The 57,671-nt window shown below is 56.3% G+C and carries 43 protein-coding genes and 1 pseudogene (1 of these 44 running past the window's edge); 4 read left to right on the top strand and 40 right to left on the bottom strand.

The genetic code is table 11. The features are described 5' to 3' along the window. The 17 genes from DFP98_RS35275 to DFP98_RS35195 all read right to left on the bottom strand — a co-directional run. Positions 1-818, bottom strand: the beginning of a protein-coding gene (locus DFP98_RS35275; protein ID WP_116065334.1) for a cache domain-containing sensor histidine kinase. It extends 979 nt beyond the left edge of the window; the window shows 818 of its 1,797 coding nt (coding positions 1-818); it begins with the start codon at positions 816-818; its stop codon lies beyond the left edge, outside the window. A 167-nt stretch (positions 819-985) separates the two neighbouring features. Then, positions 986-1,399 (bottom strand): hypothetical protein, encoded by a 414-nt coding sequence (locus tag DFP98_RS35270; protein WP_116065333.1) that lies wholly within the window; start codon positions 1,397-1,399, stop codon positions 986-988. A 167-nt stretch (positions 1,400-1,566) separates the two neighbouring features. After that, positions 1,567-2,940: an RsmF rRNA methyltransferase first C-terminal domain-containing protein gene (locus tag DFP98_RS35265; protein ID WP_116065332.1), complete on the bottom strand. Its 1,374-nt coding sequence runs from the start codon at positions 2,938-2,940 to the stop codon at positions 1,567-1,569. Positions 2,941-3,811: 871 nt separating this feature from the next. Next, positions 3,812-4,198: an OsmC family protein gene (locus DFP98_RS35260; RefSeq protein ID WP_116065331.1), complete on the bottom strand. Its 387-nt coding sequence runs from the start codon at positions 4,196-4,198 to the stop codon at positions 3,812-3,814. 75 nt (positions 4,199-4,273) lie between these two features. Next, positions 4,274-5,260, bottom strand: coding sequence for an ABC transporter ATP-binding protein (locus DFP98_RS35255; protein WP_116065330.1), 987 nt, complete (start codon positions 5,258-5,260; stop codon positions 4,274-4,276). Continuing rightward, positions 5,238-6,266, bottom strand: coding sequence for an ABC transporter ATP-binding protein (locus DFP98_RS35250; protein ID WP_116065329.1), 1,029 nt, complete (start codon positions 6,264-6,266; stop codon positions 5,238-5,240). Before DFP98_RS35250 ends, DFP98_RS35255 begins: the two co-directional genes overlap by 23 nt. A gap of 25 nt (positions 6,267-6,291) precedes the next feature. Next, the gene (locus DFP98_RS35245; RefSeq protein ID WP_116065328.1) at positions 6,292-7,197 is read right to left on the bottom strand and encodes an ABC transporter permease; all 906 of its coding nucleotides are present in this window, start codon (positions 7,195-7,197) and stop codon (positions 6,292-6,294) included. Between the two features lie 14 nt (positions 7,198-7,211). After that, positions 7,212-8,162 (bottom strand): ABC transporter permease, encoded by a 951-nt coding sequence (locus tag DFP98_RS35240; RefSeq protein WP_116065327.1) that lies wholly within the window; start codon positions 8,160-8,162, stop codon positions 7,212-7,214. A 110-nt stretch (positions 8,163-8,272) separates the two neighbouring features. Further along, complete coding sequence (locus DFP98_RS35235; protein WP_116065326.1) at positions 8,273-9,877, bottom strand: ABC transporter substrate-binding protein; 1,605 nt, start codon at positions 9,875-9,877, stop codon at positions 8,273-8,275. 213 nt (positions 9,878-10,090) lie between these two features. Further along, positions 10,091-11,305 carry a serine hydrolase domain-containing protein gene (locus DFP98_RS35230; protein WP_220377217.1) on the bottom strand — a complete coding sequence of 405 codons (1,215 nt, stop codon included), beginning with the start codon at positions 11,303-11,305 and terminating at the stop codon, positions 10,091-10,093. Between the two features lie 5 nt (positions 11,306-11,310). After that, on the bottom strand, positions 11,311-12,192 hold the full coding sequence (locus DFP98_RS35225) for an alpha/beta hydrolase (RefSeq protein WP_116065324.1): 882 nt from the start codon (positions 12,190-12,192) through the stop codon (positions 11,311-11,313). A 29-nt stretch (positions 12,193-12,221) separates the two neighbouring features. Continuing rightward, positions 12,222-13,058 carry a carbohydrate ABC transporter permease gene (locus tag DFP98_RS35220; protein WP_181918139.1) on the bottom strand — a complete coding sequence of 279 codons (837 nt, stop codon included), beginning with the start codon at positions 13,056-13,058 and terminating at the stop codon, positions 12,222-12,224. Further along, a complete protein-coding gene (locus DFP98_RS35215; RefSeq protein WP_181918138.1) occupies positions 13,048-13,953 on the bottom strand; it encodes a carbohydrate ABC transporter permease in 906 nt (301 codons plus the stop codon). The genes DFP98_RS35220 and DFP98_RS35215 overlap by 11 nt, the downstream gene beginning before the upstream one ends. A gap of 84 nt (positions 13,954-14,037) precedes the next feature. Next, on the bottom strand, positions 14,038-15,348 hold the full coding sequence (locus DFP98_RS35210) for an ABC transporter substrate-binding protein (RefSeq protein WP_116065321.1): 1,311 nt from the start codon (positions 15,346-15,348) through the stop codon (positions 14,038-14,040). Positions 15,349-15,477: 129 nt separating this feature from the next. Next, positions 15,478-17,085 carry a response regulator transcription factor gene (locus DFP98_RS35205; protein WP_116065320.1) on the bottom strand — a complete coding sequence of 536 codons (1,608 nt, stop codon included), beginning with the start codon at positions 17,083-17,085 and terminating at the stop codon, positions 15,478-15,480. Next, positions 17,063-18,805: a cache domain-containing sensor histidine kinase gene (locus tag DFP98_RS35200; protein WP_181918137.1), complete on the bottom strand. Its 1,743-nt coding sequence runs from the start codon at positions 18,803-18,805 to the stop codon at positions 17,063-17,065. Before DFP98_RS35200 ends, DFP98_RS35205 begins: the two co-directional genes overlap by 23 nt. Positions 18,806-18,966: 161 nt before the next feature. Further along, positions 18,967-20,856 carry a beta-L-arabinofuranosidase domain-containing protein gene (locus tag DFP98_RS35195; protein ID WP_116065318.1) on the bottom strand — a complete coding sequence of 630 codons (1,890 nt, stop codon included), beginning with the start codon at positions 20,854-20,856 and terminating at the stop codon, positions 18,967-18,969. Positions 20,857-21,031: 175 nt separating this feature from the next. Here DFP98_RS35195 and DFP98_RS35190 point away from each other — a divergent pair, with 175 nt between their 5' ends. After that, positions 21,032-21,895, top strand: coding sequence for a helix-turn-helix transcriptional regulator (locus tag DFP98_RS35190; protein ID WP_116065317.1), 864 nt, complete (start codon positions 21,032-21,034; stop codon positions 21,893-21,895). Between the two features lie 34 nt (positions 21,896-21,929). Here DFP98_RS35190 and DFP98_RS35185 read toward each other — a convergent pair whose 3' ends face one another. The 5 genes from DFP98_RS35185 to DFP98_RS35165 are packed head-to-tail and all read right to left on the bottom strand — an operon-like array spanning position 21,930 to position 26,137. Continuing rightward, a complete protein-coding gene (locus tag DFP98_RS35185) occupies positions 21,930-22,835 on the bottom strand; it encodes a phosphotransferase family protein (protein ID WP_116065316.1) in 906 nt (301 codons plus the stop codon). A 42-nt stretch (positions 22,836-22,877) separates the two neighbouring features. Continuing rightward, positions 22,878-23,582 carry an ATP-binding cassette domain-containing protein gene (locus tag DFP98_RS35180; protein WP_116065315.1) on the bottom strand — a complete coding sequence of 235 codons (705 nt, stop codon included), beginning with the start codon at positions 23,580-23,582 and terminating at the stop codon, positions 22,878-22,880. Between the two features lie 32 nt (positions 23,583-23,614). Beyond that, the gene (locus DFP98_RS35175) at positions 23,615-24,910 is read right to left on the bottom strand and encodes a hypothetical protein (protein ID WP_116065314.1); all 1,296 of its coding nucleotides are present in this window, start codon (positions 24,908-24,910) and stop codon (positions 23,615-23,617) included. A 26-nt stretch (positions 24,911-24,936) separates the two neighbouring features. Next, the gene (locus DFP98_RS35170; RefSeq protein ID WP_147310323.1) at positions 24,937-25,713 is read right to left on the bottom strand and encodes a hypothetical protein; all 777 of its coding nucleotides are present in this window, start codon (positions 25,711-25,713) and stop codon (positions 24,937-24,939) included. Positions 25,714-25,765: 52 nt separating this feature from the next. Continuing rightward, complete coding sequence (locus DFP98_RS35165) at positions 25,766-26,137, bottom strand: GntR family transcriptional regulator (RefSeq protein WP_116065312.1); 372 nt, start codon at positions 26,135-26,137, stop codon at positions 25,766-25,768. 161 nt (positions 26,138-26,298) lie between these two features. Between DFP98_RS35165 and argC the strand changes: the two genes are divergently transcribed. Then, positions 26,299-27,243, top strand: coding sequence for an N-acetyl-gamma-glutamyl-phosphate reductase (argC, locus tag DFP98_RS35160; protein WP_116065311.1), 945 nt, complete (start codon positions 26,299-26,301; stop codon positions 27,241-27,243). A gap of 9 nt (positions 27,244-27,252) precedes the next feature. Here argC and DFP98_RS35155 read toward each other — a convergent pair whose 3' ends face one another. Both DFP98_RS35155 and DFP98_RS35150 read right to left on the bottom strand, forming a co-directional pair. Then, positions 27,253-27,651, bottom strand: a complete 399-nt coding sequence (locus DFP98_RS35155; protein ID WP_116065310.1) for an iron chaperone — start codon at positions 27,649-27,651, stop codon at positions 27,253-27,255. A 259-nt stretch (positions 27,652-27,910) separates the two neighbouring features. After that, positions 27,911-29,335 carry an MDR family MFS transporter gene (locus tag DFP98_RS35150; protein WP_116065309.1) on the bottom strand — a complete coding sequence of 475 codons (1,425 nt, stop codon included), beginning with the start codon at positions 29,333-29,335 and terminating at the stop codon, positions 27,911-27,913. Positions 29,336-29,485: 150 nt separating this feature from the next. Between DFP98_RS35150 and DFP98_RS35145 the strand changes: the two genes are divergently transcribed. Further along, entirely contained in the window at positions 29,486-30,127 is a 642-nt protein-coding gene (locus DFP98_RS35145) for a TetR/AcrR family transcriptional regulator (RefSeq protein WP_116065308.1), read from the top strand. A gap of 88 nt (positions 30,128-30,215) precedes the next feature. Here DFP98_RS35145 and DFP98_RS35140 read toward each other — a convergent pair whose 3' ends face one another. The 7 genes and pseudogenes from DFP98_RS35140 to DFP98_RS35110 all read right to left on the bottom strand — a co-directional run bounded on the left by DFP98_RS35140 (position 30,216) and on the right by DFP98_RS35110 (position 41,022). Beyond that, positions 30,216-32,015, bottom strand: a complete 1,800-nt coding sequence (locus DFP98_RS35140) for an ABC transporter ATP-binding protein (protein WP_246017044.1) — start codon at positions 32,013-32,015, stop codon at positions 30,216-30,218. Then, entirely contained in the window at positions 32,005-33,753 is a 1,749-nt protein-coding gene (locus DFP98_RS35135) for an ABC transporter ATP-binding protein (RefSeq protein ID WP_116065306.1), read from the bottom strand. Before DFP98_RS35135 ends, DFP98_RS35140 begins: the two co-directional genes overlap by 11 nt. Before the next feature lie 138 nt (positions 33,754-33,891). After that, entirely contained in the window at positions 33,892-37,005 is a 3,114-nt protein-coding gene (locus tag DFP98_RS35130; RefSeq protein ID WP_246017042.1) for a hybrid sensor histidine kinase/response regulator, read from the bottom strand. 187 nt (positions 37,006-37,192) lie between these two features. Continuing rightward, positions 37,193-37,468 (bottom strand): annotated as a pseudogene (locus tag DFP98_RS35125) (transposase); the annotation flags it as partial. A gap of 464 nt (positions 37,469-37,932) precedes the next feature. Beyond that, positions 37,933-39,897, bottom strand: a complete 1,965-nt coding sequence (locus DFP98_RS35120) for an AraC family transcriptional regulator (RefSeq protein WP_116065305.1) — start codon at positions 39,895-39,897, stop codon at positions 37,933-37,935. A 14-nt stretch (positions 39,898-39,911) separates the two neighbouring features. Next, complete coding sequence (locus DFP98_RS35115) at positions 39,912-40,454, bottom strand: methylated-DNA--[protein]-cysteine S-methyltransferase (RefSeq protein ID WP_116065304.1); 543 nt, start codon at positions 40,452-40,454, stop codon at positions 39,912-39,914. Next, complete coding sequence (locus DFP98_RS35110) at positions 40,441-41,022, bottom strand: bifunctional transcriptional activator/DNA repair enzyme AdaA (RefSeq protein ID WP_116065303.1); 582 nt, start codon at positions 41,020-41,022, stop codon at positions 40,441-40,443. The genes DFP98_RS35115 and DFP98_RS35110 overlap by 14 nt, the downstream gene beginning before the upstream one ends. A 179-nt stretch (positions 41,023-41,201) precedes the next feature. Between DFP98_RS35110 and DFP98_RS35105 the strand changes: the two genes are divergently transcribed. Then, on the top strand, positions 41,202-42,596 hold the full coding sequence (locus tag DFP98_RS35105) for an MATE family efflux transporter (RefSeq protein ID WP_116065302.1): 1,395 nt from the start codon (positions 41,202-41,204) through the stop codon (positions 42,594-42,596). Positions 42,597-42,608: 12 nt separating this feature from the next. On the opposite strand, the gene DFP98_RS35100 is transcribed toward DFP98_RS35105, so the two are convergent. From DFP98_RS35100 to DFP98_RS35060, 9 genes are all read right to left on the bottom strand, one after another. Further along, entirely contained in the window at positions 42,609-44,345 is a 1,737-nt protein-coding gene (locus DFP98_RS35100) for a response regulator (RefSeq protein WP_116065301.1), read from the bottom strand. Beyond that, complete coding sequence (locus tag DFP98_RS35095) at positions 44,317-46,107, bottom strand: sensor histidine kinase (RefSeq protein WP_220377216.1); 1,791 nt, start codon at positions 46,105-46,107, stop codon at positions 44,317-44,319. The genes DFP98_RS35100 and DFP98_RS35095 overlap by 29 nt, the downstream gene beginning before the upstream one ends. A 105-nt stretch (positions 46,108-46,212) precedes the next feature. Next, complete coding sequence (locus DFP98_RS35090; RefSeq protein WP_116065299.1) at positions 46,213-48,639, bottom strand: GH116 family glycosyl hydrolase; 2,427 nt, start codon at positions 48,637-48,639, stop codon at positions 46,213-46,215. A gap of 233 nt (positions 48,640-48,872) precedes the next feature. Further along, positions 48,873-49,238: a helix-turn-helix transcriptional regulator gene (locus DFP98_RS35085; protein WP_116065298.1), complete on the bottom strand. Its 366-nt coding sequence runs from the start codon at positions 49,236-49,238 to the stop codon at positions 48,873-48,875. Positions 49,239-49,248: 10 nt separating this feature from the next. Then, positions 49,249-51,585 carry an apiosidase-like domain-containing protein gene (locus tag DFP98_RS35080; protein ID WP_116065297.1) on the bottom strand — a complete coding sequence of 779 codons (2,337 nt, stop codon included), beginning with the start codon at positions 51,583-51,585 and terminating at the stop codon, positions 49,249-49,251. Between the two features lie 84 nt (positions 51,586-51,669). After that, on the bottom strand, positions 51,670-53,637 hold the full coding sequence (locus DFP98_RS35075; RefSeq protein ID WP_116065296.1) for a glycoside hydrolase family 36 protein: 1,968 nt from the start codon (positions 53,635-53,637) through the stop codon (positions 51,670-51,672). Positions 53,638-53,658: 21 nt separating this feature from the next. Next, positions 53,659-54,552 carry a carbohydrate ABC transporter permease gene (locus tag DFP98_RS35070; RefSeq protein ID WP_116065295.1) on the bottom strand — a complete coding sequence of 298 codons (894 nt, stop codon included), beginning with the start codon at positions 54,550-54,552 and terminating at the stop codon, positions 53,659-53,661. 11 nt (positions 54,553-54,563) lie between these two features. Continuing rightward, on the bottom strand, positions 54,564-55,487 hold the full coding sequence (locus tag DFP98_RS35065; RefSeq protein ID WP_116065341.1) for an ABC transporter permease: 924 nt from the start codon (positions 55,485-55,487) through the stop codon (positions 54,564-54,566). Between the two features lie 70 nt (positions 55,488-55,557). Continuing rightward, a complete protein-coding gene (locus DFP98_RS35060) occupies positions 55,558-57,330 on the bottom strand; it encodes an extracellular solute-binding protein (RefSeq protein ID WP_116065294.1) in 1,773 nt (590 codons plus the stop codon). Positions 57,331-57,671 lie beyond the last annotated feature (341 nt).

Here is a 57,671-nt window from a genome sequence, read left to right as displayed (position 1 = left end):
TTCCAGCCCAAGTTTGGGATCGTATTGTACAGGATCGTCTTCTGCTCTTTTCCTTTTCCGTATTGAAGTACCCCGCTAGCTTCGTTCAACTGCTCCATATGAGGCATTACCTCGGCGATGGGCCTGGATAGCCACGACGGATCGCCGCCGGAGACGGAAATGATTCTGTCCTCTTTGTCGAGGAGCAGAACATAGCCGCTCTTCTCCCACGCCGCTTCGTTGATGAAGCGTTCGATCTCCTTCTGGTCGAGACTGACCGAAATCCAGCCGATCTCGCGGAAATTGTAAAAATTTCGAATCGGCCGCACAATCGAGACCACCTGCTTGACGCCCTCGTTCGTATAATTTGTATACAGGGATGTCCACCATTTCGAGGTTTTCCGGTAATCCATCTTGAACTGCTCCAGCAGCGGGGGCAGCCCGGATTCGAGAATGGTCGAGTTGGACAGCTCCGGCTTGCCATCCAGCGGTTTGATCGTAATATTAGAGATGTATTTTTTGGAAAATGCCAAGTTCGTCAGCGTCCCGATAATCAGAGAGTAGCGGGTGACGTCCTCCGTCTTGTTGTCCAGATAAAGCTGAATGTCTTTCTCGCCGATCAAGAAAATGGACATATTCTCCACGTCCTGAATGACGAATTCAAGCTTGTCCTTCACCTGCTTCAACGTATTCATCCCCGACTGCTTCGCCTTCTCCTCCGTTACGGAAGCGGCGATCCGATAAGAAACGATACCGGTAATCAGCATCGGAACCAAGATCGCGAACACGAGCAGCAGCGTTAACTTTCGTTTCAGCGATTTCGCGAGCCAGCGTCTCATTTCTAACCTCCTCCGACAAACACTTCTTCGACGTCTCTTTGGTTCAACTTACATAGTATTCCGAAATTCAGTAATATTCGACATGATCCAGATGAATTCCTCGCCTTGTCAGCGGCAAACAAAGAAGAGCTGCGCGGCAACTCCGCAACAGCTCTCTATGTTTAAATTTATTTGGCGCGCTTAAGCGCGCGAATATCAGTATCATGTTCGAGCGATTTCAAAGCGAGCGACTCGATGATCTTGCCTTGGCGTTCCTGCCCCATTGTCAGCGTTTCGATCGTCAATGTTTCGATCGTCGATGAATGCTGCTCTTGGACACCCTCGATTTTCCGTACCCATTGCCGGGTCTCGACAGCCGCAACTTTGACTTGGTCAAGCTTCTCTTCCATGCTGTCCATCCGTCGTTCGATACCGTCCATACGCTGTTCGATACCGTCCAATCGCTGTTCAACACGATCGAACCTCTGATCCATCCCATCCAACCGCTGTTCAACACGATCAAACCTTTGATCCATCCCGTCCAGCCGCCGATTGACCTGCTGCAATTCGGTGAGAATGGACTCCAATACTTGTTCGCTCATGCCTCTTCCTCCCCATAATCCTTCAAATGTACCGCAGACTAGCTTTGCCATTCGATAGGTTATGATCCTCCTCGGGGTCGAAAGGAGTCAGGGACCTTTTCTCTATTTTAGCTAATATACACTTGATGGACAAGCTTTTTGCTTCCGTTGGTTACGTCATGAAGCGCTCATCCCCCAGTCCACCGAAGCCCCTTCGGAAAATGATTTTTCAGCGTTCCGTCCGCCAGCTTGCCCCAGCCAAGCGAAAAGCCGTCGACATCGACGAGATGCCATCCCTTCGGCCCGTCGACCTTCAATGCTTCGCCCTTCAAATAAGCAAGCGTCTGTGGCGAATCAGCGGTTAAGCTGAGGCTATTCCGAGCCTCATTGGCCTTCAGCGACAAAGCTAACGCATGCGAGGGCTCGAAGCGGTTTTTCTTTAACGTGCCCAAATGCCATCCCGGCCGGACAATCTTCAGTTGATCGAGAGAGAGCATCCCTGCGGGCAAAATGTACAGTTGATCTCCAAACAGGGTAAATTCGCCGGAGGGCTTTGCAACCAACGTCTCTTCGGCAAATGCGAAATAGTCCTTCAACGCTTTGCGGTCGCTCAAGCCTTTGGCGTACTTGCGTCTTGCCGGCTCCTCTTCTCCGTCCGTCTTCCTCAGCACGGCGGCGTAATGGCCCTCGCCGCGAATGCGGTGCGGCCACAGTCGCAGCGTCTCGCCAATGCCGGACGCAGCGTCCGAAGTCCAGTCCGCTCTACCTTGGTCAAACCCTTCATAAGCTTGCGCGTCCTCAATCACAAATTCCGGATGAAGCGCCACGAACCTGCTGATCGTTCCTTCGTTCTCTTCCGGGGAAAACGTGCATGTCGAGTAGACGAGCCGCCCGCCTGGCTTCAGCATCCTTGCGGCGCTTTCTAGAATATCGAGCTGCCGACTCGCGCACATCGTCACATGTTCGGGGCTCCATTCGGCGCAGGCGTCCGGATCTTTGCGAAACATGCCTTCGCCCGAGCACGGGGCGTCGACCAGAATTCGGTCGAAGAACGCTGAAAACCTGTCGGCTAGCTTGTCCGGCATCTCATTGGTCACGACCGCATTGCGTATACCCAGACGCTCAATGTTCTGGGACAAGATTTTTGCGCGGGCGGGATGCGGCTCGTTGGCGATCAGCAGTCCTTCCCCGTTCATCCGGCCGGCCAGATGCGTCGTTTTCCCTCCCGGAGCGGCGCACAAGTCGAGCACCGTTTCTCCCGGCTGCGGGTCCACGAGCGCGCCGACGGCCATCGCGCTAGGCTCCTGAATATAAAACAATCCCGCCTCATGGTAAGGATGCTTGCCAGGACGGTCTTCCTTTCCATAATAGAACCCTTCCGGCACCCACGGCACGCCAATTAATTCGAAAGGCGCAATGCGAAGCAATTGCTCCGCCGATATCTTTAACGGATTTACTCGCAGCCCCTGGGCTTTCTCATTGTCATAGCTGGCCTCGAAAGCCTCGTATTCTTCGCGCAGTAGCTCTTTCATTTTATCTAAAAATAGTTGCGGCAATTGCATGGCTGTATCCTCGATCGTTTATTTGGGATTAATCTTACTATAACTCGGCCGATCGCCACAACAAGGCTGGAGTGGAGAACTTGCACATGTCTGTTAGGCGTTGGAACGTCCAACTGAATTCCGGGTATACGAAGCTGCTCGCATTTCGAACGAATTGCTCCCCACAACGGGAAAGACCGTCCCTTGTGCCATTAGAGGCCATTACAGGAACGGTCTTGCTTGTTTGCTTCTGGGAAACGTTCTTGGCTCCTTTTCAGCTGCCGGAGCTCTCTGTGCAAGCATATCTTCCCTTACTCTTCTCGTCATCGCGTTTGATTATTGCTTCATAATATCAAGTGATTCCCTATTTTGTAAACTGTGATTCATGTCTGATTATGACCCTTATTTAAGAATTGACTCCTTGCCGCAGGAATGAAGATAAAATACTATGATTGGAAAAATGGTGACTATAAGCAGTCATCGTAGGCCCGAACGAGACCGATCGGTACGTTACGTTCGATCAGGGAAGCTGTAACTGTAGGGTAACTGGCAGGATCTAAGGAGAGGTGGCCCTTTTAGGCGAAACTAGAGCGGGTCTTCCGCTTTAAATCGGAGAATTTTCTCTTTTGAGGAAATTAAAGCGGGTCTCCCGCTTTAAATCGACTCATATCCTCAATTCGACAAAATTAGCGCGGATTTTCCACCTAAAATTGCTCCCCCACCGCCCCGTCAACCAAGTAGAGCGGAGAATGCTCTCAGCGGGTGTCCACTTTGAATTCTAGCAGCAGAATCCGCCTTGTCTGTCCCATCCCGAACTCGCGTCGATGCTATCGGACGTATACGAAAAAATGGATCGGGGATCTCTCCCCGCTCCATCTTCCGTCCTCACCGATTATACCTCTACCGTCTCGATCGCCGCGCCGTTTCTCAGCGTGTTGCCGATGGTGCACACCTCTTCGGCCGCTTCGATCAGCTCGTGCTTGTACGCCTCGTCCAGCGAATCGGGCAGCTTCAGCGTTACCTTGAAGTCCGTAAAGCGATCCGTCACGCCCTGAGCCTTGCTCGCCGCTATCTCGATCTCGATTTCGGAGGCGTCGTAGTCCACTCCGTCGCGGGCAAGCTTCTTTTGCATCGAGATCGACACGCACAGACCGAGCGCGGCCTCCAGCAGCTCCTTCGGATTCAGCCCGCTGCGGTTAGGCGCCGTGGTGCCGATGACCTGCAGACCCGCTTCGTTGTAAACGACGTTCTGTCCTTGCGTAATTCTCACCGTTGTCATAGCTGTATCTCTCCCTTGGAAGTCGTAGTTGTAGTGGCAAAGTTAATGTTAATGGCAATGGCAGTGAACTATCCCTTACACGTAATGGCAAGCAACTCGATGTCCCGGCCGAACCTCTCTGGCCGCAGGACGATCGACTCTGCATTTGTCTGTCGCCAGCGGGCAGCGCGTATGGAACGCACAGCCTGACGGCGGAGACAGCGGCGAAGGAATCTCGCCCTTCAGAACGATCCGTTCCTTCAGCCGGCTGCGGGTATAATCGGGAACCGCCGATAGCAGCGCCTTCGTATACGGATGCAGAGGCTCGACAAACAAATCGTCCGTGGGCGCTTCCTCGACGATTGCGCCCAAGTACATAATGCCGATCCGGTCGGAAATATAGCGAACGACGCTGATGTCATGCGTGATAAACAGCATCGTCAAGCCTAGTTCGGCTTGAAGTCCGCGCAGCATATTCAGAATTTGCGACTGAATGGATACGTCGAGCGCCGACACCGGCTCGTCGCAGATCATCATTTTCGGATTGACGATCAGGGCCCGGGCCAATCCGATCCGCTGCCGTTGGCCGCCGGAAAATTCGTGCGGATAACGGAAATAATGCTCCGGCTGCAGGCCTACGACCTCAAGAATGCGGAACACCTTCTCCTGTCGCTGCTCCCGATTGCCGATTTTATGAATGATCAGAGGCTCTTCGAGAATGTCGCCAATTCGTTTGCGCGGATTCAAGGAAGAGAGCGGGTCCTGGAACACGAACTGAATGTCCTTGCGAATGCTGCGCAGTTCCTGTTGCGACAGCTTGACGAGATCCTTGCCCCGATAGAGCACCTCCCCCGAGGTGGCGGGAGTCAGGCCGAGGATAGCGCGTCCGGTCGTACTCTTGCCCGAACCCGATTCGCCGACGAGGCCGTACGTCTCTCCTTCGTACATGCGGAAGGTCGCTTCCCTGACCGCATTCACATGAGCCTTGGGGCCAACCAGCCTTCCGAAAGGGCCGTACACGGGAAACTTCTTGACCAATTCGTTGACTTCCAGTATCGGCTCAGCCGCCAACTGCTTCGCCATCCCCGTTCCTCCTCTCTTCCATCGCGTCGATCTCGGCGTAATGCCAGCATCTGACCCGGTGCCGCTCGTCAGCTTGCAGCATCACCGGGTCTTCGTTACGGCACTTCTCGTCCGCATAAGGGCAACGAGTCGAGAAGCCGCACCCGCGCGGAATATCGAATAGCGAAGGCACTGTTCCTTCAATCACATGCAGCTTCTCGTTGCGGTCTCCGTCCAGCTTCGGAATTGATTGAAGCAGTCCTCGCGTATACGGATGAAGCGGCGAGCGGAACAACTGCTCCGTCGGCGCCTCCTCGACAATACGGCCCAAATACATGACTTTGACTCCGGTACAGATTTCCGCTACGACCCCCAGGTCGTGCGTAATGAACAGAACGCCCATCCCCAATGTCCGATTCAGCTCTGTGATCAGTTCCAAAATTTGCGCTTGAATCGTGACGTCCAGCGCCGTCGTGGGCTCGTCTGCGATCAGCAGCTTCGGCTCGCAGGCCAGCGCCATTGCGATCATCGCCCGCTGCTGCATGCCGCCGGAAAGCTGGTGCGGATAATCGTCCACACGCGTCTCCGGGGATGGGATGCCCGTCAAGCCCAGAATTTCAATCGCTTTCTTGCGCGCTTCCTTCTTCGACAGCTTCTTGTGCAGCCGCAGCGTCTCCTCGATCTGGTTGCCGATCGTGTATACCGGATTAAGCGAGGTGAGCGGATCCTGGAAAATCATCGAGATGTCGTTGCCGCGAACGGCTCGCAGCTTGGACAGAGGCATGTCCAGCAGGTTTTCGCCCTCGAACAGAACCTCGCCCTCGTATTCGACCGAATCGGTATGCTCAAGCAGCCGCAGGATCGATTGCGACATGACGCTTTTACCGCAGCCCGACTCGCCTACGATGCCGATAATTTCACCGCGATCCATCGTAAAGCTGACTCCGCCGACGGCCGTCGCCCTGCCCCGCTCCGTATGAAAATGCGTCTTCAAGTTGTTGAGTTCCAATAGAGGCGCCTGATTCATGTCTCATCCTCCGTCCCGTTCGATGTCATGATTTCTTCTGTCTGAGCTTCACGCGCGGATCGAGAAAATCTCGCAGCCCGTCCCCCAGCAGGTTCAGGCCGAGAACGGACAAAATGATAAACACGCCGGGGAAAACAACCATCCACCAAGCCTTGTAAATGACCAGTTTGCCTGCATGAAGAATGTTGCCCCAGCTCGCTTCCGGAGCCGGAATGCCCGCACCCAGAAAGCTGAGCGCCGCTTCGGAAATAATCGCTTCCGCAAATACAAAGGTCGCCTGGACGAGCAGCGGCGATAGCGTGTTGATGGCGATATGCTTCCAGAGAATGCGGGAATCGCTCGCCCCTTGGGCATGCATCGCTTCGATATAAGTCTGCTCGCGGACGACCAGCGCCGACGAACGCACGACCCGTGCGATGTTCGGCGTAAATACGATCGTTAATGCGATAATAACGTTAATAGATGAGGCCCCTAGAGCAGCCATTAGAGCGATCGCGAGCAATACGCCGGGAATGGCAATCAATCCGTCGCAGATGCGCATTAGAATATGGTCCAGCGTCTTATAATAGCTGGCATAAATGCCGATCACGAGCCCGAGCAGCGAGGACAGCAGCGCCACGACCAAGCCGATGCTCATGGACACCCTCGCGCCGTACACGATTCTCGTCAGTAAATCCCGCCCGAATTCGTCGGTTCCGAGCAGATGCGTGCCGCTTGGCGCCTGCAAGCGCTCGGTCACCTTCATCGCATAGGGATCAAACGGCATGAGCAGAGGACCGACGGCTGCGATCAAGACAAACAGCACGAACAGTACGGCTCCGATCGTCAATCCGTAATTGCTTCTGAACCTGCGCAAACGAAGGGCTCGCTGTTCTTTTTTCAGCCGTTTGCTCATCGCGGCGATATTCTCTTTCGCCATTTCTTGCGCCATGTTGCCTCTCCTCCCTATTTGCGGTCCAGACGAACGCGGGGATCCACCGCTCCGTACAGCAGATCGACGATCAGATTGATGCCTACGTAGATCAGCGTGACAATCAGAACGACGCCCTGAATAACGGCAAAATCCCTGCGAACGACCGAGTTCAGGATGAGCTGGCCAAGTCCGGGAATATTAAAAATCGACTCCACCACGACTGCTCCGGTCACGAGCGTCCCGAACGTCTGCCCGATTACGGTCAGAATCGGCAGGAAGGCGTTGCGGAAAGCGTGCTTCGTCAGCACCGTCAGCTCCCGCAGACCTTTGGAGCGCGCCGTCTTAATATAGTTCAGGTTCAGAATCTCCAGCATCGACGAACGGGTCATTCTGGTGATTAGGGCGGCCTGAATCGCTCCCAACGAAAGTCCGGGAAGAATCAAATATTGCAAATGCTCCCACAGCCCTTCTTTCAGCGGCTCGTAACCCGCGACCGGCAGCCATTGCAGCTGCACGCCCACGATCAGCATCAGAAACAGTCCGAGCAGGAAGCTGGGGATCGCCAAGCCCAGCAGCGACACGCCCATGAGCGAGTAATCGATCGGCGTCCCCCTCTTGTACGCGGCGATCATCCCGAACGGAATCGCCAAAATAAGCGCGATGAGCTGTCCGAGCACCGCCAGCGACAGCGTCGGGCCGATATGCTCGGCAATGGCTTGTCCGACGGGCTGGCGCATGAAGATGGAATCGCCCAGATCGCCTCGCAGGACGCCGCCGACCCAATGAATGTACTGCTCATGGACGGGACGATTCAGTCCAAGCTTCTCATTCAGCTCCTGAATATCCGCTTCCGAAGCCTCGATGCCCAGCATGGCGGCCGCGGGGTCGCCCGGCGTCAGGTGAATGATCAGGAAGATCGCGACCGTGACGACGAACAATACGGGAATGAGAGACAGGAGCCTTTTTGCAATGTAAGCCAGCATGAAATCCCCTCGTTCGATGAATGGTCTGATTGAATCAATAGAAGGAGGGTGTCGGCCAAGCTGCTAAGCAGCCTGGCGCACCCTCCTCGGATGGGGAATCTATCCGAATGTTATTTCGGGGCTTTGGCGTTCCATACGACCGGCGATTTGAACTGCTCGAAGCCTTCCAGCGATTTCGACGTCGCCACCAGAACGTTGTAGTGACCGATTACCGTGGACGAACCGAATTCGTACAGGAATTGTTGAACCTTCTCCCATTCGGCTTTGGCTGCCTCCGGAGTAGCGGCGCCGCGAATAGCGGCCAGACCGTTCTTGACGGTGTCGTTGTTCAAACCGGCCCAGTCCGGGTTCACGGCCAGCAATTGCGGAGGCGTCTGCTGGTACCCCGTGCTCGCCACGAACAGATCCCACTTGCTGCGGTTGTTCTTCGTCTCCAGGAAAGTCGGGAAATCGTAGTTGTCCACTTTCACGTTCATGCCGATTTTGCGCAGCTGTTCTTGAATGACCAGCGTTGCCGTGTACATTTCATTGTAATCCTTCGTAGTCAGCAGCGTAACTTCTTCTCCATTATAACCTGCATCGGCCAGAAGCTGCTTGGCTTTTTCTTCGTTTGCCTGATTGTAATACTCCTTGCCGGCATCGGTAGCCCACTGCGTCTGGGCGGTGTTCAAGTAACCCGGCGCAAGCGAGTACAGCTCCGGCTTGGCGAAGCTCGCCAGCATAATCTCGTCATTGTTCAGCGCGGCCAGAACCGCTTGGCGAATCTTCTCGTTAGCGAACAGGCCTTCGGTAGTGTTCAGGAACGCCGTCAGCGTGCCGCCTGGATTGGTGTGCAGCGTGACGTTTTTATCTGCCTCCAACTCGTCGTAGTTCTCGATCGGAATCGCGTCGGCTACGTCGTATTTGCCGGTTTTAATGCCAGCTACTCGCGTTGCGTGGTCGGTTACGAAGTGGTAATAAAGGTTTTCCGTAGCCGCGGACTTGCGTCCGGAGTAGCCGCTCGGCTCGGCGTCGCTGCCCTTGTAATCTTCGTTTCTAACGAGATGAATGTATTGATCCTGCTTCCATTCCTTGAATTTGTAAGGTCCTGTGCCGATATAATCGGTGATACCTTCCGCAGGTGCGGACTCCACGATCTCCTTAGGCATAATCGCAGGGAATTGCGCTTGGGATGCGATCAGAATCAGCACGTCGGAAGTTGGCTGTTCCACCGTCAATTTTACCGTATAAGTGTCGACTGCTTCAAACTTGGCGTTCGTCAGCAGCGTTTTCGCGCGAGACGAAGTTACGAGCCAGCGGTTCATCGAGGCGACGACATCGTCGGAGGTCATCTCTTTGCCGTTATGGAACTTCACGCCTTGACGCAGCTTAAACGTGTACGTTAAGCCGTCCTCGCTTCTCTCCGCGGATTCCGCCAACTCCGGCGTCGGCTCGTAATTCGCGTTCATTGTATACAGTTGCTCGAAAATGTTGCCCGCCGTATCCAGCGCTGCCGTCGATACCGTCATCGGAGCGTCCAGCGTCGGAGGCTGCGCCGTCAGGGCGATGTTCAACTCGTTCTTATATTCTTTGGCCTCCTGGGACGAACCCGCGCTGGCCGATGGGCTTCCGGAAGCGTTCTGACCGCCGCTGTTCGAATTATCTTTGCTGCAGGCGGCCAGCGCCGTTGTTAACAATAGAACCAATGCCAGCAAGCTAATCTTGTTGAATTTCATTTTCTGTTCTCCCCTTGGTCATCGTGCGTAATTTTCGGAATGTTCTGAAAACATACTATTCCGAGTTGATATAATGGAATAATAATTGATTTTAATTTTGTTGTCAACTTCCAATCTCTGAAAAAGACGGAATGGCGCGCAGGGATATCATTTTCCCCCGAGAGCCATTCCGTCTCTTCTATAAATATTATGCGCGATCTCGCAAATCTCCATTCACAGGACCGCTCCCATCACCGCGCTCTCGAACTCGCGGGCGGTTTCCGCTTCGGAGCCTCCCGCGTTCGCGAGATTAATCATGAGCACGGCAAAGAGGTCTTTGCTCGGATCGATCCAGAAGTGGGTCCCCCATGCGCCGCTCCATCCGAAGCTTCCCGTCGACAACGGCGTCTCCGGGGACTCTCCTTCGATGACGACGCGCATGCCGAGTCCCCAAGTCTGCCATTCGGGAAATCCCTCTATGCCGTTCGGAAGCTGCGGCGACGCCATCTCCCGTACCGTCTTCGCGTTCAAAATCCGCTTCCCCTCGAATTCCCCCTCGTCAGCCAACATTTTGACGAACCGGCAATAGTCCTCCAACGTTCCAAGCAATCCGCCGGCTCCGGAATAATAGGTGGGATGAATAAAAGGATTCTGGTTCGCTGACCTCCTCAGCTCTCCCCCCGTGCTCTCGTATAAGGCGACCAACCGCGCGCGCTGCTCCTTCGAGGGCGCGAACGTCGTATCCCGCATGCCGAGCGGCTCGAACAACGCCCTCTGCAAATAAAGATTTAGCGGCAGCCCCGAAGCAATCTCTACGAGCCTTCCCAAAATATCGAACGCGGCAATCGGACTGTATCCCGTCTGGGAGCCCGGCTGAAAATCGAGAGGCACGTTCGCCCAAGTCGGAATATGGATGGACAGCGTCGCTCCCGGTCCGGGCATCTGCAGCTCGCGAAAACCGACCGCCCCCTGCCCCAAGCCGCAGCTATGGGTGAGCAGATCGCGAACCGTTATCGGACGGGTCGCCGGCTCCAGCGAATAGGACGGAATGTCGTCCGGGATCGAGCCGGCCGGAGCATCGGGATCGGGCTCGTAGGCAGCGACATTCGTTCGAACGTTCGGGATCGCGACGTAAAAATCGTTGGCGAATTCGGGAATATACTTCCCGAGCGGATCCTCCAGCCTAATCTTCCCTTGTTTGGCCAACGTCATAACGGCCACTGCGATAATCGGCTTGGTCATCGAAGCCAGCCGGAAGATCGAATCTTTCTGGAGACGAAGACCTTTCTCTATGTCGGCATAGCCTTGCACCGCGCTAAGCGCGGTCCGGCCTCCTCGAGACACGAGGAATGCTGCTCCCGCCAACGCGCCCTCGCGAATGCGCCGCTCCAAGCTTTCCTGTGCGACGGCGAGCTTAACGGCGTTAAAGCCTGCCGATTCCTCTATCATAACCATCACCTGCTCCTTAGCCACGTCAATGCCAACTCAAACCATTTCTGACATCCTGCGTTGATATGCGTGCCGTCCGCCGCCGAGGTTTCGTCCGCCAGCGACAGCCCGTGCACGCCGGATTCGAAGATGTGAAGCTCGTACGGTATGCCGCGTTCCTCCAACGCCATTGCCCATAGCAGCGAGTTGCGAGAGCTAACGAGCTCGTCGTCGGCCGTATGCCAGAGAAAAGTCGGGGGTGTGCCGTCGTTGACGTAGCGAACCGGGCTTAGCGCCTCACGCTCCTGCAAGGACGGATCCGGACGGCCGAAATGCGCCCGATAGACGAGCGCCTTAAAGGCCGCCTGCTCTTCTCTCCTCAACGCATGCGCGTGATCGACGAGCGGGTATCCGAGAATGAGCGCATCGGGGCGCATAAGTTCGGCCTTGACGCCGACTTTCTCCCGCAGAAACGCGTCGGCCCAATGCGCGCCGAGACTCGCGGCGAGATGACCGCCTGCCGAAAAGCCGACGACGGCGATTCGGTCCGGATCGACGTTCCATTCCGCGGCATTCTGCCGCACCGTCGCCAAGGCCGCTGCCACTTCGAGCAGAGGCTGCGGCCAGACGGAGCTTTCGTTGCCCGGAGGAGTCTCGTTCAAGTCGGGAACGTATTCCCCGAACCAGGTCGTGTACCTGAGGACGAAGACATGATAGCCGTGCGCCGCGAATCGCAGCGCGACCGGCTCCGCCTCCCTGTCGGAGGTACTCAGGTATCCTCCGCCGGGACAGACGATGACGGCTGGCCGATGCCGGTCCGCCTGAAATTCCAAGGAGCGATGCAACAAGTATTTCTGCAGCCGGGCGCTGCCGCTTCCGATTCGCAATTGAACCGTCTCCGCGATCATGTTTAACGCTCCCTCTCACCAGTATATCGTCAGCCTTTTACCGCTCCGGAAGTCAAACCTTGCACGAAATATTTTTGCAGAAACATAAAGAGCAGAAACAGCGGGAAGAGGATCATGCAGATCGCCGCCGTCATCAGCCCCCAGTCGGTTGCGTACTGACCCTGGAAGTTGATCAGCCCGACGGTCAAGGGAAGTCCCTTCTCCGTCGTCAGCGTCGAGATTTGCGCCCACAGCAATTCTCCCCATACGAAGCAGAAGTTCAGTACGGTGCAAGTCGCGATCGCCCCTCCCGTCAACGGGAATGCGATTCGGAACATCGTGCTGATCTCCCCGCTCCCGTCCATTCTCGCGGATTCCAGCAGTTCCGACGGGATCGAAAGGAAAAAGTTGCGAAGAATGACGATCGTTCCGGGCAGCAGCCATCCCACGTAAGCGAAGGTAACGGGAACGTAAGTGACGCCGAGCAGCTTCAGCTTGGACATCATCATATACAGCGGCAAAATCATCGACTCGGTCGGCAAAATCTGAATGATCAGAAGCAGGCCGACGATCGCCCCGCCGAACGGAACGCGCAGGCGGGCCAACGCGTAAGCGGCGAAGGCTGCCACGACCGTCACCATCGCGAGCGTGACAAGCGCGATAACGACGCTATTATAGAAGTATTCGCCGATCCGGCCGATCTCGAACGCCTGAACGTAATTGTCGACGAGAAACTCGCGCGGAAAGGCCCAAATATCCGTAAAAAATTGTTCCGACGTTTTGAGCGACGTCATGAGCGTGAACAGAAGCGGATACAAATTAACGACCGCCAAACAGACGAGAACCGCCCTCAACGCATACCCGCCAAGCGGTATTCTAGTATTCATAGACATTCCCCTTCGTCAGCTTCCTGGACAACGCGATGATCAGCGACACGACGATCGTCAGCATGACGGAGATCGCGGCGGCGTAGCCGAATTCGTTATAGCGGAAAGCGACGTCGAGCATTCGGACGGGGACCGTCCGCGAGAAATCGCCCGGCCCTCCCTTGGTCATCGCCCAGACGATGTCGTACGTCTTGAACGACAAGATCAGCATGAGCATCGTAACGAGACGAATCGTAGGCATGATCAAGGGGAGGATGATCATGCGGGCTTGGCGGACGTATCCCAGCCCCTCCAGCTTGGCCGCCTCGAACATGGAGCCGGGCAAGGATACGATAGCCGTATAGGCGAGCATCATGACGAATCCGGAAAACCGCCAGCCGCCGACGACGGCGATCGTCCATAAGACGATGCCGGGCTCCGCAAGCCAAGCATGCTCCAGGCTTTGGAGGCCTATCGCCCTCAATATGCCGTTAAGCAACCCCGTATCGGGACTGAGAATAAAGGTGAACAGCAAGCCGATGACGACCAGCGGCATCATCGCCGGCGCGAAAAACACGAACCGGTAGAACGCCCCCTCCTTGCGCCCGACCCGATGGATCGCCAGCGCCAGAAGCAGGCCGGTAAAAACCGCGATCGCGGTAGACGCCACGGCGATGAAGACCGAGTAATAGAAGCCTTTTAACGTCACCGGATCCTGAAAGAAGGTCGCGTAATTGCTCCAGCCGGCCGCCTTCATCGCTCCCATGCCGTTCCACGTCGCAAAAGACAGAGCCGCGTTCCACCCGATCGGAACGATCATCGTCGCTCCGACGAACAACAGCGCCGGAAGAAGGAAAAGCGTTCCGAGCATTCGGGTGCGAAGCGTTAAAGCCGAGCCACTCTTGATGAATTTCATTTGTTTCGGACCTCCGATCGGTCGGAGCGGACGGGCCGGGACGGACCGCTTCTCCCGCCTGCCCCGCCGCATTCCTTCATTGGCTTAAGGCTTCACGGCCTCCAGCCTCAGCTTCTCCAGTTCTTCCAGAGAGGCCATGCCGTTAAATATATAGTTCGCCGGCATTTTCGCATTGAGGATATCGATCATTTTCGTCGACAAATGCATGACTTCTTCGGTTTGAATATTGGCGATATCCTTGGCGTACAACGCGAAATTGGGGTCGTCGGATTTGACGCCGCTTACCGTGACCGGAGCTCCCGTATCGACGCGCTTCTGAAGCACCTCCGCGCTGGTCAAATACTTCACGATCTCTATCGAAGCTTCGGGATGGGGAACGTTGGCCGGAATCATGTAGCCGTTCGATCCTCCCAACACGTGATTCAGCCCCATGTTCGGCCAGCTCACGATCTGCACGTTGGCCAGCCCCGATTCCTTGACGGATTGGGCGGCAAGAATGTTGACGTTCGCTTTGACCGCGACTTTACCGGCCTTGAACGCGACGTTTACCTGCTCAAGAGTCGTGGATAACGCGCCCTTGCCCGGATATACGTACTTGTCGTACAGCTCCTTGGAAGCCTCGAACGCTTTGACCGCGAGCGGGTCGGTGAACGGAATTTTGCCTGCGGCAAAGTCGCTTCGAGTCTGCTCATCGGGCCATACCGTCATCAGATTATTTCGCGGAACCCATGGGCCCCAGTCCTTATATAGTCCTAACGGAACGATTCCCGTCTTTTCCTTGATCGTCTCCAGCGCTTGCATGAAATCGTCCCAGCTGAGAGGTCCGTCGGGAAACGTAACCCCGGCTTGGTCGGCGATATCCTTGTTCACTTCGAGCAGCGGATATACGGCGGCGTAAGGAACCGCGTATACTTTGCCCCCGTAGGTTCCCGCATCCAGCGCGTTGCCCACGAACGTCATCTTCCAAGCCCCTCCGTCCGCTTCCAGGTAGGGAGTCAAATCCAGCGCCATATCGGAATCGACGAACGTCTCCATCGCTCCCGGCCAGTACATCGCGACGTCGATGGGCTCGCTTGCGGCGATCGTCGTTTTCAGCGTTTTCTCTACATTCGAATCCCACGGCTTAAAGGTTATATCGTACTTGTCCTTAAAATGCTCCGCCACCATCTGTTCTTCGACCTTGCCGCTCGGATCGTCCACGGGCGCGATCATCAACGTCAGCTTAAGCTTCTCCCCGGGCTTGCCGGCGGATTCCGTCGCTGTCGCCGAAGCGCTGGCGGATTCGGACGGTTGTCCGGAGGCTCCCTCGCCGCCGGATTTCCCGCATCCCGTAAATATCAACGAAGCGCCAAGCGCGACGGATAGAAGCCGTACTGCTGTCCCTCTCTTCAACATGCCAAGACCTCCTCTTTGTTAAAACGCATAAAACCGTATACGGGCCAACTTAACGAGCGCGCCTCGTTAGATCCCATTATACGGTCCGATAATTGCCGCCACTATTTCAAAAAACTACGAAAACTATTGCTAATCTTCGATTTTAAGGTTTTCGTCCTTGACGTCCGGCTTCTTCCTGAGCGCCGTCGGCGAGCAGCCCTCAAGCTTGCGGAACACTTGCGTGAAGTATGCATAATCCGAGAAGCCGACCCGTTCGCCGATCTCGTAAATTCGGTCCGTCGTCCGCTCGATTAGCTGCTTGGCTTTGGCAATACGCAGACGGTTGACGTATTCCCGGAACGGAACGCCCATTTCTTTTTTGAACAGGTGGCTAAAATAGTTCGGCGTCTTGCCCACATGCTCGGCCACCTTCTCGGCCGTCAGCTCCTCCGCGTAATGATTCCGTATATACGCTTCGGCAAGCTGGATCGGCGCGCTTAGACGGGCGACTCCGACGTTGAAGTAAGCTTCGATCGCCTCCTCGAACGCCAAGCGAACGAAATCCTCGTATTCGCCGATGTCGACGAATGCGCTCGTCTCCAGCTCCTCGATCCGTCGGCGCGCGTATTCGGCCAATTCCGCGGAAGGCTCGCCCGCGGCGGCAGGGAGCAGATGAATCAATGCTTTGCAGTATCCCGCAAGGCTCTTCTCGCCGTACGCTCTTTCTTGCCGAAGTCTGGCGAATTCGACGGATACCCGCTCGGTTAAGCGCTCTAGTCGGGCTTCGCGGATAAGATTGAGGAATTCGTCGTCTTCCGCAAGCCCCCTGATCGTCTCTTCGCGGAGCGCTCCTCCCTCTTCAAAGGCATGAACCGAGCCCTTGCCGGAATACAGCCGAAGCGCCAGAGCCTCCCGCGCCTGCGCCTGCAATTCGTTTACATCGGACGCGTTCCCGGGCAGGCTTATGCCGGCCGACAACGAACAGCCGCACGTCTGCGCAACTTCCCGAACCGAATCCGCCAGTCGGTTCTTCAACGACGCGACGGCATGTCGCGCGTACAAATACGAGACCGTCTCCAGCTTCAGCAATCCGATCAGGCTCCCGTCCTTCGTCTTTAACCATAATTCGCCGGCTTCCGCTTCCCGGCCGCCTAAAGCGCGAAGCATCGCATCGGCGCACCGCTCCTTCTCCGCCGCTTCTTCCCTGCGCCGATCCTGTTCGATACGGACGCATAGAAGAGTCCCCTTGGCATCGAATTGAAAATATTGCATTAAGCCGTCCTGCAGAATGAGACGGTCGCGAATTCTCCCTCCCGCGAAATCGTCGACGAAGAGCTCCTTGTGCGACGCCAAATATTTGCGGAACGTCTCCTCCGACACCCGCTCGCGGACAATCTCCTCGCTGACCTTCTTGATCAGCTGAATCAAGCTTCTTGCGCGGATCGGCTTCATTTCGTAATCGGCCGCATCCCACTGAATCGCCTTTTTGAGATACTTGAAGTCGTTGTAGCCGCTGAGGATGATTACCTTAGTCGCCGGTCTTGTTTCCTTGATTCGCTTTAGCAATTCCAGACCGTCCATCCCCGGCATTCGGACATCCGTCACGACCAGTTCGGGCAGATTGGCGCAAAAGATCTCGAACGCCTCGGTCCCGCTCGCCGCCGTCAGCACTTCGACGATTCCCAAAGAAGACCAGTCTATGCCGGCTTTGATCCCCTCCCGAATTTGCCGGTCGTCATCCGCGATCAGCAGCTTCATTGCGCCTCTCCTCCTTATTCGTTCTCCCGGCGGCGGGGACTAGCACTTCTACGACTGTTCCCTCGCCAATCTTGCTGCTGAAGCTCAAACCGAACTCGCGCCCGTATTGCAGCTTGATCCTCTCGTCGATATTCCCCAGCGCGAAGACTTCCTGCCGTTCATCCTCCTCGTTTAGCATCCGGTTTATCCGCTCCTCATCGGTGCCAAGCCCGTCGTCGGATACGACCAGCCGAATACGTTCCCCGACCTGCCGGACTCCGACCTCGATCGTCCCGCCTTCCAATTTCTCTTCCAGCCCGTGAAGGATCGCGTTTTCCACCAAGGGCTGCAAAATCAGCTTGGGAACCTCGCAACTCAACAGCTCCGGATCGACGTCGACCCTCAGCTTAATTCGCTGGCCGTATTTGGCCTGCTGAATGAGCATGTAGCTTTCCAGAAACTCCAGCTCGCGCTCGATCGTCACAACCGGCTGGCCTTTACTGAGCACGTGCTTGAAAATTTCCGAGAGCGCTTCGATCTGTTCGCTTACGTCGTAATTTTGGTGCTTCATCGCCAGCCAATGTATAGAATCCAGCGTGTTATACAGAAAATGCGGGTTGATCTGCGCCTGCAAGGCGGTCAGCTCCGCTTCCCTGCGCCTGATGCGGCTGACGTAGACGTCGTCGATCGTCTGCTTGAGCTGCCCGGCCATGCGGATAAAGCCTTGGTGGATTTCCCCGATCTCGTCCTTCGACGCGCCTTCGAGAGCGATATTGAAATTTCCCGTGCGCAGCTTGGCCATCTCCGTGCGCAGCCTTCCCAACGGCTTGATCCAATAACGGTGCTGTACGAGAGAAAAAAGAAATCCGAACAGGACGCATAGTCCGATCGCGATTAATAGAACGGTGTTAAGAGTCGTCTTCAACAAAGTAAAGGAGCTTTCGGGAATCGTCTGGACAAGCACCCAATCGGGACCTGCGATCCGATAATACAGGACGATATTTTTCTCGCTTCCAACCGTTTTTCCGAAGAAGCCTTCCTCCCCGGACGCGATCTCCGCCCGGATTTCCTCGTAGTGCTCATAAGTGCCGTCGATCGCGGTTTTTGCGGACGAGGACAGCACCTTGCCCGAAGCGTCGAGCAGATCGATTCTCGAGCCTTCGTAAGAATTGATCCCCTCATAAAAACGATGCACGGCTTCTTCGGAAACGTTCAGCTTGATGATGCCCAGTTCTCTGTCGTATTTGTTAAAATCCATAATTCTTCTATACGCATACAGCCGATTGCCGTCGGAAGCCCAATACAGCTTTCCCTTCAGCTCAGAAGCCGTTCGCGCGTGCTCGGCATCTACAACGGAATCCAGCGTACCCATCTGGAAAACGACCCGCTCGCCGCCGGCGACGATGCCGATCGTATCGTAATAAGCTTTGGAGCCTATTAAATCGTTCAGCCAGGCGATAATTTCCCGATAGTACTGATCATAGTCGAGCTCTTTGTTGTAATCGTCTTTCAGAAACTTCTGGATTTGCTCGTTAGACATCATCCGCAGCGTAAGATCGTTCGTATCGGCGATCAGGGAGTCGAAGTTCTGCCTCGTCTGCTTAAGCGTCTGCAGCGCAATATCGCTGGATTTGTTGAGCGTAAGCCTCGTAAACTGGTTGTTCAAGTAAAAGCCGGCGAGCAGCAGCGGCACGACGATCAGCAGCGCAATGCATAGAAACAGCTTTCTCTTGAGGGGCATATCCCCGAACTTTAACCGGATAAGCCATACCTCCCTTCGGCGCGGACATTCGCTATCCGCCTTGAAACCTTTCCCCCCATTGTAACTTGGCCGAGCCGCTCCGCAAAGACATAAATCCCCCTTCCGGATGCGCGGCTGCGCGTCCGGAGGGGGATTTCCCATTACATATGCTTTCTGGCTTCGAGCGGATGGCCGATCGTCGGGAACTCCCCGATGCGCAGCTTCGCGCCGCCGTAAGGAACGAGCTCCAGATCGACGACCGGCTGATCGTCCGCGTTCGGATGCATCGGCGGAGTTCCGGCGTTGTTGCCTTCCATCCTCCATTCGCGCACAAGTTGCCCCTTCGCCTTCAGTCGAACCGGAGAGTGCTGGGCGTCGAACGGCTGATAGGCGACGTCCTCCAAGCTGACCTCATACTCGCTGTCGGCCAGCAGGCCGTATTTCCATGGAGAGCCGGGGTAAATTTCCCAGTCATGGAACTTCTCCCTTTGCTGCAGCAGATGCCAGTTCTCACGAATCGGCAAAGCGTAGACGAGCGGTCCGCGCTCCACGCTAACGGCAAGCAAATTGCGGGTAACGGTTTTAACCTTCATCGGCATCCGCAACGTCAGCCGATCGCCATCCGACCACTCCCGGCACAGCTTCGCATACCCTTTCTCAATCGCTAGTGCAAACTCTTCCCCGTTTACTTTTACGGTCGGTTGCTCACACCAACCCGGAATGCGCAGCGAGATCGCAAACTCCGCCGATTCGTCCAAAGCCAGCTCGATGTCGACCGTATCGCGGAACGGATAATTGCCGCTTACCTTCAGCGTTGCCCGCGCCTGCTCGTCTGCTCCGACTTGAGTCGTTACCGTGCAGGGCGCGTACGAGACCGCCGCCAGACCGCCTTCCCCATCCTTCATCCACAGGTGCGACACCAGCTTCGGCCAGCCTTGGTGCATATTCGCCGTACAACAGCCGAAATGCGGCTCCAGGCCGAACAGATTCGCCTCTTCGTTGTTGCTCCACTCCCGTGTCGCCACGTTGCAGACGATCTGGTTCACCTGCTGGTCGTACTGATGCGACGTCCAATCGCTTGAAACGGCGGCAGGCAGGGCATTAAACGCCACCTGTTCGAGAATGTCGCCGAAGCGCCCTTCCCCGAACACTCTAGTCAATTTCTCCATGGAAAACATATATTCGACAACGGCGCACAGCTCCACCCCTTGGCTCGGATGCGTGCCGGACAGCCATTCGTCTCCGGAAAACATCCCGTGAGCCTGTCCGTGATACGTCATCAGACTGTCGATGCCGCGGTGAACCGCCGCATGAGCGCGAGAATCCCCGGTTTGCTCGTAGAGAACGCCAGGCGCTTTAATGCCCATCGCGACATTGACGACATGCGTTTTCCAGTCCCATCGCTCGACTTTGCGCCAAAACGGAAAATCGTGAAAGACGTCCGTCCAGTTCGTCGTTTGGGACTGTACGATGCTCGCCAATTGTAGGAGCTGTTCGTCTCCGGTTTTCCGGTAGAGCCACTGGATCGTCAACAGCATCTCCATGCCGCGCGCCTCCGCCCACCCGCGCAGCGGCTGCTCCTCGATCCGACCGCGCACATACCGGAAGTAAGACGTAAGGAACGGAACGATCCGTTCGTCTCCGGTCGCTTCCTCATATTGCGTCAAGACCTTCAGCATGATCATGTAGTGCCACCAATCCTGCGTCTTGTCGAGGTCTTCGTTTACCGTCTCGATGATGTCCGGCCCGAACGCTCCGTCCTCGCGCTGGCTGGCCAGCGACCATTCGATCCAGCGCTGCGCCTTGGCGATCAGCCGCTCGTCCTCCAGCAAATAGGCCAGCGGCAGCAGCCCGTCCAAATAGTAAGGCCCGCGCTCCCAGCTCTCCCCCTTGCCGCCGATCCAGCCGTTGCCGGGACCTACGTCCGCCCAATGCTCTTCGAGGTGCCCGGTTAACCCGTCCGCCTGAATGCGCAGCTGATCCCGAAGCCATTGCTCCGGCTTGATCGCGCCCAGCGGAAGCGCCTCGAATGCCGTGTTCCGTTTGCTCATTATGAATAACCTCGCTTATTCGGAGAATGGTGTTCACCCTCCTAATATAGCACCGCGAAGCCATCTCTCCGATAGCGTAACGCACACAGTTTTTGTTCGATCACAACATCGATGTTGATTTGTTCGCTATAATAAAGAAACGCATGCGCATGAAGAAAAGGGGGGCAGATTCCGAATGCTGAAGTTTATTTCTCCGCCTCTGCCGCATTTCATTACCTGCGGCGAAGATACGTACGCTTCGGGCCGCAGCCATGTCGATCGCTCGGGCATCGGCGTATTCGATCTGCTGTTCGTTACCCGAGGCTGCTTATATTTGGCGGAGGAATCGCTGCCTGTGGTCATTCCCGCGGGAGGCTTCGGATTGCTGCGGCCGGACCGCGCTCATCGGGCGACGGAGCCATGCGAGGAGGAAACCCATTTCTACTGGATTCATTTCCAGACGTTCGGAGGCTGGAGCGAGGCGAATGCCGAGGAAGGCCGAAAGGCGATTCTGTCCTTGGCCGAAGGGGAGTATCCGATTGCTCATCCGTTCTCCTTCTACTTGCCGCAGACGGGCAATCTGCTTGCGCCCGAATCCGCGTACACCCATCTGCGCGAAATGCTGGCGCTGCAAGCCGAGATGTCCGCGTTCTCCTATTGGCGGCAGCAGTTGCTTTTCCAAGAATTGCTCTTGCAGGTGCAGGAGGAATCCAGACTTCCGGCCGGCGGCGCGTATTGGGCGATCGCCGAAGAAGCTGCGGCATTTCTGCGCCGCAGCCATCGGGAGACGTTTACCTATAAAAGGATGGCGGAGGAGCTGCATTTTCACGCGAACTATATCTCCCTGTGCATGAAGCGAACTTACGGGTGCACGCCTCTCGATTATTTGACCCGCTATCGGATCGAGCAGGCGAAGCGGCTGCTGATCGACACGAACGAGGCGATCGGTTCGATTGCCGAGCAGGTAGGCTTCGGCTCTTTTCCGCATTTCGTGCGCTGCTTCGGCCGCCTGGCCGGGACGACGCCGAAGGCGTTCCGCATGCGGTTCAGGCAGTCGTAAACAATCGTTCAGGCGCGTCCGTTACCGCCGCAAGCTAACGAAGCTCCGCCAAGGCTCTGTCTACGAACGAGAGATGCCGCTCCCGCATCGTCCGCTCAACGGACGGCTCCAGCCCCCAGCGGGAGAGCTGGGAGGCCGGCCGCAAGGCAGCGTACAGATCCCAGTACGGAAGCTGGCTAAATCCCGTCCCCTTCGCCAACGACCGGTAATGCTGCGTAAACTCCTCCATCGCCTCGGGTCCGTACGCCCACAAAACTTCCAATCTGGCGTTGCCCACATCTGCGAGAGGATCCCCGATCGCGACGTCCTCCCAGTCGATTACGGCGGCAAGCTTCCCTCCCCTCCACAACGTATTTCCCGGCCAGTAGTCGCCGTGAAGCAGCACGGACCGATTGGCTTGCGGCAGCGGCCATACCGAATCCAACGCTTCCCTGATCCGTCCTTCGCTCAGGGAAGCGTCCAGCTGCGCCGGCCTAGCGGCTAACTTGGCGGAAACCGCATCCGCCTGCTGCGAAAGAAAACTAAGCTCTGTTAGCGGAAGCTCTGCTTGATGGATGGCGAAGAGATGCGCGGCCAATTGCCCTAGAAAGTCGGGAATCGCCATCCGATCTACCTCACCTTGGCTCTCGATGAATTCGATAGCGATATAAGGGGAGCCGAGCAGGTCCGATGATGCCTCCGCGAAGATCGGCGCAGGTACCGCCAGCCCTGCGGAGTGCAGCAGTCCGAGAAGCTGGAATTCATGTCGGGCAATGTCCGGATCTCGTGCAAGATCGGTCGCCCCATGGCGGCGAATAATGATTTTGCGTAAGCTCCCGTCGCCCAATTCAAGCTCAAGCCCGATGACTTGAGCAGACACGCCGCCCTTTAACTCTCGCCAGCGCAGCAGCCTGGCATTCGAAATGATATGCTCCGCAACCGTCTGTAACGCTTCTCTCATAAATTAATCTCCGTTCTTGGCAAATCGTCGTTCTATGTTCCGTTAATCGGCATAATGCCGGTTGCTCTGTCTCGCTTCCAGCATGACATCCGTCAAGCTTTTTCCTTCCTCCCGGAGATCGTCGATAGTGACATCGGCCCGCACCAGCCCTTGATGCAGCACAATTGCGCGATCGATGACGTTCTCGATCTCGTCGATCAGATGAGTGCTGATCAGCACCGTCTCGTCGCCGCGCAGTCCGGACATCAGCAGCTTCAAGGAATCGCGCCGCGCAAAAACGTCCTTGCCGACGAACGGTTCGTCCATCAGCAAATAGTCCGCTCGCTTGGCCAGCCCCGCGCTCATCTCCAGCTTCATTTTCTGCCCCTTGGAGAAGGTTCTGATCGCGCGGCGGATCGGCAGCTCGTATCGCTGCAGCAGCTCGGCGTAATACGGTTGATCGAATCGGGGGAAAAATGCCGCCAGAAACTCCCCGTATTCCAACGGAGTGCTGTTAGGCAAGAAGCTGCCCTCTTCGGTAATAAACGCCATCCGCTCATACTGATCCAGGACAGGCTTCCCTGCAATCGTAATCTCTCCGCTCTGCAGCTCGCCGAGCCCCATAATCGACTTGAGCAGCGTCGTTTTGCCGCTGCCGTTCTCGCCCAGAATGCCGACGATCTCTCCCGTCTCTATCGTCAGGCTGTTAATGTACAGCAGAGCGTTGCTCGTCGGATAGCGCTTATCTACATATTTTAACTCGATCACAGCCATCCCTCCCGGACTTGCGTTCCCCTTCGCTATTCAAGCGCAACATTCAAGAAATTCCGATGCTCTGTCGGCGAGTAATCGTATCCGCCAACCCGATTGAAGGCTCGGATACGGTCATCGTTTTTATCCGTAGCCAGTTCGCCCTTATATATCAGCTTGGCATGCTCGAAGACGTACAGATACAGATGCTGCGGCCGCAAAATGTCGAAGACGCCGCGCTCCTGCTCCGACTCCGGCTCGCGATAGGAGCGGACGGCGATCACCCTGCCGTTCCGATAGCCGAGCAGCGATACGCCGCCATAGTTATTCTCCTCGTTGCCTTCGAACGATAAGTTCGACCAGTCGACAAGTTCGATACCGTTCGAGAAATCGAAGCTGAGCACCGCCGTATGCGGCCGCTCCTCCGCATCTTGCGACACGCCGCGAAAGCTTACGGTCAGCAACGCCCGCTGCGCATCGACATACGCCTCGTATCGCTCGGAATATGCGGCTTGCCAGTTAATCGACGGATCGGACTTCGACAAGTCCGCCTCGCCGAGCAGCTTGCCGCTGTCGCTGTCGAAGCTGCGGATATGAAGGTAACCCGCCTCCACCGACAGCAGCGCCAGCTTATCGCCCACCGCCTTCAAGCCGAGTATTTCAATGCCCGTTCCCCCCGGTTCGTTCGCCGTGAGCGGAAGCTCGACCAGCTTGCGAGACTCGAACGGCTTCATGTCCTGCGGCCGAAAGCCCCAATCATAGAACTTAAGCTCATAAATGGCATTCATCCCGGTATAATCGGTCGTTACGGGAAGCGTGTAGAAGACGCGGTCGCCAATTTGCGCCAGGCCGTATTCCAGCGGATTCGTCCATCTGAAGTTAGCGTTCTCGTCCGAAGCCGAGGCCGGCCGATAAACAACAGACGGCTTCACCTCCGCCGCTCCTTCTGGAACCGAGTAACCTTTGTCCGTCATGACGCGAGAATAAATCGTATGCTCTGTGCTTCTGTTTTCGATGTTGTATTCCATCCTGCCAAATCGCACGGCGCCGAATGGTCCGACACTTCCCGGATAATAAAGATACGCAGGGATGTTCCGGGCCTGATCGAACAGCTTCGTGTCCGTGTGAAGTCGCCCTCCGTCTATCCGGAACGAAGTGCTGTGCATCCCGTCGCTCAGCTCGCCAACCAGCGCGACGTCCCGAATCGCCTCACGACTGCCGATCAGATCAATGAACTCGAACTTTCCCTTATCCTTCGCGCCATAGACGATTAACCCCAATATCGCAAGTACGGCAATCGCCAGCACCAACGCAGGCAATGCGACGTGTTTTCTGATCGTTCCCATCGGTTCCCCTCCTCTAACGCATTTCGTTAAGCAATTGCGCCCCTTCGCACCATCCGCAGGCTATGTCCGATCAACAATCCGCTCACTACAAGCAGCAAAGCGCTGCTTAAATACAGTCCCGTCGGATCGCTGTTCACATTCACTTCTCCAAGTCGATAGCCGATCACGTCAACCATTGTCCAGACTGCGACGGCAATCGGAACAATCCCCCTATACGTCCGGCTGCGCTCGCACAACGCGCCGTAGTAAAGCGTCACAGCCGCGGCGAGCAGCAGCGACAGCGTGGACAGCAGCCGACTGACGCCAAGCGGCAGCAGCAGCCGGAAAAACTCGGAGCGGATCATCGCCAGAAAATAACCGTTGTGCATGACGAACTGCCCGTCGCCATAGCTGGCAACCTTGGCCGCGTACAGCGAGTAGCCTAGCCGGATGCCGATGAGCTTGGACGCCAGCAGCAGGAGCAGACAGGTGACCAAAACCGTCAGCTTGCTAAGATAGAGAGCCTCCCGACCGACCGGAAGCGTCAAATAGGTATAGATGCTCTTGCTGCCCCAGTAGTCCGCATAGATCGTCAGTAGAAAAAAAGCGCACACAAGCGCCAACAAAACGAGAAACAGAAGAATGCTTCCAGAAGAGGCGTACACGTCTTCGTAGCGTTCGTTCACCCAATATTCGTTGTAAGGCCGCAGTTCCTTATGCAGCAGTACAAGGGGCACAACGATGGCGGCGGCGCATACCGCTGCGATAAACCACAGCCACTTGGCAAACTCCCGATTGACCAGACGATAAAATCCCTTCATCACAGCCGCAACACCTCAATTGTATTATTCGAATAGTACAATCAGCTTAAAAAAATTATTCCCAATGCTCGCTGATCAGCTCAACCACCGTCTTGAACGACAAACGAATCTCCTTGGCCGAATCGACGAACGATTGCACCAGCTCGCGGGTCAGTTCTTCTTCAATCGCGCGGAAAATGACGTCGTCGACGTAGATCACGCTGCCCAGAGTGCTGCTCGTGCGCACAAACCCTTCATCCTCCATCAGCTTAAACGCCTTCTGCACCGTATTCGGGTTAATGCTCAACTGTGCCGCAACCTCGCGTCTGGACGGCAGCTTGTCGCCGGATACCGCGTTGCGCAGCAGAATTTGCCGTTTAACGTAGAGAACCGCCTGCAAGTATACGGGGTCCTTGTTGTTCAACTTCAACTCGTAGAAGTTCAGCACGACGTCATTTCACCTTCCTTGGCGGTTGTTTGTACTATACAACTAATACAATCAGATTGTCAACGGGCGATGACACATGCTCATTTCATATGTTTTTGTTGAATAAATATTCATATATACGTATAATAACCCATTAAAAAGATCATCCAAGAGGTGGAAAAGTGAAATATAAAATATTTGTGGACGGTCAGGAAGGGACAACCGGGTTAAAAATTCATGATTACTTATCCAAGATTTCCGACATCGAAGTGCTCCACATTGAGCCGGAAAAACGCAAAGACGCCGCTGCTCGCAGGGCGCTTCTCAATGAAGCCGATGTCGTATTTCTCTGTCTTCCGGATGCCGCGTCCAAGGAAGCTGTCTCAATGGTCAGCAATCCTAACACCAAAGTCATCGACGCAAGCACGGCGTTCAGAACCCACCCGGAGTGGACGTACGGGTTGCCAGAATTGCATAAGAAGCAAAGAAAACAAATTCAACATTCATCCCGCGTAGCCGTCCCAGGATGCCATGCGACGGGGTATATTTTGGCGATTCAGCCTTTGGTAGCGGAGGGAATTATAGCGAAGGATTATCCTGCCTCCTGTTATTCGCTGACAGGATACAGCGGCGGCGGAAAGAAGCTGATCGCCGAATACGAGAATTCAGGCAAAGAGCAGCTTTCCGCACCAAGACCGTACGCGCTTCATCTTAACCACAAGCATCTGCCGGAAATGAAGTTTTATTCCGGGCTGGACGCAGCGCCGACTTTCACGCCGATTGTCGGCAATTATTATCAAGGCGATGCCGTTACGGTTCCGCTCTCTCCCAGAATGTTTACGAAGAAGGCAACAGTGAAAGATATTCAAGAGCTGCTGGCCTCGCATTATGCAGACGAACGTTTCATTCGAGTTATGCCGTACGACTCCGCGGCCAATCTTGAGGAAGGCTTCTTTAATCTTATGCAATGCAATCATACGAACCGTCTGGATCTGTTCGTTTTCGGTCATGAAGAGGGAATCTCGCTTGTCTCCCGGTTCGATAATCTGGGCAAAGGCGCCTCGGGGGCCGCTATTCAAAATATGAACCTTATGCTTGGATTCGACGAAGGTACGGGACTGGAGTAACGAGCCCGGTCACTTGCTTTGCCGTGCAGCGCCTTTGGGTTTGGCCGCCGCCTTCCGCTTGTTCTCCTCCGCCCGGTACTTTACGATGCGGGCAATCAGCTCAAGCGGAAGCGGCTGATCGAGCGGAAACTGCACCGAGCCTTTGGCTCCCTTATAAACCGACAGCTCCTTCTTAAACGCCTCAATCCCTTGCGGAGCCGGGTAAAATCCGATGTGGTTTTTGAATGCGGCGAAATGCACCAGATTGCCGTGCAATGCGTAGGTCGGCATCTGATAGCTGATTTTCTCCGTCGCCTCGGGGGCGGCTTCGCGAATCGTCTCTCTGACGCTTGCAAGCAATTGTTGAATTTCCGGCGGAAAACTAGCGATATACTCGTCGATCGATCCGTATTCGATTTTGCCCTCCATTGCCTCTAGCCCCTCTCGGAATGAACGTTAGCGCCCATTGTTCTTGTCCAAATCATATTTCTTCGCGGATGCGTTCGTCAATGCTGAGGTTGTAGTACAGCTTGCGAAGCTGCATCAGTTCTTCGAAATGTGGTCGCCGATCAGATCGAGCGTCAAATCCATGCTGTAACCGCAGGAATGACGGAGACCGAGCGCTTGCAATTTGCCGCCCTGGCAACCAAAATCCTGAATACTGCCGTTAATTGAATATCGGTCTCTTTTATTTTTTACGATTAGATAGGAACAAAGCAGGAAGAATTGCAACAGCCGCAAACCCGACTGACCACCAGAAAGCTACTTGGTACGCATGGGCTAGCGAGGTAAGGCTCGATCCCGTTCCGCCGGTCAATTGCTGTCCGATAACTGTTGCCAAGACAGCCGAGCCAAACGCGCCTCCGATCGTCTGAAAAATCCGCGTCGAGATGCTGGCATGCGGAATTTGCTCCTTATGCAATCCTTCATATGCGGACACCATAATCGGAATCAAGATTCCGTTCAACGCCGCTCCCCGCAGAAGCTGTGCCGCACCCAGCAAGAAATGATTCGTATCCGTCCCTGCGAACGCGAATGGAATACTGGCCGCCAGCGTCACTACCAGGCTCACGAGCACAATATTTCGAGAACCAATTCGATCCGCCAAGCCCCCAATCCAACTCCGTGTAATGAGCATCCCTACCCCCTGCGGTATTAAGAGCAGTCCTGTCATCAACACGCTCTCACCGCGAACTTGTTCGTAATAAAGCGGGAGCAACAGAAGCACTCCGTTCATCACCATGCCCGAGAGAAACAAGGTGACATTCGACGCCAGGAAATTCCGGGAACGGAATAATTGCAAATCGAGCAGCGGGGATGAACGCAACCGCAAGGCATACACAATGTAAGCAGCAAGCAGGACAAGTCCGGCTGCCAGCGGAATGAGCACTCCCGCCGAGGATAATCCTCCCTGAGCGCTAACCTCAGAAATGCCATAAATAAGAACCGCGAAGGCCGGAGACAATAGAAGGAGTCCTATCACGTCGAGTCCGGGTTTATTTGGGGAAGATTCGTCCTTCGGGATGTGCTTCCAGGACAGCCAGAGAGCGATTAACATAATCGGAATGTTCACATAGAAAATCCACCGCCAGCTCATGTTGTCCATGATCAGCCCGCCGATAACCGGACCGAGAATCGGACCGAGCAGCGCCGGAATGCTAATGATCGCAATCAGCCTTCCCAGGCTGCTCCCTCCCGCCGATTGGACGAGCACATTTTGCATCGTCGGGACGAGCAATCCCGCACCTATCCCTTGGATCAAACGAAAGCCGATCAAGCTGCCGGGGTTCCATGCCAGAGAACATAGGAGGGAAGAGATGAGAAATACCCACAGCGAGAACATATACACGTTTTTCCCGCCGAACCGCTGAATCGCCCAACCGGAGACCGGAACCGCCAGCCCCATCGCCAGCACGTAACCCGTAATCACCCATTGAATCGCCGACACGGTGCTGTGCAAGTCTAACGCAAGCGTGTTAATCGCCACATTAACCATAGTTGAATCCAACTGGGAAGCGATCGCTCCGAAAACAAGAATAAGTGCGACCTTCAAAATACCGGGATCGATTTTTTCTTTGAGAGGCTTGATTGCCTCTGCTTGACTCATAGCCATTGTTGTTCACCTCTCATTTTCGTTAAGGTACGGTACGTACCGTACCTTATTTGATTACAATCATATTATCATTCTAGTGAAAATGCAATATACTCTTTATAAGAGCCCAACATGACCTAACAAAATACATCGCGGGAGGAGGAAAACGATATGCCGAAAACAGCAAACGACAGTAAACGGAAGGGTGAGGAACAAGAAACGGCGGGATCGCGGAGGCGCGGAGACGTTCTGGAGAAGGCCATCCTGTCAGCCGCATGGGAGGAATTGGGGGAGACCGGCTATTCCCGACTGACGATGGAAGCTGTCGCTGTCCGGGCGAAAACAAATAAGACCGCCGTCTACAGACGGTGGCCGAACAAGGCGAAGTTAATCGTCGCCGCGCTTATGAAGCACTTACCCAAGCCTTCCCTCGACACTCCCGATACGGGAAATCTGCGAGATGACGTGCTCACCCTGCTAGGAAGAATCATCAAGCCGCTGCAGATGATTGGCGCCGAGACGATTCATGGCCTGATGGTCGAATTCCACGGGGACGAGCTTCATTCCAAGCTGACGCTGCCCCCGAGATCGGAGGACCCGCTCGCCGTAGCCATGTCGAGCATCTTGAGCAACGCTCAGCGGCGAGGCGAGGTGAAGCTCGAAGAGCTGCCGGAACGCGTCATCAGCCTTCCCGTTGACCTGGTGCGATTCGAGCTGCTCACGACCCATACCCCGCTGACCGATGAGGCCGTTATCGAGATCGTAGACGCGATCTTCCTGCCTCTTGTGCGGAAGCTCGACAAACAAGGATGAACTGTTGCGACGGTACATCCTTGTTTGGTTTATCAACTAATTTTCTGCGTATAATCCCTCCCCAATTGCTTAAAGCGAGATTTCGGTTCTAGCCGAGCTCTCTCCCCTTCCGTTCGCCCGCAGCGCTGCCTTGGGAATGGCGAACCAACTCCTCATAGTAACCGCGAAGCTCAAGCAGCCGGGCGTGCGTGCCTTCCTCGACGATGCGGCCGCCGCGCATGACGATGATCCGGTCCGCGTGCATAATCGTCGACAGCCGATGAGCAATGACGATCGTCGTGCGATGCTCCGAGACGACACGAAGCGCGTTCTGGACAAGCTGCTCGGTGTGGGAATCCAGGTTGGCGGTCGCTTCGTCCAAAATCAGAATTTTCGGCTGGAACACGATAATTCTTGCGAAGGAGATAAGCTGGCGCTCTCCCGCGGACAGCCCGCTCCCCCGCTCCGACAGACGGGTATCGTAGCCGTCTTTCAATTTGCCGATCAATTCGTCTGCGCCGACAAGCCGACAGGCGCGCGCAACCTCTTCCCGCGAGATCGATTCATCGAACATCCTCACGTTGTCGACGATGCTGCCGGAGTACAAATACGGCTCCTGCTGCACCAACCCGATCAATCTGTTCAACCGCTCCTGATCAATGGCCCGCACATCCGTCCCGTCCAGTGTAATGCTGCCCTGACGAACGTCGTAGAAACGGCACAGCAGACCGATCAGCGTGCTCTTCCCGGCCCCTGTGGCGCCGACGACGCCGATCATCTCGCCCGGCTCGATGCGCAAGCTGAGATCGTGAATAACCGGCTGCCCTTCCTTGTAGTAGAACTGCACGCGATTGAATTCAATCCGTCCTTGAACCGCTTGCGACTCCATATCGACGGGCTTGGCCGCATCCCTCACTTCCGGCTCCGTAGAGAAAATGCTCCAAATGCGGTTCGCCGACACGGTCGCCGACTGCAGGGTGTTCCATTGCTGCGTAATCGTGCTGATCGGCTGAAAGAACAGACGAATATAAGTAATGAACGCATACATAACCCCGAACTCGATATTGCCGTGAAACACCGCGTTCCCGCCCAGCCAAGTCACGAAAGCGACGGCCAAGCCTCCGAGAATATCGAAGGAGCGGTTAAACAGAACGTTGGTGCTCACTTCCTTAAGGTTGGCTCCGAAATAAGCGCGATTGCGATCGGAAAATCGACTCTTCTGTTCCTTCTCCTGATGAAACGCCTGAATAAGGCTCATTCCGGCCAGGTTTTCCGCAGCAAAGGCAATGAGCCGGGACAAAGCCGTTCTCGTGTTCTGATACGTCTTTCTCATATGCCGGCGGAAGCCGATCGCAATCAGAAAAAGCAGCGGAATCAGAATCAGGCAGTACAGCGTCAGCTCCGCGTCGAGATGGAACATGACGGCGACAATGAAGATCAGTGTCATTCCGTCGCGCATCAAGCTCAATAAAACTTGGGAGAAAAATTGGTTGAGAGATTCGGTGTCGCTGGATACGTGAGTAATCAGACTGCCGCTAGGCGTACGGTCGAAATACGATATCGACAATCGGGTAATATGACGGAACAGGTCCTTGCGAATGCGGGCGATAATGCTCTGGGAAGCGTATTGCAGCACATTGTTCATCAAGTAGCTGAACACGAACCCGAGCACCGACAACAGCAAATACACCCCGCAGATGATCAGCAGCATCCGGTAATCGTTCTTGCCGGCCATAATGTTGTCGTCAATGGCGACTTTCACCAAATACGGCTGAAGCAAATCGGCCGCAACCGCGAGCAGTGCCAGGAGAAAAACAAGCGCGAATTGCCGGCGGTGAGGCTTGCCGTAAGCCAGCAGCGAACGCAAGGCCGTCCTCTTGCCGACCTGAGAGCGGGCGTTATTCGGCATCGCGGTTTCCCTCCTCCTGAATGGCATGCAGCAAGGCGTATAGCCCCGGCTGGTCGAGAAGCTGAGCGTGGGTCCCCCGCTGTACAATCCGCCCCTCGTCCAGCACGACGATCTCGTCGGCGTGCTTAAGCGCGCTGATTCGATGCGCGATCACGATTGTCGTCAATCCTTGGCGCACGGACGAGATCGTCTCGACGATGCGCTGCTCCGTTACGGCGTCTACCGCGCTGACGCTGTCGTCCAGAATCATAATCGGCGCGTGCTTGATCAGGCCTCGAGCCAGACTCGTGCGCTGGCGCTGGCCTCCTGAGAGCGTAATGCCCCGTTCTCCCAGCTTGGTCTCAAATCGATCGGGGAACTCGACGATATTGCCGTAGATTTGCGCCTGCTTGGCGGCCTCCTCCACCTGGTTCATCGCCGAATCTCTTCGATAGAAAGCGATGTTGTCGCGAATCGTCGTGCTGAACAGGAAGCCCTCCTGCGGGACGTAAGCGATCTGACTGCGCAAGCTTTCCAGCGTCAAATCCCGAATGTCGACGCCGCCGATCGCAATCGCGCCCTCCGGCGGATCGTACATCCGCAGCAGCAGCTTTACCAGCGTCGTCTTGCCGCTACCGGTCTTCCCTACAATGCCGACGGTCGTGCCGGGCTTGATATCCAAGCTCAGATCGTGCAGCGCCTCGGGCTCGGAATCGGGGTAAGAAAAAGTCAGATGGCGGATGCGGATACCGGCCCGGCTAAGATCGCGCGCCTGAGCCTGCTCCGCCTCCTGAATTTCCCCTTCCTTGGATAGCAGCTCATTGATTCTGTCTAGCGAAGCCCGCGAACGCTGCATCGTATTAATCACTCCGCCGATCTGCTGCAGAGGGTTGACCATCATACGAATGTAAAGGGTAAGCGCGACGAAGTTGCCTAACGAGAGGCGGCCATGGATCGTCAGATAGCCTCCGAAAACGATAGCGACTATGAGCGACAGGGTGCCGAGAAACGGAATAAGCGCCTGAAACAGCGAGGACACGCGGACCAGCTTAAGCTGCTTGTCGTGAACCCGGTCGGCTTCGGCGCCGAAGCGTTCGCTCATAATGCGTTCGACCGCGAACTTTTTGGTCACCCGTATGCCGCCGAACTGCTCCTCCGCGGACTCCGTCATTTTCCCCAGTGCCTCCTGCACGGACAGAGAACGGGAGCGAATAACCGGACCGAAGACGACGACAATCCAGGGAATGGCAAGCAGCGGCAGCACGCTGACCGCAATCAAATATAGCGGAATGTCGCTAAGCAGCATCATCGATACCGTCGAGACGATCAGAATGCTGGAGTTCGTCGACTGGTTGATGCCTCTGGCAAGCGCCTCGCGAACCGCCGTCACATCGTTCATCACGTAGCTAAGCAGCTTGCCTACGCCGTTCCGGGAGTAGAAATGCTCGCCCAGCGTCATAAAATGATCGAACAGCCGCCCGCGCGTAAAAAACTCGAACATCCGTCCGAGTCTCATCACGATGTATTGTCCGAGTCCGGCGAGAACGCCGAAGGCAAGGGCTACCCCAAGCAGCAGCAAGCCGTAATCGATAATATGCGATTCGGACAGCCCGTTCTGCTTCAACTGGTCGGCAAAGTTGCCGATAATGCGCGGATAGAACGACTGAATAATATTGCCGGCGGTCATAAATGCAATCGCAAGCAGATAATACGGCCATTTTCCTTGTATATATTCAACGAGCACGCGTTGCGACTTCAAACGGCATCACTTCCCCGGGAATTCCTTCATCGCCCATTGTAGACGTTTTCTTAAAGGCGAACAAGGAAGGGACAATAGACGAAAATGCCGTTATTCCGAGAAAACCCCGTCTCTGTTAAGAAGAAACGCTTCATGGCGTTACTCACGCGGGCTGACCGGCAAATTGGCGGAAACGTTCTTGTCGACGATAAACGAGATGGAGGTTCCCCGGCCCGGCAAGCTTCTGATCCGAAGCCCTTTGCCGTACATACGCTTAAGCCGCCGATCCGTATTGATCAAGCCGATTCCCGCCTCCAAATCCGCGCCTGCCTCCCCCTTGCGCATGAGCGGATTTTCGTCCATGCCGACTCCGTCGTCCTTGACCTCAATTTCGGCATAGGTCGCGAAATCGGACACCCGGATCTCAATCACGCCCCCTTCTGACCGTTTCATAACGCCGTGACGGATCGCATTTTCGACCAGCGGTTGAATCGTCAGCAGCGGAATGCGCAAGTCCTTGCATTCGTCTAGCTGCCACGACACGGTCAGACGTTGCTCGTACCGCTCTTGCTCGATCTGAAGATAGGACCGGACGAGGCTCAGCTCCTCTTCGATCGGAACGGGTCCGTCGATATTATGAAGCTTGAACTTGTCCCGCAAATGGTTGCCGAAAGCTTCGAGCATTTTGCGCATGCGATCCAAATCGATCTCGCTCAGCGCACGGATCGCCGTCAGCGTGTTGAATAGAAAATGGGGCTGTATTTGCGCATGAAGCCATGCGGACTCCATTCGCAGACGTTCGCGGAAAGACTTCTTCACATCGGTCAGCGCCTTGACCCGCGAACGCAGCTCCAAAGCTTCCACAGGCTTCGTCACGTATTCGTTGGCCCCCGCCTGGAAACCGAAAGAAATATCCTCGGGCTGACTTCTGGCGGTAAGCAGCAATATCGGCAGCTCGGAGATCGAATAACGGGTGCGAATCGCGCGCGTCAGCTCATAGCCGGACATTCGGGGCAGCATGACGTCCGACACGATCAGATCCCATTCTTTCTCGTCTAAAATGTCCAGCGCTCGGTTGGCGCTCGTAACCGACGTCATATCGTAGCTCTCGAACGTAAGAATCGATTCGAGCACTTTCAGGTTAACCGGGTCGTCGTCGATCAGCAATATTCTGGGCCGATCCGCGGAAGACAGCCGATCCTCCTCCGACTTAGCCGCAACGTCCCCGAAATCTGCCGACAAAGAAGCCGCGGATTCCGCCCGAGCGATCGCCGCCGAGGCGGCGGACTTCCGTTCCTCCTCGCCGCTGCGCGAATCGGCCAATCTCAGCGAGAAAGTGAACTCCGAGCCCTGACCCGGAATCGAGTCGACCTGCAGCGATTCCCCGTGAAGGCTTATCAGCTGCTTGCAAATACTTAGCCCGAGTCCGAATCCTCCTTCAATCCTCGAGCTGTCTTCGCCGATTTGTTCGTACGGCTCGAAAATACGCTTCATCGCCTCTTCGTCCATTCCGATCCCCGTATCAGAAACCGATACGAGCACTTTTCCTCTGTCGACCCGCGCGCGAATGGCCACTTCGCCTTCGTACGTGAACTTGACGGCATTGTGAAGCAAGTTAAAGACGATCTGAACGACTCGGTTCTCGTCGGCGTATACTCGGGGAAAATCGTCCGGAATGTCGTTCACCAGCTTGACCGACGTGCCCTCTCGCATCGATTGCAGCATATCCAGCACGCCGGTTGCGACGGAGTGAATGGAAAAGCTGCTGTACTGAAGCCGAGGGGCGTTCTCCTGAAGGCTCATCGCATATAACAAGTCATTCAGAATGAGGGACATTCTGCGCCCGACGGACAGAACGACTTCCAGTTCCTTGACGCTTCTTTCCTGCAGCAGGTACCGCTCTCTCTCCAACACCCCTTGAGAAATATTCAATATGCCATGCAGCGGATTGCGCAGCTCATGGGAGGTATTGGCGAGAAACTGATCCTTCTTCTTGTCCGCATCCTGCAGCTTGGCGGCAAGGCCTTTCATCTCCGCATGGGCTTGAAAATAGCTTTTGAACCAGACGGATGCGTAAAAAGCGGTGGAGAGGATCAAATCGAAAGGGTAGTACATAACTTTGATGCCTGTGAGGATGTCAATGCTCCACCAGAGGGAGTTGTTCGCAAACGCGATCAGAGCGAACAGCAGGGGGACATTGCCCGCGACATCTTTCACGGAAGTTCGAACCATGGAAATGATCGTAACGACAACGGATACAGCGACTACCGCTCCGTACAAGGGCTGTATCTTCAAAATATATGTTGCGGGCAAGAACAGCGCGAACAAAGCAGCCCCGCCGCACAGCAAGGAAAACCACGGGGAGATTCTGCGCCAGAATGCGGGCAGCTGCTGCGACACGCACTGCAGCAGCGAATAGGCGACGCCGGCCATGGACAGATGGACAAACTTAAAACCCCAATCGTAATCGACCGGCAAATACTGATGCAGCACCTTCTCGTTGCTGCCGAACGCGTCCATCGTCATTACGCTGAAGGTAAGCAGCGAAAAGAAAAGCAGCTTCCGCTCCCGGGTTCCGATCAAGTAGAGAATAAGCGCATATCCGGCATGAATCAGAAACACGACGGCGGCCAGCCCTTGCAGCGATACGGACAGCTGGGCCTCGCGCGCGATTGCCCCTTCCGTTCCGAGCTTGACGGACCGAATGATGCCGCTTGGCCGAATGTCTTTGTAATTGGCAACCCGCATGATCAGCTCGATCGACCCGGAACGATCCGCAGTGAATGAAGCGACATAGGGCAAGTTTCTTGCCGTATAGGTTTGCTGACTGTCCGACGGCACCCCGGAGCCGGCCAGCTTGCGGCCGTTGACATACAAAGTCGACGAGCTGCGTACGCTCGGTACGCGAACGCTGAAGGTCGTATCCGTTCCCGGATCGACCCGGATCATTAGCCGATAGGAGCCGTAGCCGAACGGCTGGCCGTCCGGACTTCCGTCTCCGGGCAAATAAGCATTCCAGCCCCCCGGCACCGTAATCTTCTGCGCGTCCGGCCGCGAGCTCTCTCCCCCCGTCAGCCATTGTCCGGGATAAAACTCCCATTGACCGTCCAGCGCGACCATTCCCCGCTCCCAATCCCAGCCGCGTAAATCAAGCAATCCGTCCGCCGCGCGCGGTTGGTCCGTCTGATCGAAATACGAAATCCACGCCATTCGCGCGCCAATAAGCGCCAACGCGAACAGAACGGCCGCTATCGCGATTTTGCGTTGTGACATACGCTTCAATATCATGGCCAAGGTCAACGAGCTCCCTTATGTCTATATCCTTTTTACTATAAGACTCCCATCTGAAATATTTCTAAAAATGCGGGCAGCCTTGGCCTCGGGTCGTGCAGCAAAGTGACGGTAGAGCGGCAGTAGTTCCTCAAACGTCGAAACCCTTGGACTGACGCTGACAATTCACTTCGACCAGAAATTTCAGGACAGCGGTGAAGACAGCCTCGAACACGTCTTTCACGCGCTTGGAGCGGAAGCGGCTGAGGGGGCGAAAATCCGGACGTTGTCTGCCGGCAATCCACATGAACATGACGTTCACACGGACGGCTCTGGCGATCTGTCGCGAAGAGTAATTCCGCTGTGTGTAGGCGTAGAGGATGACTTCGGGGAGCATTTGGGGATGGTAACTATCTTGACCGCCACCGGGGTAAGCGGCAGCAAAGATGCCTTCGTCCAGACGATGACTGCTTTTTTGCGTTTTTCGTTGTCTCGATGAAAAGAGGGGGGATGTATCTCCTTGAGGAGCGGAGCGTTTGCCTTTGGAATCGTGAAATCTCCTTGTTACGACGCTTTAGTGACATAGAATCCCTGATCTTGGTTGGTTTATACGATTTTCCCTACAAACGTTCGTCGTTTGAGTCTGAGTCGAGTTGCTTTGTGCAGTTTTTCCTACAAACGTCCGCCGTTTAAGCCTGGTTCGAGCTGCGTTGTACGAATTTCCGACTAACTTCCCTGCGTAAGCTCATGTGTGCAAATAGATCCGTCGTAAAAGTTTAATATCCAATAAATTGTAAACGTTGTGGGTCATGATTAGACCGGAAGAAGATATCTCCCCAGAAACATTAATCGAGATAAAGAATGGCTGCTCATAAGTCACTTATGAGCAGCCCCCTGTTTTCTATCGTGTGAAAATAGGCAAATATGAGCCTACTTGCCGGCAGTTTCGACGAGCCAATTGGCCAAATTCTCGATCTGCCCGTAGACGGCGATCGGATCGCGGTACCAGGATTCGTTTTCCGTCCACAGGAAAACGCGGTTGTCGCGAATCGGCGGGAGCTTGCCCCAGATCGGATCGGCTTGAAGCTGCTCCAGCGGCGATGCCGTCGTCAAAATCAGATAGTCTCCCATATAATCGGTTAGCTTCTCTAACGAAAACTCGTAATACGATTCCGCAAGCATGTGCGCGGGAATGTCCGCCGGCGGCTTTGTCTCGAACATCTCGTACATGATCCGCCCGCCGCGCCCGGATTTGGGTCCGAACAGAAATACCGTTCCGTCGTACTCCTGCATGATCGACACCGTTTCCCCCGGCTTAAGCGCGGATTGAACCTGATCTCGCAAGTCCTTGATCCGCTTTTCGAAATCCGCTATCCAGCGCTCGGCTTCTTCCTGCTTGTCCAGTAGCTCCCCGAAGTAGCGCATTTCCTCTTGTATGGACGCAAAAGCGTTATAGGGCACGGATATCGTCGGAGCGATCCGCTTATACTGATCGATCGCATCCTGATTCGGATTGTGCGTGATGATGAGATCCGGCTCGAGGGAAAGCAGCTTTTCCAGCGAATCTCCCACATCCACCACTCCGTCCAGCATGCCTTTAATGTAGGGGCTCGACATCAGAAACGTCTCGGCAGCGATCGGTTTCACATCCAACGCCAGCACCGTGCCGAGATACGAGATCGAGGCCACCCGCTGCGGATGCCGGGGCACCTCCACGTCTCCGAATGCAGTCGACACGATCCGCGTCGCCGGTTCCGTCTCGGCGCTTCCCGAGGCGGACGCCGTCGGACTGGCCGCGCTTCCTGCGGGCTCCGGACTTGTCCCGTTCGTCGCGCTCCCGGACGCCTGTCCTCCTCCGGAACCGTCCGTCCCCGCGCCGCAGGCGGTTAAAATCATCGTCAAGCAAAGCAGTACAATGGCCGAAAATTTCCTCGTGTGATTAGTCATATTAAACGCTCCGTTCTGAAGTGATTGAGAATGAATATCATTACCATTCACATCATACCCGGAGAAAAGCGGCATAACAACGGATGAATTTGTCCAATTCATTGCACTATTCGAAACAATTGCGCGCGAGTATTCCTTACGATACTGCCCCGGCGTGAGGCCGGCCGTTTTTTTGAACATGCGGTTAAAATACATCAGATCGGCATAGCCGACATGGGCGGCGACCTCCTGCAACGTCGATCCGGTCGCATGCAGCAGCTCCTTCGCCCGGTCCATCCGCAATCCGATTACGTAGTCCATCGGACTGCGTCCCGTCTGCTCCTTGAATTTCCGCGAAATATACTGTGGGCTGTAGTTCAACTGCCGCGCCAACTGCTCCAGCGAAATCGACTGCCGGTAATGGCGGGCTAGATGACGGATTACCTGCTCGGCCAACGAAGGCGCATCGGAGCCGAGCACCCGCTGGCGCATAATCGCATGGACGAAACGGATAAAATCGCCCCTAACCCGCAATCGCGACAGCCCGTCGTTCTCTTCCGTCCATCCGTCGAGCATCGAATGAACGAGCTCCAGCAGCTCCAAAGGCTCCTGCGGTACGACGCTCCACATTTGTTTGAACGGATCGGACGTTTGCAGCATCATATGAAATTCCCGCAGCGCGGAAGCCGGCAAGGCGGTTTTATACAAGATCAGATAGACGTCGAGAGCTCCGTCGGTTTTCACCGTTATTCGCCGTCCTTTGCCGACGTGCAGCAGACGGAAGCGCTCGGTTAACCATACGTCGTCGTCCGCCCACAGCTCCCCCCGGCCCTGCGCCGCTAACAGAAAAGCGCTGGACGGCAACGTGTAGCGGTATAGCTCTTCTCCGCGTCCGATCCGTTTTAACCGGACGTCGATAACTCGGACCATCACTTGGTTCCAGAGCTGTATTTGTTCGCGTATATTCATCGAGACCCCGGCATTCAGAAGCGAAAACGGTCATGCCCGACCGCCGCCATATCGGTGACGCCCTCCAAAGCCAAAATATCGCGCTTCATCTGCAAGCCGCCTCTAAATCCCGTCAACGTGCCGTTAGAGCCGACGACCCGGTGGCAGGGAAGCACGATCGGCAGCGGATTGCGTCCGATCGCCGTGCCGACCGCCCGCACTGCCGAAGCTTTGCCCAACTCGTCCGCGAACTGCTTGTAGGTCAACGTCCTGCCGTAAGGAATCCGGCTTAACCCGGTCCACACGCTCGTCTGGAAAGCCGTTCCCCGCACATCGAGCGGAATGCCAGCGAAGCTGACGGACTCCCCCGCAAAATAGCGCTCCAGTCGCTCGATGATTCCGAATTGCTCGAACAGGCCGCGCGCTTCGGGAAGCTGCGCGTACTCCTCCGTAAAGCCGGCCTGCGCGGCGATTTCCGGCGGATAGATCAACTCGCTGAGTCCCTGCTCCGTCGCCACCAGCGTCCATGGTTGGCCAAAGCCGACAATCGTCTGTCTGTATCTTTTATTTTCGGTCATAGGTTGCTCCTCCTCTGTGTCCGTTACGGTATTCCGTTGGCGAAACGCCCGTTCTCTTGCAAAACCACGCCGTAAAATGCGGGGGGCTGGCATATCCGACCGCTCCGCCGATATCCGCTATGGAGTCGCCGGACTCCAGCAGCAGCTTCTGCGCTCGCGCCAGCCGTACTCGCTCCGTTTTCTCCTGGGGAGAGTAGCCTCTCACCTGCTTGTACACCCGCTGTAGATGATAGGGGCTGATCGCAAGCGAATCGGCAAGCAACTGCAAAGTCAGCTTCTCGCGGTAGCGCTTCTCGATAATCGCATCCGTCTGCTCGGCCAACACCGCATCCGGCCGAAGCGGTCCGTTCTCCTCGGGCTTGCAACGTTTGCAGGGACGGTATCCGGCCCGAACGGCCTCTTCGAGAGTGGCGTAAAACGTCACGTTGCCGGCTAGCGGCGTTTTGGCCCGGCAGGTCGGACGGCATACGATTTTCGTCGTTTTGACGGCGGTATAGTAAATCCCTTCGTAGGTCGTCTCCCGATTCACGACGGCTTCGTACACGCGATCGAATAATTGTCGTTCCATCCTATCGCCTCGCTTTCCTCCCTAGTATAAGGCAAATGAAGGGCCTGTAGTATGGCTCGGCAATAGGTGCGCAACATTTCGACAGAGTCATTGGGGCTCGTTTTTTTACAGAATCCGCACATTGGAGTAGAATACAGATATTCATAACAAGTCATAACAAGAAAAGCAGTGATCGAGCAATGAAGCGAACGGCAATGGCCTTAAGAGGACGAGCGGACCTCTTGCTGAATAAACATTTTACGGGAAGGTCGATGGATTACAAGCAAGTGTTCGGCATTACGCTGCCGATTTTCGTCGACACTTCCTTTATCGTTCTGATGAGCATTTTGAACACGGCGATGATCAGTTCCTCCGGCGTCTCCGCGATCAGCGCCGTCAGCACCGTGGATACTCTCAACATGTTTATGATCAGCATCTTCATCGCCATCGCGACCGGCGGAACGGTCATCGTCGCTCAGTACAAGGGCAGCGGGAATCACGCCCAGCTCTGCCGCGCGGCCGCGCAGGCGATCTCAGCGGTGACGTCCGTGGCTCTGCTGATCAGCATCGCGGTCATCTTATTTCATAAACAAACGTTGGGAATGCTGTTCGGCGGGGTAGAGGAGGACGTCTTTCACAAAGCGACGATTTTTCTCGTCGGAAGCTGTATTTCGTTCCCGTTTCTGGCCGTGCAGCAGGCTGTCGGAGGCGTATTAAGAGGCGTGGGGGACACAAAAGCGAGCCTGATCATCTCGGTGATCATGAACCTCGCTTATTTTCTGCTGAACTTCGTGCTTATTAAAGGCTTCGACATGGGCGTCGTCGGTCTCTCGATCTCTCTGATCGCGGCGAGGGCGATCGGCGCGGCCACTTCGTTCGTCTACCTGCTCAAATTCAACCATACTTTGCAATTTACAATGAAACGCCTGTTTAAGCTGGACGCGGGCATTTTGAAAAAAATCATGTTCATCGGACTCCCGTTCGCCGCCGAGCAAATGTTCTTCAACGGCGGCAAGCTGCTGACGCAGACGTTTATCGTTCAGCTCGGCACGCTGGCGCTAACTGCCAACGCCATTGCGGGCTCAATTTCCGGGCTGCTGCAGATCGGCGGCAGCACGCTCGGTATCGCAGTCGTCACCGTCGTCGGACAATGCATCGGAAGCAGGGACATTGAAGATGCGCGCAAATTCATCAAGTCGTTCCTCGGCTTCTCCGTCGTTCTTTTCTTGCTGCTTACGGGCATTATTCTGCCATTGTTCCCGGTGCTGATGCATCTGTACTCGGCTCCGCCCGAGATCGTCTCCGATATTTTCCTGCTGGTGCTGCTGATCTCCATCGCGCAGCCGATCATGTGGGCGCTGAGCTTCGTGCTGCCCTCCGCGCTACGCGCCGCCGGAGATTCGAAATTCACGTCGATCGCCTCGCTGCTGACGATGTGGCTGCTCCGGATCGGCCTGGGCTACGTTCTGGGCATTTCGCTTGGCATGGGCGTCATGGGCATCTGGCTCGCCATGGTCGCCGAGTGGGGCGTGCGCGGCCTCATCTTCGGCTTAAGGTTCAGAGGCGACAAGTGGTATCGGCATAAGCTGGTGTAGCCAACGCGGCCGTCATCGGTGGTCATCTGGGCCTGAAGAGGCGGCATGAAGATCGCGATACTGCTGCGGGCTCATTCCGAGCGCTTTGCGGAAAATCTTCGTGAAATACGGCGCGTATTCGTACCCGGACAGCTTCGCGATCTCGTAAACCTTGTAATCGGGTTGGCGAAGCAGCTCCATCGCCTTGCCCAGACGCGCCTCCTGAATATAGGCGTTCAGGTTAATGCCCGTCGCCTTCTTGAACAACCGGGAAAGGTAGGACGGATTAAGGCGGCTTAGTTCCGCAAGGACGACAAGCGACAGATCTTCTCCTAAATGCTCCTGTACATATTGCTGAAGGAATAGAATGACGGAATCGACCCGGCTGTCCTTCTCGCTCTGCCGCCAATCGAACAGGAGCTCGGCCAACTGACGCAAAACCTCTCCCGCCCGGTCCGGCGCAAGGGAGGGGTTATGAACGATTTTCGTGTCCGACTCTCGAAGGGAGTTCAGCTTATCCTCCATCTGCCAATCGTGAACGTGCGCGAGCAGCGCCAGTGAGAGCGGATAATAGACGCCCAGAGCGGCGTGTTGCTGGTCGGCTGCGATCGCATGCTCGGCGCTGCGGACGATTTCCTCAAGCAGCTCGAAAAAAGGCTTCCGTTGTCCCGATTCGAGCAAATTGCCCAGCAAATCCAGCTTCTTCACCTGCAGCAGCGCTACATCGTGCACTCTGGTCTTCGGCATGAAGGACGCGGAGTCCGCATAGCCGGCAATGCTTCCTCTGCCTTCGATCGCGGACAGGCCGGCGATCTCCTTCCTGAGCGCCGCCAACCGATCCGCGGCCTCCTCCCACCGCACTCGCCTGTCGTCCAGCAAAAAATGCACGGACACGCCGAGCGTCTCCTCGCACGTCTCCAACGCCAGCTCCAGATTGCCCTTCAGTTGGAATGCTTCGCCGCTTTCGTCCGACGGTACGGATGACGACCCAGACGAAGATTCGGACTCCGAAGCGAGCAGCGCATCTGACGGCGGCTTCGATTCGAATGCCGCCGGCTGCAGCAGCCATACGAGCGTGCCGTCCTCCCAGACGAGAAAGGCTTGGGCGTACTTGTCCCCCATATATCGTTCGAGAACAAGATTGATGCGGAAACCGTTCTCGTCCCGGTCGACATCGTCGCCCTCGTTGTCCGTAAGCTCCATGCGAGCAAGCAGCAGGCGAAGCTCGCGCCGAGGGTCCATCGGTAGCTCCAGCTGTTCGAATCGTCTAACGCGCCGCTCTTCCGTCATTCGCTCGCCGCGCAGAAGCTTGTACACCAGCTCTCTGTGCAGCAGCGGCAAGGCCAGCTTCAATTGGCGATCCGCCGTCGCGATCAAATCCTCCATCCGGTGGGTTTCATCGATCTCTGCAATCGCGCCTTGCACCATCTCCAGGATCGCCTCGTAGCCTTCCGTTTTCAGCAAATACCGCACGCCGTCATAGCGAATCGCCTCGTATACGTAGTCGAATGCATCATGTCCCGTCAGCAAAATCACCTTGCAGTACGGCCACCGCGCCTTGATCCACGATAGCAGCTTCAGTCCGGACATGCCTGGCATGCGAATGTCGGTAACGACGATGTCCATCTTCGTCCGCTGCAGCCAGCCGATCGCCTCGTCGGCGGAATAAGCCTTGTATACGTCCAGCTCCAGTCCCGACTCCAGCATCATGAACTCGTACAACCCGCTGACGATAAAAGGCTCATCGTCCACGATCAGCATCCGTTTCATTGTCGGCTTCCCCCTTCCCTTCCTCGATCGAGCAGATGACGATGCGAACCTGCAGCCCGCCTTCCCTCCCGTGCCGGAAAATCAACCCGCTCGCTTCGCCGAACTTGAGCCGCAGTCGGCGATGAATGTTCAGAATCGCGGTCGTCTCCGAGGCGGGCGCTTCCGACGTCAACCGTTCGTTCAAACGCGCGACGTCGGAATCGGCAAGAAGCGGCCCGTTATCCTCGACGACGATTTCCAGACCGATCTCCGATAGCAGGAACTCCACCGATAATCGTCCATCCGCCTTCTTGTCGGCCAGACCGTGCTCGAAGGCGTTTTCGAGTATCGGCTGCAAAATGAGGCGAGGAACGAGCAGATCGGCGCAGCTCGCCGGCAGCTCCTTGAAATCGACCGTCAATCGATTCCAGAAACGCAGACTCTGAATCTCGCAATAGGTTCGGGCATGATCCGCTTCGGCGCGAAGAGGCACGTCGTCCGCCGCATTGCGGGTAATGAACTGGAAGTAAGCGCCGAGCTGGCGGGTAAACTGCTTCACGTTGTCGTAATCCTCGCTCATCGCGAGGTTGTACAGCACGAAATACGTATTATAGAGAAAATGCGGATTGATCTGCGATTGAAGCTGCTTAAGCTCGGCCTGCTGGGTTAATATTTGCTGCTTGTACGCCTGATCGATCAACTGGTTCAAATTGCGCACCATGCCGTTGAAGCGCGTAAACACGAAGCCGTACTCGTCTTCGCGCCGATGCGTGATCTCTACGTTGAGATTCCCTTTCTCCATCTGCCTGAGCGCCCGAATCAGCCTGAGCATCGGCTGCTGGACGAACTTGAACGCCGACAGCATGGAGACAAGCACGATCAGGCCGGCCGCCAAGGAAAAGAGCAGGAACAGCCTCTGGATTCGGTCCGCTTTCTCCGTGAGCGCCTCCTCGCGAACGTATACCGCAAGCGTTGCGCCGAGATAAGAGGACGATTCGTAGACCGCGAAATAATTGCGCCCCTCGTGACGGAACGTCAAAGTCCCGCTTCCGGACAGGTCCGGGCGAGACTTGAGTGCCGAGCCGAACGCGGCGGCCAGCGCCTCGTCGGCCCCCGGCTGCGATACCAGGCTTTGGTCCGGCAGCAGCAGGGACGTTCCCCCGCCCGGACGTACGTCCATCTGCCCGAGCGAAGTGCGGATCCGTTCGATAGACAGCGTCGCGGTCAGCAGATGGACTTTTTTCTCCATGCGGTAACGCACGTCGAGCGGCAGCAGCGCGCGCAAATAAAAATCTCCGCGAAATTGCAAAAGCTGCGCCTTCGAGTCGGTCGATGCGGAATTGAAAAACGCCAGCGCCTCCTCGTCGACCTTCTCAAGCCCCCCGTTGGACGTGACGAACATGTCCGCGGAGGGGATGTAAGCGGTTGCGTTCTTGACGTACAGATTGCTGTTCTCCAGTACGAGCAGCCTCTGCTGCAAGCTGTTGACGGAGCGGTACAGGTCGTAGTCCGACAGCTCGGACACCCGGTTGGCGAGATCGGTTAGATTACTGTCGTACAGCGTGTTGTACAGCAGCGCATTGATCCGCTGGACCTCGGTATTGTAATTGCTGACGAAAAATCCGACCTGCGATCTCATCGAACGCTCCAGCTCTTCCTTGACGCTGCCGATTCCCCAGTTATAGATGAAAAAAGCGGCAAGGAAGAGCGGCGAGACGATCAGCGCGAAAGTAAGCATGAGACGGGTAAAAATTGACTTTCTCCATGTGAGAACGCTTTCCAAGTTGTCGTCTCCTTCTGTCCCGTTGGAATGGCCGCTTGCTTGCGACTGCCCGTTCATTATAGCAAAACGGCCATCCGAAATCGCTTATTTTTCGCTTGCTTCCGCCTACGCGAACGCAGCCTCGATCGTACCTTCCGCCGCCTCGACGAATGGGACGCCGTTCTTTCTGCCCGCTGTGCCGAAGCCGGTTGCGGTGGCGATAAAGCAGCGGAAATCTTCCGGCGTATCGCGGTTCATGTACAGCTTCTGCTCGACCGCGTCGTAACGGAGACCGTAGTAGGCCCCGAGCAAGGCGTACGAGGACATCGCCCGGCCATACCAGAGCCCGCACTCGTACTCCGCGAACGGATTGCGGACTCGTCCGTCGAACCGGTCGCGGCAGGCCCGCACGATGGCCAGCGCTTCGTCGCGCGCGCCGGTCACCAACAGATGTGAGGCGACCTGATATTCGATGCCGCTCCACACCTCGTGGCTGTATTGCAGCGGCAGTGTCGGCTCCCCGCCGCGCGGCCACGTGCACAGCAGCAGGCCGCTTTCGCCGCCGAGCGCGAAGCCGGGGCGCTGCGGATTAACGTGCTGCGATAAGTCCTTGCGGAAATTGTATTTGTATACGCTTAACAGATGGCTCTTCACCTTCTCCGGATCGAGAATGTCCCCTAGTCCGCATACGGCGGCGAGCCATGCCCCCAGCAGTCCGTCGGCGAGACAGCCCGTACCGTACTGATATTTCGGTCCCTCGCGCTTGAAAATCTCGTAGGCGTCCTCGGAATACTGGACGTTGCCCGCATCGTGGCCGAGCGACGGCAGCTCCGCCCGCAAGCCTTCCCACGTCGTCCGCTGCTCGAAGTATTCGCCGTTGAACAGCTCAACCTCCATATACGCCCTGCCCTTCTCGTACAGCTCCTTGTAGACGGAGCCGTCCTGTCCGAGCGCCTCGCACATAAGCGAAGCAGCCTTCAGGGCGCCGATGTAGATCGAGGAGCACATCGGGTCCGGTCCCCAAAACTCGATATCGTACGTATTATGATGCGGCTCCACGAGTACGCCGAGACGATCCGGGTCCCAAGCTTCCATGCAATAATGAAGGCTCAATTTCACTTGCGCCCACACGGAACGCAGCCATTCTAGGTCGCCGGAAATTCTCCATTCTCGGTATACCTTCATGACTCCGCCAAGCTGTCCGTCCGCCGCCGCATAATAATTATGAACGGTCGGCACGATCGGCAGCGGTAGCCGGAACGCCTGGTGTCCCGTCTCGTCCTGCCCTTCGTTCAGCTCGCTCTCCCGCATGCCGCGTTCCAGCTCGGAGAACAGATGAGGCAACCCCTGCGCATAGTTCCATACGTGCGTACAGGTGCCGTAACAGCTCCCCTCCGTATCGAAGCTGCCCTCCCACGCCCACAATCTGCCGTCCGGCTGGCGCATAACCGTCGGCGACTTCAGAATCGTCAGGTTACCGGCGACGGCCTCCAATATTTCGTCCGGAACGTCGGAACTATACAGGCTGTCGGAGAACAGCTCCGTGCGGCCGCGAAGCTCGTCGTAGCGATCCCGCCAGTACGCCTCCACTTCGCCAATCCCGGCAAACTTGCCGGCGTACCAAGGCTGATGCGTCATGTCCTCGAACCCTTCGACGTCCGGGCGGGCTTGGCCGTGCCTTTGATCCGTCCAAGGAACGTACCAGCACAGCCGCAGTCGAATCCGCTGCTCCTCGCCGGGCTGTAAACGCAGCCGGACGTACAGACTTCCGCCCGGTCCCGATCTTTCGCCGCCGTCCTCTTGCTCGCCGTAGGCCAAGCTTCCGCCCGCTTCGATGCTCTTCCACAGCATCGTCAACGCATCGAACCAGATCGGGCCGCGAAACCATTTCGTATGAACGACCGGGTCGGGCCGATCGACCGCGGCGCTAAACGCGCCCTCGAACCACATCTTCCCTTCCGCCGGAGCCTGCGACAGCGCGAAGCCGCCCTCCGTACGCCGCACCTCGGCGCCTCCTTCTCCCAAAGACATGAAATTGTACGCGTGGAACCCGTACGCCATGTCGACGGTTGTCCCGGATTCGTTCCTAAACGTATATTCGAGGCCCGCGACCGGAAGGCTCGAATTCGCGGTATCGGACGGGATGAACGGACCCCATCCCGTCAGCTCGACGCAGATCGGCAGGCTGTCGTCGTCCATTCGGACATGCCCGAAAGGAAACCGCGAGACGAAGGAGCATTCCTGCATCCGGGGGAGGCCGTATGGCCGTCCGTTCTGTCCGCCGGCCGCTCCGCCGTGCGGGCCGCTTCTGGCGTCGAATATTTTCCAGCTCGGCACCGGGCCTTCCAGCACTCTGGCTTCCGGTTTGTCTCCAAGCACCGTCACGGTCGAGAACAGGAACGGTTGATTGTGCAAATCCGGCTTGCCGCGCAAGGAAACATGCGACAAGGCCCCCGTCCCCTCCAGCCCGAGCATGCCCGCTCCGATGCCTCCAAGCGGATAGACGATCCGTTCGTGGCGGCCGTTCTCGTATGTGCCATTATACTTATTCATATCGTTTCTCTCTCCTAAGACGCCTACCCGGCTGCAAGTTGTTTGTTATCTATATAAGCGAACCAAGGAAACATCGAAGAGATGACCCAATGGAATGGAGAAAGGGAATGGCTTTGTCGCGAGTTTTGGCTTTGAGTTGCTGACCTCTACAGGTCTTATCGTTCAAAGCAACTCAAAACAACCTGTTTGAAGTCGGCAAAGCCATCCCTTTCGGAATGCAATGGGCTTCCCTTTCATTGGTTCAACCTATAGTACGAAGGCCGGCACTCGCCGAATCGCTTCGGCGAAAGGCCGACGCTCCTTTTGAATTTTTTGCTGAAATAATGAAGGTCGCGAAATCCGACGATCCGTCCGATCTCCGTTACCGTATGCTTTCCTTCCCGCAATAGCCGCTTGGCCTCCTCGATCCGCAACCCGTGCACGTATTCCAGAACGGTTCGCCCGGTATGCTGCTTGAACAGCGAACGAAGATAATTGGGCGAATGATGGACAAGCCCGGCCAGCTCGCCGATGTCGACGGGCCGACGGTACGCGCGGTGCAGATGTTCAAGCACGGCCGGTATGCAGCCGCCGCCGAGGGGATTGCCCTTGCCGTCCATGCTGTCGGGATCAGCGCGTGACAGAGACGACGATCGTCCGGCTTGCCGTCGTTCCCGCCCCGTTGCCCAGCTCGCATCGGTATTCGTATACGCCTGGCGATCTCCCGGCAATCGCCGTCACGGCCGATTGCGCCCCCGGCGTACGGGCCGTTAGCGTCTGTGTATCGACGAGAACCCCGTTCTCGTACAATCGGTACGTCTCGCCGTTCGTCCCCCACCACAGATTCATGCTCAATTCGAAGCTGCCGTCTCCGTCCCAATTGTTATGCGACAACATCGGTTCGCCGGGCTTCGCTTGCGTCACGACGACGGTATGAACCGGGCTTCGCGCCGTTCCCGAAGCGTTCGTCAGCTCGGCGTAGTAACGATAAGAACCGTCCGTTCTGCCTTGGATCTTCGTCGCGATCGACTGCGCCTGAGGCGAGCGGTCGGCCAATATTCGCGTATCGATCAGCACGTCGTTCTCGTACAGCTTATAGACCGTTCCGTTGTTGCCCCACCACATATTCGCCATTACGGTGTAATTCCCGCCTCTAATTCCCGTATCGCGACCGTTGTCGTCCGACAGCGCGGGCGTGCCCGGCGCCCCTGCCGGAGCGGCCTCGCTTACGACTTTCCGCACCAGCAGAACCCAGTCGTCCGACGTCGGCGGCTCCGGCACCGGAACCGTTCCCGCGATGTCCGCCTGCATATCGGACAAATTCGCGTAAACGCCGCTCTGCGGATCGAACCATTGCCGACTGTACGTCTCACCTGGGATAAGCTGCTGAACCGCGCCCGTATAAGCCGTCGTCCTTCTCGGTAGATACGCGACGACGACCGAGCGGTCGGCGTTCGACTTGTGCCCCGGCTTGTAAGCGTCCGTACCTGTCGGCGCTCCGGTCCAGACGATCGCGTTCGAATCGGGCTCCAATGTATGCCAATCCAGCGCCGTCATAAACTGCTTCATAAAAGCCAACTGCTTATCAGTCACGACAAAATCGATCGCTTCGTTCCAAGCGTATTCCGTGCCCGAATAGATGCAATTCGGATGAGTGTCGGTGTTCGTCCAGCAGGGGTACCAGATCCCCTGCGCGCTGGTCGCGAAGCCCGCGCTGCCGCCCATCTGGGACTGCCATGCCGCATGGCGCGTATACCAATCCGGATTGTCCCCGATTTTCTCGAAGTTCGCTTCCGTCTCCACGATCGGCCCCGGCGATCTGGCGTACAGATTTGCCCATGGGTCAGCATTGACGGGCGCCCCGTGGCCGATTTCGTTATTGACGTAATTGAACCAGTCCCCAGTGAAAAAGCCGTAGGTCGTGCCGTAAGGGCTGCCGGTCCAAAAATCCATATTGCTGTTCAGCCGGTCGTACGGATCGAGCTGGTGCAAATAATCGACGACCTGCTCGAAAATCGTCTTGGCGGCGACGTTGCCGGTATACTCTCCGGTCCACAGCACCTCCGTACCGGACAGCCAGTTGACCGGATAGGCGCCGTAACGGGCCAGAATATATCTCGTTATCCGTTTGTAATTGTCCAGTTCGGCGGCATCGTAGAAACCGGTGCTGAAGCCGGGGTTGTTAAAGGAAACGATAAGGCCGCTTTGCGCAAGATACTCCATCTTGCGATCGCCGTCGCGCCAGTAGTCGAGGTTCATCGTCGTGAAGGTGTCGTCGAGCCACGGACAAGCTTCTCCCGCGAAGCACCAGCCCGCCGGTATTTGCGCGAACGGCGACGTCTGCACTACATTGTATCCGCTAGCAACGTTGCGGTCCGTGATGCCCTTGAACTGCGAGTCGAAGCGCGAATCGTTCGAATCGTCGTAGCGTTCGCCCTTAAATATCCCCCAGCGGGTATAGCCAAGCCAGTAGAAAGGCGTTCCGTCCGTATACGTGATATAACGATCGTTGCCGCTCGGCTGCAGCGCCCAGCCGTGCTCGTAGCTGTCCAGCGTCCCGGTATAGGCGGTCACGTCAATCGTCCCCGTCTGCCCGTCCAGTCCCGTATCGCCCGGATTCGTAGAGGACGTCTCATAAGTCCACTCCCCGACCTGATTCGGAGCGAAGCGAATTTTCCAAGTCGAATCGCCGTCCCAGAAGCCGGGCATCGTCATTGTCGTCATATCCGGCGCCGTGAAGGTCGCCTCGACGTCCACGTCCTTGTAGGGATTGAGATAAGCGTCTTCGGCCGTCAATGTAATCTCGACCAGATTCCATTCCTCCACGGCAAGCGGCGAGGCGCCGCTCTCCTTGGCAAACCCGAGCAGCGCCAGCAGCGCCAGCGCGATCAGCGCCCCGGCTACAATGGCCTTCCGCCCCACGTCCCGTACGAATGCAAGCCTTGCGATCTTCCCGTTGTCCATCATTTCAATCCTCTCCCTTGACAATGGATTAACGTTCCTCGTTCGACAACCGTAATTCGCCTCGCTCTTGCCGGCTTCCGTGCCGCATTACCACATCCAGAGATTGGCAGCCTCTCCGTCCGGCGGGCTTCGCAGCGCGGCCAGATATAAACGGCTGCCGCGAGCCGAAAGCTTGACGAGCAGCTTTTCGATCGGCCCGCTTCCTGCGCTCCGGTCAGGTTCATGCTCCTGCTTCCAGGGCCGGACATACCATGCCTTCTCTCCGGTCAGCCGTTCCAGATCGTACTGCTCCGTCATCGGCTCGGAGGAAGGATTGAAGACAAATATCAGCGCCTTCCCCTCTTCCGGCCACACATGCGTAAACACAATCTCCCTACGGCCCTCGTGAAGCAGCGGCTGACGGGGGCGGACAGACCCGCCGCCCGGCGCGAGCATTCGAAACAGCTCGAGCCTGTCGGACGGAAGCTCGTGCAACGGATCGGAAGTATAGATCGCGCCGCCGGACACAGCCTGAAGCAGCGCGAGCGATTCCAGCTCCGAGCCATTCATATGGATATGGAAATCGCGCAACAGCACGGCGTCGGGATCGTTCTGCCACAGCAGACCGTTCATGTAGCTGCAGCCGGACACTTGCCGGATCATGTTCTCCGGCCCGAACGGCTTGCCGTTCCATTCCGCTCCGACATCGTCGCCGATCCGCATCGCATCGGCGTAGCCGACGAAGGGCAGGAACGGGGCGATGCATCCGATCCAATAGCTTTCTTCGCCGATTTCTTCGCGAATTGCTTCCAACAGTCCGCGGAAATACTGCACGGAAGTCAGCCCGGGCGTATGCCGCCTGACCTTCGCGCTGTCCTGGATGCCCCACAGCATGAAGTCGGTCTTGAACAGCAGTGCCCCTTGCCCGCGGAAGGCGCGAAATACGCCGCGTATATAATTCATCGCCTCCGGATGGCTCGTATCGAGCACATAGTATTCTTCGTCGGCATACCCCCAAGCCTTCGGCTCGTTATAGCAACGCCATTCGATCACGGGCAATCCGGCCGAGTCGCGCAGCACCCAATCCGGGTGTTCCCGGTACAGGTGGCTGCGGTTGCCGACCATAAACGGAGCGATCCAGATTCCGGGAGCGTACCCGCTGTCCGCGATATCGGCGAAGGCCGGGCCCAGCCCGTCGGGCCACAGCTCGTTCGATTCCAACCAATCGCCCGCGGAAGGAAAATAACCGGCGTCGATCTGAACGGCTTGCAGCGGAACGGAGGGGCCGAGCGACGAAAAGGCGGGCAAATATTCGCGCAGCAGGCGATGCGAGAAACGATGGTACCAGTAATACCACGAGCACCAATGATACGCCGGCTTCCGATGCGTCCTGGCGCCCATGGCCGCGCCGATCGAGCTGGCCGCTGCAGACAGCGCCGGCTCCAGATCCGTAAATCCCCTCAGAACAATGTCCGGCAGCCGAACTCCCGCTCCTTCCGCCAGCGGAACCCGCTCCATCCGAAAGCCCGCCGACAGCACCGTTTCTCCCTCTTCGCCGCCGAAAGTCTGAAGCCGATATCCGTGCACGTACGTATCGTGCTTATCCGCATAACAGTTCAAGTATTGGTCTTCGCTTCCCAGAACGGCCAATCCGTAGCTTTCCGTCCTGCCCGACGGCTGCTCCGCCAAGCGGTCCGCGGCGACCAGGCCGGTAGCCGCGCCCATGCCGAAGCCTTGGCGATAGACGGATCGGAACGATTCCGCCCTCGCTTGGAACAATGGATAGAACCAATGCGGAGCGGCCGGGAAGCCGTGCAGCTCGGACGAGATCGCCATCCCCGCGCCGTCCGTTGCATCCGCGATTCGAATCACGATCCGTCTGCTCTTTGTAGATGACAACCCCTCTTGACTGCCCAGCGTGTAGCTCGCCTGGCAATACCCGCTGCCTCGCGTCACTTCGACATGGACGGGACGCAGAGGCCGTCCGTCTACGCCCGGAAAGCAGTCGGTCAGCCGGATCCGTCCGGCCGCGATGTCGAAGCTTCCATCGTCGTACATGTTTACGTTAACTTTCATTGTCGCCCCCCTATCGCGCGCTCACTCTTTTACGCTGCCAAGGACGATTCCCTTGACGAAATATTTTTGAAGGAACGGATACAAGCACATGATCGGAAGCGCCGCCAGAAAAATCTGCGCAGCCTTAAGCGTCCTGTCGGACACCGCCATCAAGTTCGCCAACTCCTCCTTGCTCGCATGGGCGAGCGCGCTGGCGTCGAAGCTGACGACCTTCGTCTGCAAGTAGGTTTGCAGCGGATAATGCTCCGGCCTCTTCATTAGAATCAAGCCGTCGAACCAGGAGTTCCAGTGACCGACGCAGGTGAACAGCACGATCGTCGCCAGCGCGGGCTTTGACAGCGGAACGAGTATGCGCCATAGAATCGTCCAATGTCCGGCGCCGTCCACGAAGGCGGATTCCTGCAGTTCCTTCGGCAGCTGACGGAAGAAATTCAGCAGCAGAATGCAGTTGAACACCGGAACGGCTCCGGGCAGCACCAGCGCCCAGATTGAGTCCATCAGCTCCAGCTCGCGAATCGTCAAGTACCACGGAATCAGTCCCCCGCTGAACAGCATCGTGAAGAATAGAAACCACGCGTACCATGTCCGGTACCGGAATTCCCGGATTTCCTTGGACAGCGGATAAGCGACCAGAATCGTCAGAAACATGTTGATCAGCGCGCCGAGCGCGACTCTCTGCAGGGACACCCAGTAGGAAGACAGCAGCAGCTTGTCTTCAAAGGCGTACAGGTACGAACGGAATGTAAAATGGACGGGCCACAGCTTCACTGCGCCGGACGCCGCGTAGGCGCTCTCGCTGAGCGACACCGACAGCACGTTGACGATCGGCGCCACGCAGACGAGGGCGGCCGCAATCAAAAACAGGTGGTTGAATACGTTAAAGACGGATTCGGCTTTGCTTCGATGCACGATCATGGCCCCTTTCGTCAGAAAATTCTGTAATTTGCAAACCGGTAAGCGCACAGGTAGGAAACGACGATGAAGCAGGTCGAGACGACCGACTTGAACAGTCCTACCGCGGTGGCTACGCCGTATTGCGCATCGAGAAGGCCAAGTCTGTACACGAGCGTATCGAGAATGTCCCCCGTCCGATAGACGACCGGACTATATAAATTAAATACCTGATCGAAGCCGGCGTTCAGCACGTTGCCGAGACTGAGCGTCATCATAAGCACGATGATCGGAGCCATCCCGGGCAGCGTAATGTGCAGCGTCTGCTTGAACCGGCTAGCGCCGTCGCAGAGGGCGGCTTCGTACAAGGAAGGATTGATCGACGTTATCGCTGCCAGGTAAATGATTGTGCCGAAGCCGAACTCCTTCCAAACGTCGGACAGGACGAGCACGTACGGGAACATGCGCTCATTGCCGAGGAAAAAAATCGGCTCGATCCCGAACGTCCCAAGCAGGCTGTTCAGCAAGCCGCCGGAAGGGGACAGGATATCGATCATAATGCCCCCGAGAATGACCCAGGACAAGAAGTGCGGGAGATAGATGAGCGTCTGGATCGTGCGCTTGATCTTGTTTCCGACGATTTCGTTGAGCAACAGCGCGAACGCGATCGGGGCGATAAGCCCGGCGACGATCTTCATAAGCGAAATGTAAACCGTGTTCCACATGACCTGCCCAATACCGGGCATGTTCATGACGTATTTGAAATTATCCCATCCGACGAAGGGAGAACCGAAGAAGCCCTTGCTCGGATTAAAGCGTTCGAAGGCCAGCACGATCCCGACCATCGGCAAGTAGCTGAACAGAATCAGCAGCACGACCGCCGGCAGCATCATCAGATGCAGCGGGCCTTCCCGGATATGCCTTTTCCGTCTGATTGAAGTCGAAGAAGCTTCTGTCATCGTTATCATCCTTTAATTCCAAGTCGCGGGGGAGGAAAGGTGTCTCCTCCTCCCTCCGCCTATACTGTCGTTACTTTTGGCTGGCAGCCCATTCGTTGACTTCCGTCGTAATTTCCGCGCCTCCGAGGGAGTTCCAGTTTTGCACGAAGCTGTCGAACTGCTCGATCGGCGTTACGCCCATGATAAATTTCGTGTAATTTTCCAGCACCAGCTTCTCCAGCGTCGATTGCTTGGCGGTCATCGTCGGCGTCGGCGCGCCGTAAAATACCGGTTCGACGATTTGCCCCTTCTCGACGTATTCGTTGACGACGCTGTAGGCCCCGAACGGCCCGACCCAGATCCAGCCCGGCCAGTTCTCGGTTTTGACACCCCCGGCTTTGCCTTCCCCGCCTTCGCCGTCGAAGTTTTCCGTAAACTGCTTGAGATCGTTCTCGTTGCCCTGGTTCCAGGCGCTCAAGCTTTGAGGGTCTCTCGTTCGGCCGAATTCGACGATTCCGCGGTGGATCAGAATGTTCTGCTGCGGGTGGAAGACGGAGATCGGAGAGTATTTGTACTCGCTGTGAGATTCCTCCGGATAGTTCGGCCCGTTGTGGTACCGGGCGTCGTAGTTTTCGCTCATCGGGTTTTGCTTGTTCAGGAAGTAGTTCAAAATTTTGACGGCGGCCTCGGGAGTTTTCATCCCTTTCCGCACGACATAGAAGTTGCTGACGCCCAGCACGTTCTCCGCCGTAACGGTTCCATCGACGGAAGGAATGGCGTACGGCCTCCAATCGGCTTGCGGATTTTTCTTGACCGCGTCCGGCAGCGGCAGGAATGCGTTCCAATGCTGGCCGTAGAACATCCCGATTTTCTCCGAGACGACCGATTCGCTCACCTTGCCGCCGTCCTTGACGGCGAAATCCTTCTCGATGTATCCGGCTTTGTACATGTCAGCCAGCTTGCCGAGCGCCGTTTTCGCTTCGGGCTGCACGTAGCCGAGAATGAGCTTGCCATCGCCGTCCTTGTTCCACAGCAAATTGCCCGGCATCCCGGTCACGGCATGGTAGCCGTTGAAAAATCCATTCAACACGTATTGGCCCCCGAACAACTCCTTCTGCAGCCCCAGTCCGTACGTGTCCTTCTGTCCGTTGCGGTCGGGATCGCTCTCCGTGAACGCCTGGGCGATCGCGTACAAATCGTCCATCGTTTTCGGAGGCTGCATTCCGACATTGTCGAGCCAATCCTTGCGAACCCACAGCACCGGAGCAGAATCGAGCGCGCCGTTCATCGCCGGAATCGCCAGCAGCTTGCCGTCGAACGTAGCCTGCTTCAGGCCGATGCCGCCGTCCGACGTCATGAGCTTGTCCGTGAGCTCGGACTTGTACGCCTCGTATGCGGCAGTCAAGTCCTCGACCATGTCGTTGTCGACGAGCTGTTTAAGCTGCACCGCGTTGACGAGCGTAATATCGGGAAGATCGTCCGAAGCGATCGTCACGTTCAGCTTCTGCTCGTACTGATTGTCCGGAACGAGCCATTCCACCTTCAGCTTGACGCCCAACTCCTGCTCCAGCCCCTGCGTCCACAAATTATTGTCGATCGACTCTCCGGCCGGAAATTTCATCGATCCGTCGTCCAGCGATTTAACGGTCGTAATTTCTATCGGCGGATCGAACTTGCCGAGCGGCTCCCCCTTCTCCGGGGCCGCCCCCGAAGGGCTCGCTGTTTCTGTGCCAGCGCTTTCATTGGATTGGCTTGACGTGCCCGCCGGTTCTTCGTTCGATCCGCTGCAGGCCGCCAGCGCCGTCGCCAGCGCAAGCGTCGTTGCAAGCAGGCCCGCAGGTCTCTTCCATTGTCTATTTCCCATGCTTCTCCCCCGTTGCCACTTTATTAGAGCACCCGCACTAAATGTAAGCGCTCTATGGAAATTTATTATGATTCATCGGAAGCGTTCTGCAAACGCATAACCTTTTTACCCGCTTATAGTTTTTTTACCTTCAAGGCCGAATGGTGATCTAATCGGTCCAATAAATAGGCTGTTCGTCGTCACACGCCAGCTTTAGATGAAATTCCGTACAGGAACCCATCCCTCTTCGTTTATTCGAAGTCAAGTCTCCACAGCCCCCTAATTCAGTTGGAGTCCTCCACCACGAAAATGTACACTTAGTACATGAGGAGGATGAGCGCAGTGGGAAAAATGTCTGAACA

Source organism: Cohnella phaseoli (assembly GCF_003386235.1).
Lineage (GTDB): Bacteria > Bacillota > Bacilli > Paenibacillales > Paenibacillaceae > Cohnella > Cohnella phaseoli.
This window is presented reverse-complemented; position numbering and strand designations above follow the sequence as displayed.

Bases quoted from the DNA above. Each gene is read 5' to 3' on its own strand.
- DFP98_RS35240 (WP_116065327.1), bottom strand. From the start codon at position 8,162: ATGCTGGCTTACATTGCAAAAAGGCTCCTGTCTCTCATTCCCGTATTG.
- DFP98_RS35230 (WP_220377217.1), bottom strand. From the start codon at position 11,305: ATGATAGAGGAATCGGCAGGCTTTAACGCCGTTAAGCTCGCCGTCGCA.
- DFP98_RS35200 (WP_181918137.1), bottom strand. From the start codon at position 18,805: ATGCCCCTCAAGAGAAAGCTGTTTCTATGCATTGCGCTGCTGATCGTC.
- DFP98_RS35100 (WP_116065301.1), bottom strand. From the start codon at position 44,345: ATGAAACGGATGCTGATCGTGGACGATGAGCCTTTTATCGTCAGCGGG.
- DFP98_RS35110 (WP_116065303.1), bottom strand. From the start codon at position 41,022: ATGGAACGACAATTATTCGATCGCGTGTACGAAGCCGTCGTGAATCGG.
- DFP98_RS35185 (WP_116065316.1), bottom strand. From the start codon at position 22,835: ATGAGAGAAGCGTTACAGACGGTTGCGGAGCATATCATTTCGAATGCC.
- DFP98_RS35065 (WP_116065341.1), bottom strand. From the start codon at position 55,487: ATGACAGAAGCTTCTTCGACTTCAATCAGACGGAAAAGGCATATCCGG.
- DFP98_RS35085 (WP_116065298.1), bottom strand. From the start codon at position 49,238: ATGGACGGCAAGGGCAATCCCCTCGGCGGCGGCTGCATACCGGCCGTG.
- DFP98_RS35150 (WP_116065309.1), bottom strand. From the start codon at position 29,335: ATGGCTATGAGTCAAGCAGAGGCAATCAAGCCTCTCAAAGAAAAAATC.
- DFP98_RS35235 (WP_116065326.1), bottom strand. From the start codon at position 9,877: ATGAAATTCAACAAGATTAGCTTGCTGGCATTGGTTCTATTGTTAACA.
- DFP98_RS35175 (WP_116065314.1), bottom strand. From the start codon at position 24,910: ATGGGAACGATCAGAAAACACGTCGCATTGCCTGCGTTGGTGCTGGCG.
- DFP98_RS35140 (WP_246017044.1), bottom strand. From the start codon at position 32,015: ATGCCGAATAACGCCCGCTCTCAGGTCGGCAAGAGGACGGCCTTGCGT.
- DFP98_RS35195 (WP_116065318.1), bottom strand. From the start codon at position 20,856: ATGAGCAAACGGAACACGGCATTCGAGGCGCTTCCGCTGGGCGCGATC.
- DFP98_RS35155 (WP_116065310.1), bottom strand. From the start codon at position 27,651: ATGGAGGGCAAAATCGAATACGGATCGATCGACGAGTATATCGCTAGT.
- DFP98_RS35130 (WP_246017042.1), bottom strand. From the start codon at position 37,005: ATGTCACAACGCAAAATCGCGATAGCGGCCGTTCTGTTCGCGTTGGCG.
- DFP98_RS35215 (WP_181918138.1), bottom strand. From the start codon at position 13,953: ATGAAATTCATCAAGAGTGGCTCGGCTTTAACGCTTCGCACCCGAATG.
- DFP98_RS35145 (WP_116065308.1), top strand. From the start codon at position 29,486: ATGCCGAAAACAGCAAACGACAGTAAACGGAAGGGTGAGGAACAAGAA.
- DFP98_RS35070 (WP_116065295.1), bottom strand. From the start codon at position 54,552: ATGATCGTGCATCGAAGCAAAGCCGAATCCGTCTTTAACGTATTCAAC.
- DFP98_RS35245 (WP_116065328.1), bottom strand. From the start codon at position 7,197: ATGGCGCAAGAAATGGCGAAAGAGAATATCGCCGCGATGAGCAAACGG.
- DFP98_RS35225 (WP_116065324.1), bottom strand. From the start codon at position 12,192: ATGATCGCGGAGACGGTTCAATTGCGAATCGGAAGCGGCAGCGCCCGG.
- DFP98_RS35120 (WP_116065305.1), bottom strand. From the start codon at position 39,897: ATGAATATACGCGAACAAATACAGCTCTGGAACCAAGTGATGGTCCGA.
- DFP98_RS35080 (WP_116065297.1), bottom strand. From the start codon at position 51,585: ATGATGGACAACGGGAAGATCGCAAGGCTTGCATTCGTACGGGACGTG.
- DFP98_RS35210 (WP_116065321.1), bottom strand. From the start codon at position 15,348: ATGTTGAAGAGAGGGACAGCAGTACGGCTTCTATCCGTCGCGCTTGGC.
- DFP98_RS35075 (WP_116065296.1), bottom strand. From the start codon at position 53,637: ATGAAAGTTAACGTAAACATGTACGACGATGGAAGCTTCGACATCGCG.
- DFP98_RS35090 (WP_116065299.1), bottom strand. From the start codon at position 48,639: ATGAATAAGTATAATGGCACATACGAGAACGGCCGCCACGAACGGATC.
- DFP98_RS35260 (WP_116065331.1), bottom strand. From the start codon at position 4,198: ATGACAACGGTGAGAATTACGCAAGGACAGAACGTCGTTTACAACGAA.
- DFP98_RS35265 (WP_116065332.1), bottom strand. From the start codon at position 2,940: ATGCAATTGCCGCAACTATTTTTAGATAAAATGAAAGAGCTACTGCGC.
- DFP98_RS35115 (WP_116065304.1), bottom strand. From the start codon at position 40,454: ATGACCGAAAATAAAAGATACAGACAGACGATTGTCGGCTTTGGCCAA.
- DFP98_RS35190 (WP_116065317.1), top strand. From the start codon at position 21,032: ATGCTGAAGTTTATTTCTCCGCCTCTGCCGCATTTCATTACCTGCGGC.
- DFP98_RS35255 (WP_116065330.1), bottom strand. From the start codon at position 5,260: ATGGCGAAGCAGTTGGCGGCTGAGCCGATACTGGAAGTCAACGAATTG.
- DFP98_RS35270 (WP_116065333.1), bottom strand. From the start codon at position 1,399: ATGAGCGAACAAGTATTGGAGTCCATTCTCACCGAATTGCAGCAGGTC.
- DFP98_RS35060 (WP_116065294.1), bottom strand. From the start codon at position 57,330: ATGGGAAATAGACAATGGAAGAGACCTGCGGGCCTGCTTGCAACGACG.
- DFP98_RS35105 (WP_116065302.1), top strand. From the start codon at position 41,202: ATGAAGCGAACGGCAATGGCCTTAAGAGGACGAGCGGACCTCTTGCTG.
- DFP98_RS35250 (WP_116065329.1), bottom strand. From the start codon at position 6,266: ATGAATCAGGCGCCTCTATTGGAACTCAACAACTTGAAGACGCATTTT.
- DFP98_RS35220 (WP_181918139.1), bottom strand. From the start codon at position 13,058: ATGAATACTAGAATACCGCTTGGCGGGTATGCGTTGAGGGCGGTTCTC.
- DFP98_RS35205 (WP_116065320.1), bottom strand. From the start codon at position 17,085: ATGAAGCTGCTGATCGCGGATGACGACCGGCAAATTCGGGAGGGGATC.